The organism is Pseudomonas weihenstephanensis, assembly GCF_001043055.1.
Lineage (GTDB): Bacteria > Pseudomonadota > Gammaproteobacteria > Pseudomonadales > Pseudomonadaceae > Aquipseudomonas > Aquipseudomonas weihenstephanensis.
Map to the genome: position 1 here is coordinate 173,015 of NZ_JYLF01000005.1, position 56,161 is coordinate 229,175.

At 56.4% G+C, this 56,161-nt stretch carries 60 protein-coding genes, 1 tRNA gene and 3 pseudogenes (2 of these 64 cut by a window edge); 20 read left to right on the plus strand and 44 right to left on the minus strand.

All coding sequences use genetic code 11. The features are described from left to right. The 3 genes and pseudogenes from TU86_RS13900 to TU86_RS13910 all read right to left on the minus strand — a co-directional run. Positions 1-129 (minus strand): annotated as a pseudogene (locus TU86_RS13900) (phage baseplate assembly protein V) (it extends 304 nt beyond the left edge of the window). Continuing rightward, positions 126-413 (minus strand): hypothetical protein, encoded by a 288-nt coding sequence (locus tag TU86_RS13905; RefSeq protein WP_420876370.1) that lies wholly within the window; start codon positions 411-413, stop codon positions 126-128. The pseudogene TU86_RS13900 and the gene TU86_RS13905 overlap by 4 nt, the downstream one beginning before the upstream one ends. A gap of 499 nt (positions 414-912) precedes the next feature. Then, complete coding sequence (locus tag TU86_RS13910; protein ID WP_048364895.1) at positions 913-2,391, minus strand: MvaI/BcnI family restriction endonuclease; 1,479 nt, start codon at positions 2,389-2,391, stop codon at positions 913-915. 307 nt (positions 2,392-2,698) lie between these two features. Here TU86_RS13910 and TU86_RS13915 point away from each other — a divergent pair, with 307 nt between their 5' ends. After that, the gene (locus TU86_RS13915) at positions 2,699-4,276 is read left to right on the plus strand and encodes a DNA cytosine methyltransferase (RefSeq protein ID WP_048364896.1); all 1,578 of its coding nucleotides are present in this window, start codon (positions 2,699-2,701) and stop codon (positions 4,274-4,276) included. 429 nt (positions 4,277-4,705) lie between these two features. Beyond that, a complete protein-coding gene (locus TU86_RS13920; RefSeq protein ID WP_048364897.1) occupies positions 4,706-5,686 on the plus strand; it encodes a hypothetical protein in 981 nt (326 codons plus the stop codon). Positions 5,687-6,186: 500 nt separating this feature from the next. Here TU86_RS13920 and TU86_RS13925 read toward each other — a convergent pair whose 3' ends face one another. From TU86_RS13925 to TU86_RS14055, 28 genes and pseudogenes are all read right to left on the minus strand, one after another. Continuing rightward, positions 6,187-6,600, minus strand: coding sequence for a hypothetical protein (locus TU86_RS13925; protein WP_048364898.1), 414 nt, complete (start codon positions 6,598-6,600; stop codon positions 6,187-6,189). Positions 6,601-6,744: 144 nt separating this feature from the next. Continuing rightward, positions 6,745-7,256, minus strand: a pseudogene (locus TU86_RS23150) (DNA adenine methylase); the annotation flags it as partial. A gap of 142 nt (positions 7,257-7,398) precedes the next feature. Next, the gene (locus tag TU86_RS13935; RefSeq protein WP_048364899.1) at positions 7,399-7,926 is read right to left on the minus strand and encodes a lysis system spanin subunit; all 528 of its coding nucleotides are present in this window, start codon (positions 7,924-7,926) and stop codon (positions 7,399-7,401) included. Then, a complete protein-coding gene (locus tag TU86_RS13940; protein WP_048364900.1) occupies positions 7,923-8,468 on the minus strand; it encodes a glycoside hydrolase family 19 protein in 546 nt (181 codons plus the stop codon). Before TU86_RS13940 ends, TU86_RS13935 begins: the two co-directional genes overlap by 4 nt. Before the next feature lie 47 nt (positions 8,469-8,515). After that, positions 8,516-9,562 carry a phage late control D family protein gene (locus TU86_RS13945; RefSeq protein WP_048364901.1) on the minus strand — a complete coding sequence of 349 codons (1,047 nt, stop codon included), beginning with the start codon at positions 9,560-9,562 and terminating at the stop codon, positions 8,516-8,518. A 75-nt stretch (positions 9,563-9,637) separates the two neighbouring features. After that, positions 9,638-9,844: a tail protein X gene (locus TU86_RS13950; protein WP_048364902.1), complete on the minus strand. Its 207-nt coding sequence runs from the start codon at positions 9,842-9,844 to the stop codon at positions 9,638-9,640. After that, a complete protein-coding gene (locus TU86_RS13955) occupies positions 9,819-10,664 on the minus strand; it encodes a phage tail protein (protein ID WP_048364903.1) in 846 nt (281 codons plus the stop codon). The genes TU86_RS13950 and TU86_RS13955 overlap by 26 nt, the downstream gene beginning before the upstream one ends. Positions 10,665-10,675: 11 nt before the next feature. Beyond that, a complete protein-coding gene (locus TU86_RS13960) occupies positions 10,676-13,702 on the minus strand; it encodes a phage tail tape measure protein (RefSeq protein WP_048364904.1) in 3,027 nt (1,008 codons plus the stop codon). Between the two features lie 148 nt (positions 13,703-13,850). Further along, complete coding sequence (locus TU86_RS13965; protein ID WP_048364905.1) at positions 13,851-14,159, minus strand: phage tail assembly protein; 309 nt, start codon at positions 14,157-14,159, stop codon at positions 13,851-13,853. 11 nt (positions 14,160-14,170) lie between these two features. Then, entirely contained in the window at positions 14,171-14,674 is a 504-nt protein-coding gene (locus TU86_RS13970) for a phage major tail tube protein (RefSeq protein ID WP_047280276.1), read from the minus strand. A 12-nt stretch (positions 14,675-14,686) separates the two neighbouring features. Further along, positions 14,687-15,859 carry a phage tail sheath subtilisin-like domain-containing protein gene (locus tag TU86_RS13975; protein WP_048364906.1) on the minus strand — a complete coding sequence of 391 codons (1,173 nt, stop codon included), beginning with the start codon at positions 15,857-15,859 and terminating at the stop codon, positions 14,687-14,689. Positions 15,860-15,949: 90 nt separating this feature from the next. Continuing rightward, positions 15,950-16,396 carry a phage tail assembly chaperone gene (locus tag TU86_RS23295; protein WP_238938308.1) on the minus strand — a complete coding sequence of 149 codons (447 nt, stop codon included), beginning with the start codon at positions 16,394-16,396 and terminating at the stop codon, positions 15,950-15,952. A gap of 2 nt (positions 16,397-16,398) precedes the next feature. Continuing rightward, entirely contained in the window at positions 16,399-17,550 is a 1,152-nt protein-coding gene (locus TU86_RS23715; protein ID WP_420876375.1) for a gp53-like domain-containing protein, read from the minus strand. Positions 17,551-17,721: 171 nt separating this feature from the next. Next, a pseudogene (locus TU86_RS22820) lies at positions 17,722-18,579 on the minus strand (phage tail protein); the annotation flags it as partial. Next, positions 18,576-19,178, minus strand: a complete 603-nt coding sequence (locus tag TU86_RS13990; RefSeq protein WP_048364907.1) for a phage tail protein I — start codon at positions 19,176-19,178, stop codon at positions 18,576-18,578. The gene TU86_RS13990 and the pseudogene TU86_RS22820, both read right to left, overlap by 4 nt. After that, positions 19,175-20,062 carry a baseplate assembly protein gene (locus TU86_RS13995; protein ID WP_048364908.1) on the minus strand — a complete coding sequence of 296 codons (888 nt, stop codon included), beginning with the start codon at positions 20,060-20,062 and terminating at the stop codon, positions 19,175-19,177. The genes TU86_RS13990 and TU86_RS13995 overlap by 4 nt, the downstream gene beginning before the upstream one ends. Further along, complete coding sequence (locus TU86_RS14000; protein ID WP_048364909.1) at positions 20,059-20,385, minus strand: GPW/gp25 family protein; 327 nt, start codon at positions 20,383-20,385, stop codon at positions 20,059-20,061. The genes TU86_RS13995 and TU86_RS14000 overlap by 4 nt, the downstream gene beginning before the upstream one ends. Positions 20,386-20,391: 6 nt before the next feature. Next, entirely contained in the window at positions 20,392-20,613 is a 222-nt protein-coding gene (locus tag TU86_RS14005) for a hypothetical protein (RefSeq protein WP_048364910.1), read from the minus strand. A gap of 42 nt (positions 20,614-20,655) precedes the next feature. Next, positions 20,656-21,249: a phage baseplate assembly protein V gene (locus tag TU86_RS14010; protein ID WP_048364911.1), complete on the minus strand. Its 594-nt coding sequence runs from the start codon at positions 21,247-21,249 to the stop codon at positions 20,656-20,658. Beyond that, positions 21,246-21,755, minus strand: coding sequence for a hypothetical protein (locus TU86_RS14015; RefSeq protein WP_048364912.1), 510 nt, complete (start codon positions 21,753-21,755; stop codon positions 21,246-21,248). The genes TU86_RS14010 and TU86_RS14015 overlap by 4 nt, the downstream gene beginning before the upstream one ends. Continuing rightward, a complete protein-coding gene (locus TU86_RS14020) occupies positions 21,748-22,413 on the minus strand; it encodes a hypothetical protein (RefSeq protein WP_048364913.1) in 666 nt (221 codons plus the stop codon). Before TU86_RS14020 ends, TU86_RS14015 begins: the two co-directional genes overlap by 8 nt. Then, complete coding sequence (locus tag TU86_RS14025; RefSeq protein WP_048364914.1) at positions 22,410-22,730, minus strand: head-tail joining protein; 321 nt, start codon at positions 22,728-22,730, stop codon at positions 22,410-22,412. Before TU86_RS14025 ends, TU86_RS14020 begins: the two co-directional genes overlap by 4 nt. 2 nt (positions 22,731-22,732) lie before the next feature. Then, positions 22,733-23,728 carry a major capsid protein gene (locus TU86_RS14030; protein ID WP_048364915.1) on the minus strand — a complete coding sequence of 332 codons (996 nt, stop codon included), beginning with the start codon at positions 23,726-23,728 and terminating at the stop codon, positions 22,733-22,735. Between the two features lie 119 nt (positions 23,729-23,847). Continuing rightward, positions 23,848-24,936: a YkvI family membrane protein gene (locus TU86_RS14035; protein ID WP_048364916.1), complete on the minus strand. Its 1,089-nt coding sequence runs from the start codon at positions 24,934-24,936 to the stop codon at positions 23,848-23,850. Between the two features lie 314 nt (positions 24,937-25,250). Then, positions 25,251-25,595, minus strand: coding sequence for a head decoration protein (locus tag TU86_RS14040; RefSeq protein ID WP_048364917.1), 345 nt, complete (start codon positions 25,593-25,595; stop codon positions 25,251-25,253). Beyond that, positions 25,592-26,713, minus strand: coding sequence for a head maturation protease, ClpP-related (locus TU86_RS14045; RefSeq protein WP_048364918.1), 1,122 nt, complete (start codon positions 26,711-26,713; stop codon positions 25,592-25,594). Before TU86_RS14045 ends, TU86_RS14040 begins: the two co-directional genes overlap by 4 nt. Then, entirely contained in the window at positions 26,710-28,194 is a 1,485-nt protein-coding gene (locus TU86_RS14050) for a phage portal protein (RefSeq protein WP_048364919.1), read from the minus strand. Before TU86_RS14050 ends, TU86_RS14045 begins: the two co-directional genes overlap by 4 nt. Next, the gene (locus TU86_RS14055) at positions 28,195-28,401 is read right to left on the minus strand and encodes a phage head-tail joining protein (protein ID WP_047275423.1); all 207 of its coding nucleotides are present in this window, start codon (positions 28,399-28,401) and stop codon (positions 28,195-28,197) included. It abuts the gene before it with no gap. Between the two features lie 136 nt (positions 28,402-28,537). On the opposite strand from TU86_RS14055, the gene TU86_RS14060 reads away from it, so the two are divergent. After that, positions 28,538-28,981, plus strand: coding sequence for a hypothetical protein (locus TU86_RS14060; protein WP_048364920.1), 444 nt, complete (start codon positions 28,538-28,540; stop codon positions 28,979-28,981). Positions 28,982-28,983: 2 nt separating this feature from the next. On the opposite strand, the gene TU86_RS14065 is transcribed toward TU86_RS14060, so the two are convergent. From TU86_RS14065 to TU86_RS22520, 8 genes are all read right to left on the minus strand, one after another. Further along, positions 28,984-30,996, minus strand: coding sequence for a phage terminase large subunit family protein (locus tag TU86_RS14065; RefSeq protein WP_048364921.1), 2,013 nt, complete (start codon positions 30,994-30,996; stop codon positions 28,984-28,986). A gap of 3 nt (positions 30,997-30,999) precedes the next feature. Further along, positions 31,000-31,608, minus strand: coding sequence for a hypothetical protein (locus tag TU86_RS14070; protein ID WP_048364922.1), 609 nt, complete (start codon positions 31,606-31,608; stop codon positions 31,000-31,002). Between the two features lie 161 nt (positions 31,609-31,769). Further along, the gene (locus TU86_RS14075) at positions 31,770-32,114 is read right to left on the minus strand and encodes a phage holin family protein (protein WP_048364923.1); all 345 of its coding nucleotides are present in this window, start codon (positions 32,112-32,114) and stop codon (positions 31,770-31,772) included. Between the two features lie 267 nt (positions 32,115-32,381). After that, entirely contained in the window at positions 32,382-32,864 is a 483-nt protein-coding gene (locus TU86_RS14080) for a hypothetical protein (protein ID WP_048364924.1), read from the minus strand. A 327-nt stretch (positions 32,865-33,191) separates the two neighbouring features. Further along, a complete protein-coding gene (locus tag TU86_RS14085) occupies positions 33,192-35,909 on the minus strand; it encodes a DUF5906 domain-containing protein (RefSeq protein ID WP_048364925.1) in 2,718 nt (905 codons plus the stop codon). Next, entirely contained in the window at positions 35,906-36,127 is a 222-nt protein-coding gene (locus TU86_RS14090) for a TraR/DksA C4-type zinc finger protein (protein WP_048364926.1), read from the minus strand. Before TU86_RS14090 ends, TU86_RS14085 begins: the two co-directional genes overlap by 4 nt. Next, positions 36,120-36,608, minus strand: coding sequence for a phage regulatory CII family protein (locus tag TU86_RS14095; RefSeq protein ID WP_048364927.1), 489 nt, complete (start codon positions 36,606-36,608; stop codon positions 36,120-36,122). The genes TU86_RS14090 and TU86_RS14095 overlap by 8 nt, the downstream gene beginning before the upstream one ends. 221 nt (positions 36,609-36,829) lie before the next feature. Beyond that, on the minus strand, positions 36,830-37,087 hold the full coding sequence (locus TU86_RS22520) for a transcriptional regulator (protein WP_082152889.1): 258 nt from the start codon (positions 37,085-37,087) through the stop codon (positions 36,830-36,832). 106 nt (positions 37,088-37,193) lie between these two features. Between TU86_RS22520 and TU86_RS14100 the strand changes: the two genes are divergently transcribed. The 9 genes from TU86_RS14100 (at position 37,194) to TU86_RS14140 (ending at position 42,455) form a co-directional block, all read left to right on the plus strand. Beyond that, the gene (locus TU86_RS14100; RefSeq protein ID WP_053076031.1) at positions 37,194-37,949 is read left to right on the plus strand and encodes a LexA family transcriptional regulator; all 756 of its coding nucleotides are present in this window, start codon (positions 37,194-37,196) and stop codon (positions 37,947-37,949) included. Between the two features lie 323 nt (positions 37,950-38,272). Beyond that, positions 38,273-38,836, plus strand: coding sequence for a deoxynucleotide monophosphate kinase family protein (locus TU86_RS14105; RefSeq protein ID WP_048364928.1), 564 nt, complete (start codon positions 38,273-38,275; stop codon positions 38,834-38,836). Positions 38,837-38,847: 11 nt separating this feature from the next. Then, entirely contained in the window at positions 38,848-39,129 is a 282-nt protein-coding gene (locus TU86_RS14110) for a hypothetical protein (protein WP_048364929.1), read from the plus strand. Next, positions 39,126-39,500 (plus strand): hypothetical protein, encoded by a 375-nt coding sequence (locus TU86_RS14115; protein WP_048364930.1) that lies wholly within the window; start codon positions 39,126-39,128, stop codon positions 39,498-39,500. Before TU86_RS14110 ends, TU86_RS14115 begins: the two co-directional genes overlap by 4 nt. Next, positions 39,497-39,739: a pyocin activator PrtN family protein gene (locus tag TU86_RS14120; protein WP_047275447.1), complete on the plus strand. Its 243-nt coding sequence runs from the start codon at positions 39,497-39,499 to the stop codon at positions 39,737-39,739. The genes TU86_RS14115 and TU86_RS14120 overlap by 4 nt, the downstream gene beginning before the upstream one ends. A 53-nt stretch (positions 39,740-39,792) precedes the next feature. Beyond that, positions 39,793-40,134 carry a hypothetical protein gene (locus TU86_RS14125; RefSeq protein ID WP_048364931.1) on the plus strand — a complete coding sequence of 114 codons (342 nt, stop codon included), beginning with the start codon at positions 39,793-39,795 and terminating at the stop codon, positions 40,132-40,134. A 47-nt stretch (positions 40,135-40,181) separates the two neighbouring features. Beyond that, entirely contained in the window at positions 40,182-41,003 is an 822-nt protein-coding gene (locus TU86_RS14130) for a YfdQ family protein (protein WP_048364932.1), read from the plus strand. 145 nt (positions 41,004-41,148) lie between these two features. Next, the gene (locus TU86_RS14135; RefSeq protein WP_048365108.1) at positions 41,149-41,385 is read left to right on the plus strand and encodes a DUF4224 domain-containing protein; all 237 of its coding nucleotides are present in this window, start codon (positions 41,149-41,151) and stop codon (positions 41,383-41,385) included. Positions 41,386-41,390: 5 nt separating this feature from the next. Continuing rightward, positions 41,391-42,455: a phage integrase gene (locus TU86_RS14140; RefSeq protein WP_048364933.1), complete on the plus strand. Its 1,065-nt coding sequence runs from the start codon at positions 41,391-41,393 to the stop codon at positions 42,453-42,455. 277 nt (positions 42,456-42,732) lie between these two features. Here the strand turns inward: TU86_RS14140 and TU86_RS14145 are convergent, their stop codons facing one another. The 3 genes from TU86_RS14145 to TU86_RS14155 all read right to left on the minus strand — a co-directional run bounded on the left by TU86_RS14145 (position 42,733) and on the right by TU86_RS14155 (position 47,046). After that, a complete protein-coding gene (locus tag TU86_RS14145) occupies positions 42,733-43,989 on the minus strand; it encodes a HEPN/Toprim-associated domain-containing protein (protein WP_048364934.1) in 1,257 nt (418 codons plus the stop codon). 15 nt (positions 43,990-44,004) lie between these two features. Beyond that, positions 44,005-46,467, minus strand: coding sequence for a tetratricopeptide repeat protein (locus tag TU86_RS14150; protein WP_048364935.1), 2,463 nt, complete (start codon positions 46,465-46,467; stop codon positions 44,005-44,007). 505 nt (positions 46,468-46,972) lie between these two features. After that, a tRNA-Cys gene (locus TU86_RS14155) sits at positions 46,973-47,046 on the minus strand. Between the two features lie 467 nt (positions 47,047-47,513). Here TU86_RS14155 and TU86_RS14160 point away from each other — a divergent pair. Then, positions 47,514-47,945 (plus strand): hypothetical protein, encoded by a 432-nt coding sequence (locus tag TU86_RS14160; RefSeq protein WP_048364936.1) that lies wholly within the window; start codon positions 47,514-47,516, stop codon positions 47,943-47,945. A 160-nt stretch (positions 47,946-48,105) separates the two neighbouring features. On the opposite strand, the gene TU86_RS14165 is transcribed toward TU86_RS14160, so the two are convergent. Continuing rightward, positions 48,106-48,669 carry a helix-turn-helix domain-containing protein gene (locus TU86_RS14165; protein WP_048365109.1) on the minus strand — a complete coding sequence of 188 codons (564 nt, stop codon included), beginning with the start codon at positions 48,667-48,669 and terminating at the stop codon, positions 48,106-48,108. A gap of 15 nt (positions 48,670-48,684) precedes the next feature. Between TU86_RS14165 and TU86_RS14170 the strand changes: the two genes are divergently transcribed. The 7 genes from TU86_RS14170 (at position 48,685) to TU86_RS14200 (ending at position 55,945) form a co-directional block, all read left to right on the plus strand. Continuing rightward, a complete protein-coding gene (locus TU86_RS14170; protein WP_082152890.1) occupies positions 48,685-49,692 on the plus strand; it encodes a DMT family transporter in 1,008 nt (335 codons plus the stop codon). 180 nt (positions 49,693-49,872) lie between these two features. Then, positions 49,873-52,791, plus strand: a complete 2,919-nt coding sequence (locus tag TU86_RS14175; RefSeq protein WP_048364938.1) for a monovalent cation/H+ antiporter subunit A — start codon at positions 49,873-49,875, stop codon at positions 52,789-52,791. Next, entirely contained in the window at positions 52,791-53,135 is a 345-nt protein-coding gene (locus TU86_RS14180; RefSeq protein WP_003446102.1) for a Na+/H+ antiporter subunit C, read from the plus strand. The genes TU86_RS14175 and TU86_RS14180 overlap by 1 nt, the downstream gene beginning before the upstream one ends. Further along, entirely contained in the window at positions 53,132-54,817 is a 1,686-nt protein-coding gene (locus tag TU86_RS14185) for a monovalent cation/H+ antiporter subunit D (RefSeq protein WP_048364939.1), read from the plus strand. Before TU86_RS14180 ends, TU86_RS14185 begins: the two co-directional genes overlap by 4 nt. After that, positions 54,814-55,302: a Na+/H+ antiporter subunit E gene (locus TU86_RS14190; protein ID WP_048364940.1), complete on the plus strand. Its 489-nt coding sequence runs from the start codon at positions 54,814-54,816 to the stop codon at positions 55,300-55,302. Before TU86_RS14185 ends, TU86_RS14190 begins: the two co-directional genes overlap by 4 nt. Then, the gene (locus tag TU86_RS14195) at positions 55,299-55,577 is read left to right on the plus strand and encodes a K+/H+ antiporter subunit F (protein ID WP_048364941.1); all 279 of its coding nucleotides are present in this window, start codon (positions 55,299-55,301) and stop codon (positions 55,575-55,577) included. Before TU86_RS14190 ends, TU86_RS14195 begins: the two co-directional genes overlap by 4 nt. Beyond that, positions 55,574-55,945, plus strand: a complete 372-nt coding sequence (locus tag TU86_RS14200; protein WP_048364942.1) for a Na+/H+ antiporter subunit G — start codon at positions 55,574-55,576, stop codon at positions 55,943-55,945. Before TU86_RS14195 ends, TU86_RS14200 begins: the two co-directional genes overlap by 4 nt. A 184-nt stretch (positions 55,946-56,129) precedes the next feature. Here the strand turns inward: TU86_RS14200 and TU86_RS14205 are convergent, their stop codons facing one another. Then, positions 56,130-56,161, minus strand: the end of a protein-coding gene (locus TU86_RS14205; protein ID WP_048364943.1) for a DASS family sodium-coupled anion symporter. The gene runs 1,459 nt beyond the window's last position; 32 of the gene's 1,491 nt are visible here — the last part of the coding sequence; its start codon lies beyond the right edge, outside the window; it ends in the stop codon at positions 56,130-56,132.

The following is a 56,161-nucleotide window of genomic DNA, read 5'->3' on the forward strand; positions in this document are numbered from 1 at the left end:
CCATAAAACCCAGGCGCTGGTGGATACGCGGCAGGCCGGTGGGCTTGCCGCCAGATCTACCACAACCACGCAGCAAGGCATCAACAGGGCAGCCATCATACGGTCGTGTTTGGCAGTGGCGTAGCTCACGGCAGATCCTGCGGCGCGACCGACTCTTCGTCGTTGACGCTGATCAGCAACGAGCCCGGCGGCTCATCGGGCCACGGCCATGCCTGCTCGCCGAGGAATACCGTCTGCGTCCACTCCACCAGCCACACGGTGTAGCCATCCAGATCCGGGCGGGTCCAGTCTTGCGCCGAGCGCTGAAACTCTGCGGCTTCCATCGCCAAGCCCCACGACTGGGCGCGTAACAGCACCGCCAGTTGCGGGGCCAGGTGCACGACTTGCGGGCAATGATCGGCGCGGATAACCAAGCGGGTTTATCGACGTGTCGGCGCGATCGCGAAACCCTCAAAATAAAATAGTTTTCGGAACTCCACCCCCTAAAGTTTCGGAACGCCTCACTTTCCAGCAGCCAATAAAAAACCCCGTAGACGGTGATCTACGGGGTTTTCTGTATGGTGGCCGAGGCCGGAATCGAGCCGGCGTGGGCGGATTTGCAATCCACTATTTTTTAGATAAAAATCAGTTACTTACAGTAATTTCGATTCCGCAAACGCTTCATATTTATGCGTCTGAACGTCAAGCATGACAAGGGTTTAATTTTGAGATGCGGAACCGATTTACCCCCCCCTATTCCGGCGCTTCCCGACGGCACAGCCTCCATTCATAAAAAGCCGCTTTCGCTCCCCAGCAGATGCTCAGCTATGCCTAGGAAAGCCGGAGCGATTCAATTCATCGGATTGTGTGCAATCAGAAATAGACCATTGCTTATATACATCTTCCTGATACATACCTCGACTTCTATGCATTTCATGAAAGTTTTATTTTTACAGGCTTCGGAAAGAGGAGGTGCAGGTCTCGCTTGTTAATTTTAAACAGAGGGCCTTTTTCGCAGACACGGTTGTTTTTACCAGAGCGTTTGATCAAGTGATCCATGGTCACTACGCCTGACTCGACAAGCGGAATTAGCTGGCTTTCGACAGGCTCTTTCGTATGAATGATCGAGAGCAGCTTGAAGTACTCAATACCGTCGATAAACTCACTAGTCGCTTCAATCCAGAACGTCTCGCGATGCTTTTCCGTCAGGCGATCACGCAAGAGCTTTGATGGCCATGTAGCAACATCTTTATTGTCGGCATCGATTTCCACGAGTTGGTCGTTTCGGCCATCAAACCTAAATTTCAGGCCTTGGCTGTTTGCTTTCCTTGTCGAGAGCGTGCAGTAAAGCTTGATATCGCCATCGCGGTCGTAACCGTAGGCATCCAGTATTTGAGCGCTGCTTTTTAAGGCGCTTAACCCCCAATCAGGCACTTGAGCAAAAAGGGTAGTGCGGTTTTTGCCACCTCGCCCCGATTTGATCTCGATACCATGGTAATCAGGCTGCTTAGAGCTATTTGCCACAATGCCCAGTGCATGCTCTACAGCCATGCCTACTGCAGTATCACCCGCGACGCCAGTTGTGATGGGGTACTTAGCAATTTCTTTAAGCTTCGCGATCAGCTCATCGGCGATGCTACGGTCAGCGTCCACCATCCGCCGAAGCAAAAGTCCGATTTCATTCAGTGCTTCGGTATTGTCTTGCTTCAGATCGAATTTGCTGAGGTTGAATAAATAAAGACTCCCCTCATATACCACGACCGCTATTTGATCAGAGGCTACGGCTGATGTTTTTTCGGTAGCAAAAACATAGTCTGCAAGCCTAGAAAACCACATACGTGGATCCCCCTTTTTGGTCACAGGGCGATACAAGCTAACCCTGGTGGGATCAAGGCGGTCAGGGTAAGCAAAAAAAGCTTCGCGCGAAACTTTATGCTCTGGCCCTTGTAGCTGTTGAGCATACTTATGGAAGTTTTCTATCTCGAACAAATCCCGAATGGGCGCAGTAGCATCAAGAATCGACTTTTTGAGCCCAGTCGTGGTCGACTCAAAAATAGCAAACTCAATACCAAGGGAAACAAGATGGGCTTTGTTTCGAGCAATCCTAAGCTTGACCTGATCAGGGACGGCTCTGTCTACGTTTACAGCTTTCAAAGCCGCCTGAATGATCTCATACTCAGGCGGATCTGCGTCTTCAAACTGCTCAGTGGGCAAAGAGAGATGGAATTGAACTGCCCGGCTACGCTCATCCTCAGCAAGGACTGCATCCCAGTTAGGGTATGAGTTCTCTCGAGCGACAAGGTTGAGCATGTCTGAGATTTTACTGGGTACGCCTTGGCTTTTGAGATCCTTATGGCGTTTAGTTGCTTCAGTTTGAAGGCGCTTCAGGCTTTTTCTTTTCGGGTGCGACATTTCACTGCCCTAAACAGTTGCACGCCGACCTTATCGCCCACAAATAAGTCCCAGCACGCATGCTTAAGACAAATAAAATTCCATCGAGATGCACCACGTAGGGGTACTTTGCTGAAGTGAGCTGAAGGCGCTCTCCGACACCTAAACCGATCTAAATATCACAGAGAGCACACAATATCAATACAAAAGCGCAGCACGGAATCATTCGTTTCGTCAGATGCCATTCGTAGGGAAGAGAAATTCCACCTGGACTTTTAACGGATGATGCTCTAAAATCGCGCCATATTTTACCAATCGAGTGCCACCCTTGAACTACATAGAGCTATTTGCCGGCTGTGGCGGCTTGTCGCTAGGCCTGAAGTCCGTAGGGTTTGATTTGCTCATGGCCAACGAGCTTTCACCGATGGCTGCAGAGTCGTATGCCTATAACTTCTTCAAAGAAGACGTGGACGCACAATCCAAAGCCGAGAAGCCTGCTCTGAAACGTACGCTGTGGTTAAACAGCCGATATCCGCTCAGCGATCTCAAGCTGCGCCTTCGTGAAGATCCAAGGAAATCCCCTCCGCTGGGCGAGGGATATTCAGATCTTGAAGGGAATGAGAGGAAGCTGAAGGGCAGCCTGGTCGTAGGCAGCATCATTACTCTTAATCGTTGGCTAGAGGGAAAACCTGACGTTCGTGAGTCACTGAAGAGTGGATTCGGAGATAGAGGCGTTGATCTAGTCTCGGGTGGCCCACCATGCCAGAGCTTCAGCATGGCCGGCTTGCGGAGAATGGATTGCGAGAAGAACTCACTCCCGTGGGAGTTTGCAAAATTTACTGAATCCGTACAGCCGAAGATTGTCCTTCTTGAAAATGTTACCGGGATACTTAGGCCATTCAAAGATGACCTTGGCAACAGCCATTACGCTTGGTTTGAGCTAGCCAAAGCTTTTTCAGTTATTGGCTATGTCCCGCTGTGCCTGCACGTCAATGCAAAGTATGCGGGCGTTCCGCAAAACCGTCCCCGCTTCATCCTGATGGGAGTTCGCAAGGATTTTTACGACAAGCTGGTCCCCACCTTCAATGAGTCGGAAAAGGTGCTGTTCTCCCAACCGCTTTCATTTTTTGAACAAGCGAAAGAAGGTAAAGAGCTGCCGTATAGCGCGCTCGATTACCGAGACGTGGTTAATCTTGATGATCTCCAGCTGTTCAAAAACTCATTTTTAGCACCGTTAGTTGCTTTCAATAGTCGCTTTGTGACGGTCAAAGACGCGATTGATGACCTGCGTACAAGCAGTGATTCAGAGGGTCGATTTGCTAAGGATATTGCGAAAATATTTGGGAAGACTCTGCCGAATCGCGAAATGGCAAACCATGCGCTTAGAAGCAACGGCGATCTGGTTCGCAGACGCTTTCGCTTGTATCAAGTCCTCCAGAAGGTCGGGAATGATACGCGTAAGAAAATTGTGACGATCTTGAAGGGTGAGACCGTTGAGCTAACCGACGCAGACTGGAAAAAACTGTCTCAGTTTGACTATTTAATTGAGTCTAATGAGTACGTCACTTTTGAACGTAAATCTGACTTCATGGACTTCTTGCAGCGACACCCTACAAAGAAACAGACTCAAAAAGCACTGATTGCAGATCAGCCTGCACCTGCAGCATTGTCTATACCAGATGATGCCTGCCACTATCACCATGATGAGTTGCGTACACTGAGTGTGCGTGAAATGGCGCGTATTCAGTCCTTCCCAGACAGTTTTGAGCTTAGATCTAAAGTGACCACGGGCGGACAGATGCGCAGCTTTGAAGTACCGCAGTACACGCAAGTAGGAAACGCTGTCCCTCCGCTCCTTGGACGCGCATTAGGGCAAGCCGTCTCTGAATTACTCTCACGGGTGTAATGCCGTCGTGGTAAGCATGGTTGAGGTGGTTGCAGGTTTCGCGGTATATCTGGTGAAGCTTGTGAAAATCAAGCGGCTGCATGAGTGCGTAATCAGCCTGAAGGCGAATCTGGCGATAAAACTGAATCGTCCCTAGCTTCGTACACGCCTTTGAGCGGCTGCTTCTGGCCGATTTCTGCCAGAAGCCCCCTTCCCCCAAGGCAGCTACCTACCAATAGCAACGTTTGGTTCCGGAAACATAAGTCCGTCTCCTTTCCCCTAAAGCCGTAAGCAGCAGAGCTCTGTCGAAGCTGTATAAAGAAGAGAACGCACGACGTCACCACCCTGCCATCGTACCGGGACGAACCAGATGACATGCAACTTGGAGGACGCTATCTTGACGCTCTCCTTGGGACAACTGAGGAATACAGCGCCAAATAGGGGGTGACCATGACTTCGAAATATACGTTGCTTAGCGAAAATAGCGTTAGGGCTGCAGTACAGGATGGGGTTTTCACCTCTAAAGCCGTGGACATCGTTCGTGACGGCAATAATTCATTTGTACGTCATCTCGAACGTCAGGATACTCCAACAATCCCATCCTCAGTTGTTCAGATTCACAATAATTATATTTATGAGGCAGACACGTCAAAATACATAAGCGCTGTTGTAGAAGTTCAGAATCAATACATAACTGGCGAGCTTAAAATTAAATATGACGAGATTATAGTTGGCCTGACTACTTATCAAGAGCAAGGTAGTGATCTGGAGCTTTTAAACATAGACACAAGAAAATCTTTGTCTGCTTTTGGTGAGCGAAGTTCGCAGATACTTTCGGCTAAAATCAACAGGCCTTACCTTGAGGCCGCAAGTCTTGAAATTTTAGACTCATATACAAACCTAATATTTGTTTATGTTATGAGTGGCTTTTGGCGTTTCAGGTCTGGATTTTCGAAGGACTCAGTAGCGACGAATAAGCTTGACACTCTTGAGTCAGAGGTTCAATCCCTTTACTCATGGTTACTTCAAAATGGAAAAGAGAATGAGAATCCGCTAGGTAAATCGGTGTATGCCTATATTCTCCTCGAAAAACCTGAAGAGATCGAGGTCATCGGCCAGCTTGTTCAATATGATAATCGCTATAGCTCAGCGCTCGATATTGTTAAGTCCTTCTCGCTGAAGTGTATTGATCGCAAGGGCTGGGGCGAGCCTTACAAGGTCGGCAGGCTGCCAAATAATACTCAGGGCGAGGTTCGTTTGAGGGTCGCGCTGAGGCTCCACGATATTCTAAACAAGATAAGTAATATTCGTAGTGTTATTGATGAGCTAAAAGCCGTAGGCGAAATCAAGGTATCCGATATCTTACTGGGCGGTAAGTACCTCGACTCTCCCTTGTCGCTGTTCCGAATTGAAAATAAGCCGGATACCTGATCCGGTTTTCACACCTGAAGATTAGTGGTCGTACTTGTACCACACCTACCCGGCTGCTGCGGTACACCACATTTCCTTGGATTCCTCTAACTTGGGGAATTCCCTTTCAAGACCAGCCCTGGCATCCAAGCAGAAATCTCAACACACCCCAGATCAGCCAGCTCATTCAGCAAATCACCCTCAATGTGAATCACTCCAATTTTCGTAGACGCCTTTGAGCGACTGGTTTTGGCCGATTCTGTTGAAAAAGTCGGCCATGGTTTCTACGGCAGAAAAGTACGTGCTCGAGATTGAAATCTTTACGTTGAACAGAGGATTCCGGGCTCAGATTTCGCGTAGCGGCGCGCAAAAAAGGCTTTTTCAACGGTCAGTATGCAGGCAGTCTGGAAGGACCGACTTTTTCAACAGAATCGGCTAGAAGCGGACTGTCAACACTACAGTAGCGTGATAAATCTCAGACATCTACAGTGATATCAGCACGTGGACAGGCAGCTCGTTAGTCAGGAGCGATTGCAATCTGGATATCTGCCCCACGTGCACACATACTCCCAAAGCAGCTTTCGCTCTAAGTGCTTAATGTAGGCGGTGGTGTAAGGTTGCCCCATGTCGACGGGACAGGCCGAAACCCAAATATGCTCAAGTGGCGTCGTTTCGAGAAGGATCAACCTGAAAGTATTGCCTCCGGAATGTCCGGGCCGTTCGCTGAACGCCGAAGTGTTGAATTGACGCAACCGGTCTGCCAGCGTCTGGCCTGTCGTTTCCCCAATGTAGATGATGAAATCGTTGTTTATCCGGTAGTTGTCAGGTTTCTTTTTACTACGCGCGATGACGTACACGCCTGGCAGATTCTTCCCTGCGAGTTCTGTTCGTTCAGACCATGGACGCCAATCACAAAACCCTACCTCTCCCGTCATGGTTCGGCCCTCCCAGAGAAAAGTGTCTTTTTAGCATTACTGGTAAAGCGAAGGGAGATTGATTTACCCGTGCCCATGTATACTCTTGGCCGATAGTAGCCTTTCATCACGGACTGCTATCGGCTTCAAACCTACCAACCTACCTCCTCCTAAATCCTCCAGCTCCCCTTTCATCACAATAAACTCCCCCGTCACCTCAGCCTTTCCCTTCGGCTGATTCGTGGTCGTGTACCGAATCTCTGTCGTATCAAAATGTAACCCTTCATACACCTGCCGAATCCGGCTGGTCGTTGATGCTAACTATCACCTTCCCTTTACAGCTCCGCATAAAATCAGCCATGGGTTCATATTTTTCAAATGGGAAGTCCACGCCGTAGCTCGCGGTCTGCCAGTAAGGCGAATCCATGTAGTGGAAGGTATGCGGCCGGTCTTAGCGTACAGCGCACTCAAGCCAGCGCATGTTTTCAACGTAGGTGCCTGACAACTGCTCTCAGACTGCTGACAGGTTTTCTTCAATGCGCAACAGGTTGATTGCTGGAACTGTAGTAGCGGTACCGAAGATCTGTCCTGATACCTTGTTGCGGACGCAAGAAGTAAAGCGCCCCGCCGCCGGCGAAGACTTCTACGTGGCATTCGTGGTGTGGGAACAGATGGATAAGACGGTCGGTCTATGGATAGACAGACTCTAGGCTCGCTCCGCTTTGTGCACGGAGCAGGAGCCTTGACTGGGCTTGCAGGGATAATCTGCGGGTTTGGTGGCCGGGCTGGATGTTGACGCATCCAGCCCGGCCGCTCCTTTTATTTCGTGCGTGAGACTTCTTTGGCGTAGGCCTGACAGGCCTGCAGCGCGATCAGTCCTTGATCGCCGTCGCCGGTGATTCTGATAATTCGTTGAGCATGCGCTCGGTCAAGTTGGGCTCTTGCGGTTCCAGAAACCACGCCGCAGGGGCTGGTGGTGGCTTGCATTCCGTCACTACCAGTTGCGGGGGTGGTGTCGAGTAGGACTGACAGCCGCAGGTCAGCAGTAGCAAGGCGATCACGCAGGCGTTCCTGTTTAGTTTTCTCATCGGTAAGGGCTCGATAATGGGCTTGGTCGCTGGCTGCCAGCCATTGCTCCAGGGCGAGGCGTTTGCCTTGTTCGGCGAGGATTAGCGCTGAGTTGGCATTGGCCAGATTGGTGCGCTCAGTTTGATAGGCGGTTTCTTTGGCAGCTAACAGCTGACCGAAGGCGTTGGCCTGCCACGTCCATGCCATCCAGGCACTGCAGGCCATGAGACCGAGCATCACTAGCAATGCCCCGCCCCACTTCACCGCATCGAGCTTCACGCCAACACCTTGAGCGCCCGGGCGTACAGCACCTGACGATCTGCTGCGCCGTTTTGGCCACCGTTGATGCGTTGCGTGATCTTGTCGAACTGACCCGCGTCGGCCAAGGTGTTGAGCCCCCTGCTCGCCCAAAACCACGCCGCTGACATGCACGCATGCTGCGGCTTTTCCAGCAGTTCGGGATGGTTGACCAGATCAAGGGCCAGCGCTTCGCCACATGTGATGTAGTTGGCGCGGCCTGTGATCTGGATAAGCCCCCGGCCGCGATACTTCTGGCCGTCCCCGTCCGCCTCGGGCGTGTTGCCCAAGCGCTTGGCGAGTGAGCCGGTGTCGTATTTGCTCAGGTACTGGTCGCTGCCCAGCTCGCGCACGTAGCGAAACTGGCCGGACTCGTGGCCGATCTGGGCGATGAAGGCTGCGACGCGCTTCGTCCCGATGATCTGGAAGCGAACCATCGCGGTGTTTAGCACAGGAACAAAAACGCCGGCTGTTTGGCCGGGGTTGGGGAGGATCTGCTGGAGTTGTTGCTGGGTGATCGACATAGACTTGCCCTAATGAATAACCCGCACAGGGCGGGTTGTGTGTGGCATTAATTTGCTTGTAGCTGCACGACTTTTAGCGGGGCTTTGGGCTTCTTGCCTTTGGCCTTGGCTTTGCCTTTCTTGCCGCCATTGCATTCGACGGTGGTGCTCCAGCCGCTTTGGGTGAAAACCTGCTCCACCGAGTCCACCAGGTACTCGCCATCGAGCCCGGTCTTGAAGCCTTGGGCATTGATGGTGCGTTCGGCAAACAGGTCAGTACGACCGGGCATTTCCAACCGCACAGCAGCGGTCGAGCGATTGAACGCGGCCAGCCGCGCTTTGGCGGCCTGCTCGGCGGCGGATTTGTTGGGATAGATGTGACGGTCGGTGTGCACCGGCGGGAGGCCGTCAGGAGCTTCGTCGTTGTCCAAGGTGACGATGGCCAACTTGCCGGTTTTCTTGTCCTGATGCTTGGTGCTGACCGCCTTGTGGACGCTGCGATCACCGAGGCGAAACTGCCAGCGGCTGACGTCGCTACGTGTCAGGGTGATGGTCCCCAGCGCTGTACCACTCGCGCTTTGTCCACCTTGGCGCTGCATCACCAGTAGCTTGCCGTCCGCCACTTTAGCGGTGCAGTCGAACTGCTTGGAGAGCCGGGTGATGAAGTTGAAGTCGGATTCGCTGAGCTGGTCCGCGCGAGGCACCACGGTGTCGACCGGGCACACCGGCGACCAGCCGTTACGCGCAGCTATGTCCTTGACGATGCTGGCCAGACTCGCCCCTTCCCAACTGCCGCTGCGCGTGGTCTTGCCACTGCCACGCATGTCGCTGGCTTTGCCCCGGATCACCAGCGTATCGGGCGGGCCGGACAACTCGACCTCGTCTACGGTGTAGCGCCCGAGGCGGGTTAAGGCGGTGCCGCTGTAGCCGAGAAATACTTCGATGCTCGCTCCACGGCTGGGCAATGACACCGCGCTATCACGGTCATCAATGCGCAATTCAAAGTCGTCTGACTCCATGCCGGGTTTGTCAGTGGTACGCAGCAACAGAAGGCGGTCGTTGATCAGCGCAGTGATGTCAGCACCGTCTGCGACGATGCGGAAGGTGGGGGTCATAGGCGAATTCCCGACAAAAGAAAGCCCGCGCGATGGCGAGCTGAGTGGTTGAGCGTTACGCGTAACGAAACGCGGTTAATTCCAGAGCATCACCACCTCATCACTCGGCGCGGGCAAATCCGGCAGGTGAATCAATAGCCCGGCCTTGAACGGCTGCACCTCATCGGCCAGCCCTTGGTTGGCATCGAGCACGGCCTCGACCGTGCCGTTGAGGTGGCCGTAGTAGTTCTGGCAAATGGTGTCGAGTACGTCGCCGCTAGCCGTTCTGCAGGTCGTCGCCATAGCGCACAAACTCCAAGGTAAAGCCCTGTTTACGCGGGATGCCGCCTTGTAGCAGGGCACTCTGTTCTTCTTCGATGTTTTTTAAACACCAGTTGCCCAGCACCTCGCCGTAGCCGGTGGTCAGGCCCAGCGGTTGAAGCTGGGCGGCTATGCTGCGCAGGGTGTCGAGTTGTTTGATGCCGCCTTTGAACCCGCCAAAAATCGCGCCAGTGAGGGTGATGCGTTCTTCGCCCATGCCCACCGCTTGCTGCGCCGGGCGGCGGCTGAGGCGCTCTTGCGATGCCCAGCGGAATTCGCTGGAGCGCTTGAGTTCGTCGAAGGCGGCGGTGTCCAGGTTGAAGTAGAACGGTGTCGATCCGGGCTTGAGCGGTTGCATGATCAGCAGGTGCGGGAATGGCTTCACCGCTTCGGCGGCCGGGGTCGCGTCTGCGCCCAGCGCGCCGGTGGGCACGATGTTGGCCAGTGACGGGCTGACCTTACCCGCGATTTTGTTGATCGCGGTCGCGGCCTTGCCCGCCTGTTCTTTGAGTACACCGAGGCGCTCCTCGATCTGCGAGGCTGCGCGGGTGGCTTTGTTGTAGGTGGCCACCACCGCGCCGACCTTGGCCTGTGCCGCGTTAACGCCGCGCATCAGCCGTTGCACCTTGGCCCCTACCGCAGGACCAATAAACGGCAAGTCGCTCAGTTCGGAGGCGGCGCCGCTGATTTCACCAATGGCGCCGTTCACCGGCCCGAGCATGCCGTCGAGGCTACGACGCCCGGTTTCCCCGGCCGCAGTCAGGTACTTCAACCCTGACTGCAATTGTTCCATGTAGGCCATGCGTGCCCTCCTTACAGATGCGGTTGGTCGTACAGATTCCGGCTCGACATCTGCTGGTTGATTTGCTCGATCTGCCGTTGCAGGTGCGGCTGTAGCTCCCGGGCCAGTGCGGCCGGGTCTTTTACGTCGCCTTGCACGTTGATGACCAGGTCAGCCTTAACATCAATCTTCTGATCAATCTTCGGCGGCTCGACCTTGAGCACCGGCTCCACCTTCGGCGGCATGGCCAGCGCCCCCGCAGGCGCGGCGCTGGCAAACGAGCGCACCACGTCGCCCATGTTGACTGCACCGGGCAGCTCGCGTGATGCACTGGCACCAAGTGAGCCTTCAGGCGGTAGCGATTTGGGCCGCACCAGGTCCGCGCCCGGGAAGCGCGGTTTGTTGGCAAAGTGCGGCAACAGAAACGGATTAGCCGAGTCAGGATCATCAGGGTCATAGGACACCGGCTTGACCACCGGCGCCGGTAATTGTGTTTGTGCCGGCAACGCACTCGGAGGCACCAAGTCCGCACCGGGAAAGCGCGGTTTGTTGGCAAAGTGCGGCAACAGGAACGGGTCTTTCGAGTCTGGATCGTTCGGGTCATACGACACGGATTTGACCACCGGCGCCGGTGGCTCGCCCGCAGGTTTGGCCTCGGGTTTCTCAGGTTCGGCCGGTTTTTCATCGTCCGAGCCGAACCACGATTTGCCCACAAAAGCACCGACCGACTCGCCGCCCATGCTGCCCAAAATGCCGCCGATCAAGCCACCGACCGCCGTGCCCAAAATCGGCACCACGGAACCGATGGCCGCACCGGCAGCAGCCCCTGCCAGCGCACCGGCCATGTTGCCCGCTGCGGCGCCGTAGCCTTCGGCTTTTTCCTCCTTGGTTTCGGCGTTCTGGTAGGTGTCCATTGCGCGCATGCCGCCCTCAAGCAGCGACCCGCCCGGGATCAATTTACCGACCTTGCCCACCTTGCTGGCAAAGCCCATCACCCGACCAAGGCGACCCGGTGGTACGGGCGGAACCGGTGGAACAGGCGGCACGGGCGGACGCGGCGGACGAGGCCCACCACCACCACCACCCCGGCGACGTCCGTTGCGATTGCCACCGCCGCGACGGCGCCGACCTCGATCACCGCCGCCTCCACCGCCCCCGCCGCCCATGGCTGCGGCGTTGACCACAAACACCTTTTGCGGCCCGGAGTCTTCGCCGCCGTCATCATCGTTTTTTGCTTCACGGAACACGTCGAGCAGTTTCAGACCGGTATCAATCGGGTCAAAGCCTTTGCTCTCGCCGCCTTCCTCGTTGTCGTCATCACCGTCCTTTTTACCGCCGAACGCTTTCAACCCGATCTCAGCGAGGGCCAGCACCTTGGAGCCTTTACTATCGTCCTTGTCGTCGCCGTCACCGGCGTTGGTCACAAAGACCTTTTGCACGCCCTTGGCATCGCGGCCACCCATTGCGCCGCGCGCGAGGTTGAACAAGCCCTTGCCGATCTTGAACGACCCCAGCAGCCCTTGCAGGGTTAGCGCTCCACCGGCCAGCACCGTCAGCCCCATTGCCAACCCGGGGGTGCGATCACTGAGTGAGGTGATGCCCTTGGCCACCGTGGTCAGCCCTTCGGCCACGCCGTCGGTGATCGGGCAGATCGCATCGCCCACCGAGCGCATGGCGTCGTCCATCGACTGCGCCATTTCGGCCCATTTTTGCGACGAGGTTTCGCGGCGCTCGGCCAGGTTCTTGTCGAGAATGCCAGTGGCTTCGCGCGACTCGCGCTTTAGCTGGCCGTACAGCTCCTTGTTTTGCATGTAGGCGGTGAGCGCGGCCTTGACTTGCATGTCAGCGAACAGGTCGCCAGTGCGCAATGCCTGCTCCAGCGAGGCCATCATGGCCTTGGCTTTCTCCGGGTTGGACTCCTTGCTGATTTGCGCCGTGGCTGCGGCCATTTTGGCGGCGCGTTTGGGGTCGGTGGTCTCGATGTACTTTTTAGCCAACGCCATGCTCGACTCTAAGGTCGACATGCCCTCTTGCAGGCCGGTGCGCATCGAGCCTTCGTAATCAATCCCGGCCTTGCTGTAGGCATCGACGGTTTGCGACGAACCGATTTTATCCATCCAGTTCTTGATGTTGTTGGCCGCTTCGTCGGCGCCGCCCGCTGTTTTCATCTGCACCTGGAGCATGGCGCCCAGTTGCGTGACGGCGTCCATACCGGTGATGCCCAGCTTGCCCATGTTGGCCAACAACTCGGGGAACCAGCGTGCCATGTCACTGGCTTCAAAACTGCCCGCTTGCCCTTGAAACGCGATGGCCTCCAGTGCCTGCTGCATTTCCTTGGCGTCGGTGATCTTGGCGTTCTGCCCGAGGGCGTTGATCATCTTCGCCGTTTCGGCGCTGCCTGAGCCTTGGCCCACTACAAACTTGGCTGCCACTGGCGCGTATTCCAGCGCCTTGGCCAAGTCCATACCGGCGCCCACCAGTTCGTTGACCACGTTGGCCACTTCGTTGCGGGCCAACCCGGTATCGCGTGAGGTGTCGATGATGGTGCGCGACATCTGCTTTTCTTCGGGGGCATTGGCAATACCGGCCTTGATTGCGATGTCACGAATGATGGCGTTGTAATCGGCGCTGACTTTGGTCGGCACCGCCAGTGCTGCCGCCCCCACTGCTGCCCGGCCGACCGTGCTTTTAACGCTGGCCCGGCCTTCGTTGATTTGTGCGTGACCCTTGGCTTTCAGATCCGCCTGCCGAGCAGTACGGCCGAGCATTTGATAGGCCCGGTCGAGCCGTCCGACCTCGATCCCCTGCTTGCGCAAGCTGTCGAGGTTGGAATTGAGTTTGGTCAGCAGCGTGGACGCACCGGCGGCGCCGCTGTCGTGCGCTTTTTTCCACTCGTTGCGCAAGCGGATGGTGTCGCCGATCTGACGTTGCATGACCCGGGCTTTGGCCCCGGCCGCTTCGAGCTTCTTGATCCGGCCCTCAACGTCTTTGAACGCTGAACCCACGGTGGAACTGACCGCCCCGCCGATCACCAGCCCGAGCGCGAGTTTGTTTGCCATTTGTACGCCCTACCCTGTGGTTGCGCGGCAGGTGGCTCAATCCGTGAGCCACCAGACCATTTCCGAAAACGGCATGTCCATGATCTCGGCGGCAGAAAAACTCGTTTCCGCCGCCAAGCGCTTGGCCAGTTGTTTCAGGGTGTGGGGGTTACAGTTCGCTTTCTTCGACCATACGAAAATAGCCATCTTGCACGCGGCTGTAGTCCACCACCTTAAGCCCTTCCAGATCGCCGGGCGGGATTTCGGTCAGGCTGGAGAACAGCTGCAATTCGCGCTTTTCAGCATCGCCGCCGGAGACCGCGCCCGCTGCCCGCACATCGCGAACGGTCGGCGCGCGCATGACCACCTTGTCGGTTTTGACATGGTTGAGTTCAGTTGGGTAACGCAGGGTGATGGTGACGCCTTCGTCGGTCAGGGTGAGCCAAGTCGGGATTTTCTTTTCAGTGTTGGTAGTCATGCGGGAATTCCTTAAAGGCCCAGGGCGCTGCGTACATCTGCCATTTGGTCGACGCCATCAATTACGCGCACGCAATTGACCATGTCGATTTCGTACATCACACGACCGTCCACTTCCAACTTGTAATATTGGAGGGCCATCGCGTACTTGTTCTCGGCCTTATCGCCGGGTTTCCAGTCGCCCATGTCCAGTTCTTTGAGCATGCCGCGCATCGTCGCGATCACGGGGGTGACCTTGCCACCCAGACCTTTAAAAGCTCCGCGAAACACGGCATTGCAGCTGGTCTGATCAGCCAGACCGAAGTACTTCATGGACTCGCGGCGGACGCCGGTCGTGACGAAACTGGACTCCAGTTTCTCCAGTCCCATGTCCATCTCAATCTCGCCACCCATGCCGCCACCCCGGAACGAGTCAGTTTTAACGGTCAACTTGGGCAGGGTCACGGACGGCACATCACCGGAAAAACTGATCCCGCCCAAAAACAGGTTGGTATCAAAAAGCACTTGAGGAATCATTGAGCGGCCTCCTTAGGCGGCGGTGTCCACGACTTCAGTCAGACCCTGATTGGTCACTTGAACGAGGAAGTTCGGGTTCTCAGCAGGCGGGGCGTCCGTGAAGCGGATGTTCCAGTAAATTTTGCCCTGCTCCAGCTGGCTGGTCGTGTTCATCTCAGGGTCCGCATACACCTCGAAATACAGCACCGCGCCGAGGTTTTTCAGATCCCGCATGAACGCATCCAGACCATCTGTAACGTTCTTGACGTAGGTCTTGTTGATTGGAAGATCGACCGCCCATTTATGTCCGGCCTGAATCGCGTCCATCACGATGTCGACGGTGCGCACCCGTGTCACAAACGACCATTTCGAATCAGATGACAGCGTACGGTTGCCCCACAAGCGGTAGCCGCCGTCGCGAATGATGGTGGCAATATTGGCGTTGTTGAGTAGGTTAGCGCGGCAGGTTTCATCACCTTCCAGGAACTCAATCGGGCGCGTGGTGCCGGTGATGCCGACAAACTCTTTGTTCGACGGCGAGGCCCAAAAGCCGTACTCGGTGTCAGTCCAGGCGAACAGGCCAGCGGTGAACGCCGAGGCCGGGGCGTCGAGGGTCTTGCTGGTGATCGTGTCCCACTGCTGCACGCCCGGGTCGACCATGTAAATGCGCTTGCTGCCGAACTCCTGCGCGTAGGCCAGCACCGCCTCGTCGGTGGTGTTGGGGCCGTCGACGATGGCGATGGCGCGCAACTTGCCCGCCAGTGCATCCATTGCGGTGGCCACCGCTTGCGTGGCGGAATGCTTGGGCGCGATCAACAGCCGCGGCTGGGCGTTGAACCGGCTTTTGCCATCGAGCAGCGCTTGCAGGCCGGTACGCTGGCCCGAGGCCAACACGCCGCCGATGATGGCCGAAGTTTGCAGCGCGTCGTCTTCCAACTGGGCCACGCCGCACGCGACGATCACGGCTTTGGCTTTCAAGAAAACGGCTTTGGCGGCGCGGGTGATGGCTGAGTCTTCACCGAAGGCGGCCACCGCTTCGCGCTCGCTGGTCAGCAGCACCAGGTCATTGGGTTTGGCGGTGGCCTTGAGGCCCGGGGTGAAGGTGTCGCAAAGGCCGATGATCGAGGTCGACGGCAGCGCAATGGTGCGCGCGCCGGTGTCGACCAGCGTGACCGTAACGCCGTGGAAACGGCTGGCTGTGCTCATACAGGTACTCTCCAGAAACAACAAAGCCCCGCAGTGCGAGGCGTGTATGGGTCAAACGGTGGATACAAAAACGCCTCAGGTTGGGCGTTATCAGGTTTGTTCGGCGAGCCAGTCGGGCCGCACAGGTCGATATTTCAATGTCGGGAAGTCCGACGACTGCGGCCAGTCACGCAACGCTTGCAGGTAGCTCAGCAGCCCCTTGAAGTGGTCCAGTGTGAGCGTGGTGTCCAAGCCCAGATCGACTTCGTCCCGGTGCCGTTCACGCAGCCATTTGACCGACTCGACCTCGGCGTCACGCCATGCCCGTTCATCACTGGCTGCGCGGTCTTCAGGACTCAGGAGGTCAATGACACGAAATTCAACCTTGCCTGCCTCAGTCAGGTAAGCCGTGCCTTTCCCACCGCTCAGTGTTTGCGAAAAGATTCGACGTGTCACCGGCGTGGCGCCCTCAGGCACATCCTCCCCGTTGATCACCGTGTCATAGCGCATCAGCACCCGGCCGTCCTCGGCCAGATTCAGGTAGTAACGATCCGTCATGCTCAACTCCCCCATGCCCAGTAATAGCCATAGCCGCCGCCGGACAGACTGCCGCCGACCGACCAGATGAATTTCGTGCGGTCGATCACTTGGGTGACATAGCCGAAGCCGCTGGCATGGCCGCCTTGGGTTGCCGCTTCAATGCTCATGACCATGCCGAAGCAGGCGCTAGGAAACGGCACGTTGAAGCCCCGATAATCGGTGGCACCCTGCGACTCGTAGACGTAGCCCCATTGCAGCAAAAACCCGCCCAGCCAACTTGGAAAACAGAAGTAGCCGTTTTGGGTGGGGCTGAACGAAAAGCCCCACTTGAGCTTTTTGGGCGTGACCATCGTCGTGTCATCGGTGCCCGCGTTGACCTGATTAATCGACGCGATCCCGGCGATGCCTGCCACGTACTCCGTGGCCTGTACCACCTTTTTAGCCACGTAGCGCGCCACCGAAAAGGGGTTCATCCAGCGGGCGATGTTGCTGCCGCCTTCAGCCTCTTCGACCGAGGCCTGCATTGAGATGTCCACCAGTTCAGGTGACGACACCCACGCAATCGGGTTGGCCCCGGCCGGGGCTTTGCGGATCACCACCCGACCGGACGCCACCGTGATACACACCGCAGGGGCCGCCACGTCATGACGCAACCAGGTGGTGCCATTCCAGTAACAGTTTTGCCCGATTGAGGATTCAGACACAGAGGTCACGAACGCGAATTGCCCACCGTGCAGGTCCAGGCTGCCGCCGCCCAACGGGTTACGAATCGGCACCCCGTTGGTGATGTTGTAGTCCTCCAGCGTGGTGCCTTTGTTGGCCTTGCCCGCCAACCCATTGATGATGGTGTTGGCAAAGTTCGGATCGCCGCCCAAGGCTGCCGCCAATTCGCGGATAGTGTCCAGCGCACCCGGTGCGCCGTCGATCACCCCTGAAATAGCGGCTTGAATGGCAGTCGTCACTTCCGCCTTGGTATAGGCATCAAGGATGTTGTACCCAGCCAAGGTGGTAGGTTTGTTGCGGATCGCGGCAAAGGTCAGGCTACTGGCGTCGATCACCGCGTCACTGACACCCCAGACAATCGGGTTAGCCCCGGCGGCGGCCTTGCGCACCACCAGCGCACCGCGCTCCAGCGCAATGCACACCGCAGGCCGCGACACGTCATGACGCATCCAACTGGCGCCATTAAAAAAGCAATTCTGGCAGACCGACGCCTCTTGATTGGCTGACAGAAACGCGAACGAGCCGCCGTGAATATCCAGGCTGCCACCGGCCAGCGGGTTGCGGATCGGCACCCCGTTGGTGATGTTGTAATCCTCCAGCGTGGTGCCTTTGTTGGCCTTGCCTGCCAAGCCGTTAATGATGGTGTTGGCAAAGTTGGGGTCGCCGCCCAAGGCGTCGGCCAGTTCTTTGAGGGTGTCCAGCGCACCCGGCGCGCCCGAGATAACCGCCGAGACGGTGGCTTGCACAAACGCGGTGGTGGCCAGTTGCTGGTTGTTGCTGCCCATCGCAGCCGTAGGCGCAGTGGGCAAACCGGTGAGCGCCGGGCTGCTGAGAGGCGCCTTAAGTTTCAACCCGGTATCAACCTGCTCTTTGGTGTAAGCGTCCTTGATCCCGTTATCGGCCAGTGTCTCAGGGTTGCTGCCCTCGACCACCACGCCGCGTTTGTCGATCAGCACCTTGGTGTAACTGCCAGGCTTGCGCGTCGGCGGCAACACTTCAAGGATGCGGTCGTCCACGTACTGCCGGGTCGCCAGTACCACGCTCGGGTCGATCTTGAGCGTGACGTTGGCGGCGCTGCTGACGATGAAGTTAATGCGCACCACTTGGGTCTTGCCCGAACCTTGGGCCAGTTCAGGCTTGAAGCTGGGCGCACAGTTGGCCACCGCCACCAGATCGCCGTCCGCGTCGTACAGGCCGATTTCACGAATCCACCAGCCGCCGACGTTTTCCGGGATCACCTGCTCGGCGATGATCACGTTGGTGTTTTTCGGGTCAACCTTGACCTGATTCAGCGGCGCGCGGCGACGCTCGTTAATCAGCTTGGTTTGCGCCCGGTTGGGCTGCGGGTCGGTGCCGTTGGCATCGCCCACGCCCATCTGCGAGAACGTCCACGGGATATTCATCGCGTCGGCGTTGGCCTGCTTGGCCTCGCCCACGGCGGTGAGGATCGCCATGAACTGGCTGCTTTGATCAATCATGAGTACACGTCCAGGAATTCAATGTGATGTTCGCGGCCCGCCGGGCCGTAATGCCCCGTGACCTCGATGTCGCGCGGCGCCGGTGGGTACACGTCGATCACCTCGCCCTCGTACAGGCAGGCAAAGACGTTGAGCTGGCCGGTGCTTTCAAGGCTGATCACCAGTTCGGTCAGCGTGCGGCTGAGGGGTTTGGCGTCATCGATCAGGGCTGTCAGCTCGCGGTACATTTCCTCGGTGATGCCGGTTTCCAGCACCCCGACCTTCAGCCCGAATGTGCCCGGCACCCCCATCGGTACGGTCTGCCACCACTCGATCACTTCCAGCAAATAACCCAGCGGCTCGACCACCCGGCGCAGCGCGCCGATGGTGCCTTTGTGGGCATGGATGAAAAACGCCGATTCAATGGCGGCGCGCTTGACCTGCTCGCTCCAGCGGTTGTCCCAGCGGTCGACCGACCACGCCCACGCCAACTGGTGCAGCAAGTGCGCCGGGCAGGTTTTCGCGTTGTACAGGGTGCGAATCGGAATCGCCGGGTTGTGATCAATCGCCCCTTCGATACCCCGCTCTAACTGTGTGCTGTTGAGCGGAAGCAGGCTCACCCGGCACCGCCTTGGGTCACGTTGTAACCAATGCAGTACGCGGCTTGATGCTTGGCCCGGGGGATGTCGACCCAGCCGGGCAAGTCCACGCGGCTGACGCCGGTGATGTGCAGTTGCGCATCAATCGCCGAGCGGGAGATTTCCACGCCAAGGCGACGACGCGGGTTGATCCAGGCCGCGAGGCGCCGGGTGGCTTCGGCCAGAATCGCTTCGTTCTCCGAGCCGGTCCCGGCCATGTGCAACACCGCGTCAATGCGGTATTCCTGCACCTCGGCGCTTTGCACCGTGACCCGGTCCCCGACCGGACGTATGTCTTCATCACTGAGGTGAGCCAGCACCTTGTCCAGCAGCGGCTGGTCGGCCACGCCGTTGCCTTCCAGATGCAGCACGGTGACCACCACGTGGGCCGGACTCGGGCTTTCGGCCTGCGCGTCAGCTACCAGCGCCGAGGCGTTGCGCGCGTGCAGGATGTAGCTGTTACGCGGTCCGGCCGTGGTCAGGCCCTCATACACTAGTTGGATACGCTCGCGTAATGCGTCGTCCAGTTCCATCACTTGCGGCACCGGTGGCACGCTTTGCAGATCGGCTTCCTGAATCACCAACCGTTTAAGCCGTACGTTGGCCGCGAGGTGATCGAGGTCGGTGCGCTGGGCGTAGGCCAACAGCAGCGACTTGGACGCGTCGTTGATCCGCGCCCGGATCTGCAACCGCCGATACGCGCCCAGCTCCAGCAGCTTGACCACCGGATCGCTCTCCAACGCCGCGTTCCAGTTGTCGCCCATATAGCTGCGAAACACCGCCAGTTCTTCCTGATAGGCGTCCTCAAAGTCCAGCGACTCCAGCACCTCAGGGGTCGGCAATGCCGACAGGTCCACGGTACTCATGCGCTCACCTCCATTGCTACGCCCTCGCCCCGGTACAGGCCCTTGAGTTCAAAAGTGATCACGCCATCAAGCACCGCCGACACCCGCACCGACTGCAACTTGAAACGCGGCTCGCACAGGTTCAGGGCGTGGGCGACTTCGGCCTGTACCGCGCTTTTCCAGCCTGCGTTGATCGGCATATCAACAAAGCGGCGCAACTGGCAGCCATAGGCCGGGCGCATGCGCCGACTGCCGACCGGGGTGGTAAGAATGTCGCCGATGGACTGGCGAAGATGCTCGACGCCGGAAAGGGCCGCACCGGTGTGGCGATCCATTCCGATCATCGCGGGTTACTCCGTCAGGCGTTCAAAATCCGGGTGGCTGTTGAGGTACTGGAACTGCTGATCGTCGACTGCTGTGGCGCGGCCTTTGGCGACCGGGAGCGAGGCCCCGCCGGGCAGGATCAGGGTGCGGGAGGTGTAGACCTTGTCGCGGAAAGTGCGAGCCGGTGCGGTCTTTTGCAGGACTGGTGCAGCCGGTTCGGTAACTTTGTCGTCAGGTGTTTTGCTCATGGTGTTCTCCAGGTAATAAAAACCTCGCCGTAGCGAGGTTGGTTAAGACGGTGTGCCCGTTATTCCCGGGCCGGGGATCACACCTTTGTGGGTGTGCGTCGATCCGACATTCAGTCCGTTGTGGGTCAAGATCGATCCGTTGATCACCACGTCGCCGTTCAGGGTGATTTTCCCGGTCAGGTTGATTGCTTCGGCCTTGCCAGTAATGGCGCTGTCAGTGACCACCGCCGAACTGCTACCGACCGCAATCGTCACGGTGCCGCTGGGCAGGGTGATGGTGTAGCTTTTGGCTTGCCAGTCGTAGACCAACGAACCGCCGTCATCAAACCGCCACACTTCGACGTGGTCGCGGTTGTCCGGCGGTGCCCCTGCGTCGCCGTACAGGCCCGGCACAAAGGTGCCCATGCCTGCCTGCCCGCTGGGGTTAAACAGCACGCCCTGCTCGCCCAAACTTGGCGCGCGCCAGTGCCGGGCCTTGCCCGCCGCCACGCTGTGCCAGCGCACCCAGGCGCTGGTCCAGTCGCCGGTGGATACGCGGCAGGCGGGTGGCGACGCGGCCAAGTCCACCGCGACCACGTAGCAAGGAATCAACAGAGCCGCGATCATGCGGTCGTGTTCAGCACTCGCGTAGCTCACGGCAGATCCTGCGGTGCGACCGACTCTTCGTCGTTGACGCTGATCAGCAACGAGCCCGGCGGCTCATCGGGCCACGGCCATACCTGTTCACCGAGGAATACCGTCTGCGTCCACTCCACCAGCCACACGGTGTAGCCGTCCAGATCAGGGCGCGTCCAGTCCTGGCTCGACCGCTGGAACTCGGCCGTTTCAACTGCCAAGCCCCACGATTGGCCACGCAACAGCACCGCCAGTTGCGTGGCCAGGTGCACGGCTTGCGGGTAGTGGTCGGCACGGATCACGTCGACAATCACCCGCGCTTCAAAGGTGAGGGTCAGGGTGGTTTCACCGGTGCCGATGTCAGTACCGGGCTCGAACTCGGCAATGTCGAGAAACACCGCCGGGAGCGGGATGTGCTGCTGGATGTCCGGCCAGAAGCTGACCAGTTGCACACCCGGCAAGTGCTGCTGGAGGTGCTGCTCGATGGCCTGATACAGCAGGTCGAGACTAAACGGCTGCTCAGACACGGCGCGTCCCCTTCAAGTATTTTTGCAGTTCGAAGTTCATCTCTTGTTTGAGGACGTGCATCAAGCGTTCGTCGGCCTTGCGGCTCCAGGCGTCGAAGTGGGGGCGCACGGCGTCCAGTGAGATTTTGGCTTTGGCCAGCGGGAAGCGGTCACTGTTTTCACCGACAAAACCGGAGCTACCCCCGGTACGGGATGAGACCTCGCTATCAGGATAATCAGCCGGGTTGAAGTGCTTGCTCGCAGTACGAATCCACACGTCAGCCTGATTGCCATACACCTTCTTATAGAAAGCCCCCTGATAACGCCGCCCCGCCACCGACACGCCCGCCTTGGTCTGACGGGCGCGCCCTGCCCGGCTGGCTTCCAGCGGGTTAATGCCGAACCACAATTTGCCGCGCATTGAGCCGCCTTTCACCGGGTAAGTGATCAAACGCTGCCGCACGGCTCTCACTGCAATTTTTTCTTGCTTGCCCACATCACTGGCGATTTTTCCGCGTAACCAACGCAGTGTTTTGTTGATCGCCCGGCGCTGGGCTATGGCGGCAGCCTTGGGCACCAGGATGGCCAAGTCTGCAAACGCTTTCAGATCCTCAGCCGAGGCCTGGATGTGGAGCATGCCGCTGCTCTTTTTGACTTCGCTGAAACTGCCGATGCTCATGCACGTTTCCTCAAGATCAGCGACACCAGCCCGTCGCCGCTGGGTTCCAGTTGCAACAGGTCGTAATCACCGCCGCCGTCCAGTTCAGGCACGTCGATGGTGACTTTTAGCCCTTTGCTCAGCCCGTCTGAATCCGCCACCCGCACCACAAAGTGTGGCTCACGAATGGCCGTATTTAGGCGACCGACCTGCGGCTGTTTCCACGGTGCAGAGAACATCCCCAGCACCGGCTCGGCGCGGCCTTCGATGTGGCCAGTGTCGGCCAGCACGTCGAAGATCACGCTGTCGATGTCGGCCGCCAGATCGCGGATGCCCACGCTTACAGCTCCAGCAGGATCTGCGCACGCGGTCGGGTGCAGATGTGCAGCGGGTTGGACTGCGCTTCGCCGGCCATGCCTTTGTTGAACGGCATCGGCTCGATCTTGCTGTAGTACGGGATGCCTTGGGTGTTGACCGTTTCCATGTAATCGGCCGGGGCGAAGGCCGAGATGTACAGATCGGGCACGCCTTCGGGAACGAGCAGGGCTTTGTCGTCGTGGACGAATGCAACGCTTCCGATCTTGCCGCGATAGCGTTCCCAGACAATGCCGCCATACTCGAAACTCTCGCGGGCATCGCCGCGCAGAGCAGCCGCTTGTGCCGAGCTGAGATAGGTAGCCTTGATTTCCTGAAGGCCCATCAATGTGTTCCAAAAGTTTTTGCCGCAGAACGCCCGTGCGCCGGTGCTGGTAACACTGCCAAGCGCATCCTCCTGCAGATCCAGGGCTATACCGCAGTTGACGCGAAAGTCGGTGCCAGCCTTGGTCATGCCCATCGACATACGTTGTCGGTCAACACCAAATCGTTTGTACAGATCAATCAGCACGGTCTTGCCGTCCGCGTCGAGGATCTGGCCATTCAAGGCACCGGCTCGCTGGAATTCATGGGTGACGTCCAACTGGCGACGGGCTTTCAACAGTCGCGCATTGACCACGTCCTGCACGGCCTGCAACTCACTGCGAGTACCGAAGGCGCGGATGCCCTGAATCTCATCGGCCTTGATGGTGAAGCGTTCCGGCAGGTGCACAGTGTTGAACGGGATCAGCGTGCGTTTGCTCGCGCCGACGATCAGACCTGAAGTGCCGCGCTCACCGGCCGGCACCAGGGCCAGAGTGTCGCCGTCCTTCTCGATCTGCACGGTCAGGGTAGTGATGCCTTCTTCCTGAAACAGGCCAAGACTGCTCAGGCGCCCGGGTTGGTACGGTTGTTCGTTGATGGCAGCGGTCAGCGACGAAACAGAAAACGCTTCGTCGTCAAAGATGGCGATGTCGGCCATTGAGAAATCTCCAGGCAATAAAAACCCCGCTCGAGGCGGGGTTCAATAAAAGGGGCGGCGATCGGTCTACTGCCGTTCCCAGTAGGTAACTCCGAACAACTGCTCGGAGGTTTGAGGGCTTAGGAAACAGCTTCCAACGCAGCTTTCTGCGCCTTGGCAATGGAACGGCTGCGTAGCCAATTGAAGCAAATAGAGAGGATCAAGGCGAAACCGACGTAGCCCAGCAGTGGGTAGACAGTGCCTACCAGCTTGCTGAAGCCACCCAGGCTCAAGGCCAGACCTATGCATACCGAGACTGCGCTAATCACCTTGAAGCGTTTAGTTTCAGGCTTGGCGAAGCGGGCACTGAAAGCAAAGAACATCCCCACTGCCGTGCTATAGACCATGCAAACCAATGCCAACGACATAACCACCGAAAGAATCGGCGAGATACGTTCTGCGAGTGCCAGGGAGGGCATTTCGATGCCTTGCAATTGGTTGATGTTGGCGAACAGGCCAATGTTCAACAGCAGAATCAACGCACCCAGACCGAGACCACCGAGTACGCCACCGATTGCGGCGGCTTTGGGTTGCTTGGTCATGCCACCAATGACAGCCAGCATCGGGAACCCTACAGCGATGTTGAAAGATGCATACAGCAAGGCTCCCACAAACCAGTTGCCAGTAACCGTTTCGTTGTTCTCACGAGCAACTGCGTCGAGGGTCTCGATTGGGGCGTTGTAACTGAAGATCGAGTAAGTGGTGATGATAAGCACCATCGCCAGCAGGAAAGGCATTACCGCACTTATCAAGTCGATGATGCGCTTCACGTTCATGCACAGCGTAGCGATCACCAATACCGTCATGAGTACGCCGCCGAACAAGGGAGGTAGATCGTACTGCTGAGCAAAGATCGAACCGCTGCCGGCCAGCATCACTACGCCGACACCGTAGAGGAAGAAAGACAACACCACATCAACGACCAGACCGATGCGGGCACCGAATAGAATGTAGAGAACTTCCTTGTGCGAGCTCGCTTGCATCTTCGAACTGACCCGAGCGATCTGCATGCCGAGGAAAGCAAACATCAGACCGCTTACCAGCGTGCCGACAATGCCTATAAGCCCATAGCCAGTGAAAAACTGGAGTACCTCCTGGCCGGAAGCAAAACCACCACCAATAACGACGGACATGTAAGCAAGGGCAATCTGGATCGATTGTTTATTCATTAAACTATTTCTCATTCTTAGACTTATTAGATGCATGGGAATAGAGATGCAGTGCCGGCCTCTCCTTCCCATGGGGCTACTCACTCTTGGGCAGCACCGCAAATCACTCCGATTTTTAGTGCTGCCCAAGGTTACGGACGCCGCCCGCAGTATAGGAATTGTCTGCCAGCTTTTTTCACCATATAAACCGATAAATCCAGTGATAAGCATTCGTTAAAAAACGTTTGGCATCATTAATCTCTCAAATATGGGAATAATGACCGCACAATCACCGGAAACATTCTGAAACAAGTCGCGATTAATAAATCAAGTACTTAGCGCACGATCACAAAATGCTCGCCCAGCGACTTTTCGCCCTCGGGGTCGAGGCCGGTCAGGTGCGCTTCACTGACTTCGGCCAAGCGCACCACCGCACGGCCACGCCGTACGATGTCGGACTCGCCCAGCGGGCCATACAAAATGGCGACAGCGGTCTGGCTGCCGTCTTCGGCAGTCGGCACGTACGGCGCGAACTCGCCCGAGGCCGTAACCAGACCCAGCACTTGGCCGGGGTTCAGGGCCGGGCCAGCGGCCACGTTTATGGCTTCGCGCGAGATGTTGCCCGCGCCTTCGGAGAGCAAGAATTCGCCCGCGTGAATCGGCTCGTGTTTGATGGTCATGCTTTTACCCCTGTCTGGGCGGCGCGACGGGCCGCGTAGATCGCGTTGGTGTCAGGTTGTTTGGCCTGGGTTTTGGGCGCCGGGTCGTCGTTGATCGGCAGGCTGTTGTCGATCTCAAACCCGCCGCCACTGACCAGCTTGTCGAACAGACGACCGCGCACCGCTTCGGCGGTCAGCCCGGACGCCACGAACTGTTGAGTGAACTCCGGCAGCCGCGCCGCCACGCACAGGTCGCGCACGGCCTTGGCGTTGCTGATTGCGGCATTGACCGTGGCTTCGTCGACCAGCTTGGTGGTGTTGATGATGGGTTCGATCAGGTTGCTGATGCCGGCGGTGTTGCAGCTCTGGGTGATCAACAAAGCCAATGCGGCCGAGTCAACGATGGGCGGTTTTCCGGGTTCTGGTTCAGGCTCCGGTTCTGGCGGCTGTTCTGGCGGTTCCTCCAACTGAGCCAACAAGGCTTGCGGCGCATGCTGATAACGCTGCAATGCGCCGCCCTGCCCCAGACAAGCTTTGACGGTGACGCCCTCGCCCACTTCATCGGCCAGCCCCAAGGCCACCGCTTCACTTGCGGTGAGCCACGTTTCGGCATTAACCAAGCGCCGTAGCTCGACCTCGTCGATGTTGGGCGACTTGGCCTTGTAGGCGGCGATGATGACTTCCAGCGCCTGATCCAGGGCGGTGGCGACCTTGCGCAAATCCTCGGCATCGCCTGCCGCGTAGGTCCACGGGTTGTGGATCATCAGCATGGCATTGGAAGCGATCACCACCTTGTGTGCGCCACACACCGCGACACTGGCCGCGCTGGCTGCCAGCGCATCGACACGCCCGGTGCAGCGCTCGCCCAACCGCGACAGCGCGTTGTGAATCGCCAGGCCGTCGAACAGGTCGCCGCCGATGCTGTTAAAGGCCACGACGATGGGCGACACACCGTCATCGAGCGCCGCCAGATCGCGCACAAACTGGTTGGCGGTGATGCCCCAGGTGCCGATCTCGCCATAAACGTAGACCTCGATGCTGCGGGCTTCGGCCTCGCCACTGGCCTTGAGGCTGTACCAGTGTTTGTCCTGCGGCAGCGGTGGGTCACCGGCCTTGTTGAAAATGCGTAGCCTGTTCATGGCGTCTCCTTGTCGGCCGGTTCGGTGGGCAGCTCGACGAGCGTTTTGTAATTGAGGCCCAGCTCGCGGGCGCGTTTTTGGTCAGCGGCGTTTTCTTCGTCGACGGTTTCGGCGTCGTAGCCCTGACGCAGGACCATTTCGCTACGGGAGTTGAAGCCCGCGTTGACTTCCATCATTCGCGCCTGAATGTCTTGCACCGGCTGGATGTAGGCCCAGCCTTGCGGCACCCAACGGGTGCGCAGGTATTCGCGGCGCCGTTGCGCGTAGTCGACAAGCGTCAGGCGCCCGGCGAGCACGGCCATGTCCAGCCACGCAGCCCGCACCGGGCGGCAGAGTTGGTGCACGTACACGCCGAATTGGAGCTGCTCCAGGCGACGGCGGAACTCGTTGAGCACCACCCGTAACGCCCGGTCATTAACCTCGCGCATGTCGCCGGTTAGAATTTCGTACGGCGTGCCGGTCCCGGCGGCTGCGGCCATCAGTTGTTGGCGCATAAAGTCCGGGTAGTTGTTGCCCGCGTCCGGTGGTTTGGAGAACTCCACCTCTTCGCCCGGCCCCAGTTCCTGCATGGTGCCGGGCTCCAGCGCGACCATCGGGGTGAAGCCATCGCGGTCTTCGGTTAGCAGCTGGCCGGTGACTGGGTCGCGCGGTTGTTGCGAGGCTTCGGGCGGTGGCCGCGAGATGAAGCCAGCGAACAGATTGGCCACCTCTTGGCGAAACAGTACCGCGTCGTCGTAATTGTCGAGACTGCGCAGGCGTTTGAGCACCGGCGCCAAACGCGGCACCCCGCGCAACTGGCCGGGCTCGACCGGTTCGAAGATGTGCAGCACCTGCTCGGCCGGGACGCGCACCAGTTGGTTGTAACAGGCGTTAAGCGACGAGGCATCGCGTGGGTGGACGCGGTACATGTGATACGCCACGCGCTTGTGCGCCGGATTGAACTCGATACCGGCGCGGATACTGTTGCCGTTTTTGCATGGTTCGAATTTGTCGTGCGGTACAAACTCCGGGGCCAGCACCTGGAGCTGCAACGGCACTGCCAGATCCTCGTCCAGACCGCGAGGCCGCAGGCGCACAAAACACTCACCGGCCGTTTCCACGGTGCGGGCAATCAGCGCCTGCTGGCCGTAGAAGTCGGTCAGGCCATCGGCGTCTGATTCGTCGACCCAGTCGTCCCACAGGTCTTGTTGACGTTTGCGCAGGGCGTCGTCTTCAGTTTTGGGCCGAGGGGTGATGCCGGTACCGATCAGGTTGCTGACGCGTTTGTCGATGACGTTAAACGCGTACGGATCGTTGCGCACCGCCGAGCGCGAACGGGCACGCAAGTTGCGCAAGGCCGGAGTGTTGAGGCTGTTGATGCCGATGTCCGGCGCGTCCCAACTGGCCGAGCGCCTGCCCTCACCGGCCCCTTCGTAACTGGCTTTGATCCGCTCGGGCAACAGGAAGCCGTTGCGGGTCAGGGTTGGATACTGGCGCGCCATTTAAAGCCCCTTGCCTGCGTGATACAGCCGGATCACCCGCGAGCGCGGCCCCGTGGCGGCGACCAGCGAACTGCGGATTTGGTCGCGCGCCTTGAGCAGCTCATCAACCGTGCGGTACTCCACGGTGCGGTCGGCGTAGCGCACGGTTTTCTCGCCACGCGCGATGGCCGACTCAACGGCGTCGAGGTGCTTTTGGGTAAAGGACATAGGGGCTGCTCTTGGGTTGAGGTGACGCGGGCTGGTATATGGGACACAGTAGGGCCGAGTTGGCTGAACCGGCTACGATTCAGTCAGCGCTTTGACCTTCTTCATGCTCAGCACTTTTTGATCGGAGTTTTGCGACATGTCAGTTTCCAATCTCGATAAATTCAACGACCTGACTGGCAAAGTTTTTGATGAGCTGTATACCCACTTTCCAATGCCCTGTGACTTGATCGCCGCCAAACTCATGACACCCGCCTCGTGCGCAGCAGACGAGGATGATTGCCTGCTGGAACTGGCGGACCACGACGCACAATTCTTCCTGGCTACGGTCCGCTGGCTGATCGGCTCCGGTTTTTTGAGCGGCGAAGTCATCCCCACGGCCCAAGTGACAGGGGCAGTGCTGACGGTCAAAGGGTTTGAGGTGCTCAAAGCCATGCCGCACTGCCTCACCCACGGCCACTCAATCCGCGAGCGGATCGCAGAAACCATGAAAGAAGGCAGCAAGGAAACGCTCAAAAGCCTGCTGGCCGAAGAAATCGCCGTCGGCGCCAAGCTCATCACACCCGTGATCGAGATCCTTTAATTTCAACGGCGCTTCAAGTAGCCACTGGTGGAGCTGCGACGTTGTGGAGGTCGTGCTATCGGCTGCGGTTGTACAACCGGCGGTGCTTCGGGTGGAGCCGTTTCCACCGCTAGTTGCATGGACGCTGCAGCAACCGGCGCGGCAAGGCGTTCAGCGTGTACCGGTTTTTCATCAAATAAACCGGCCTGGGCCAGGGCTTGGCGGATGCGTTCCCAGTCGTGTTCCTTGTAGCGGTTCAGGCCCAGGTAATGCGCCATCGCCAGGTTGTACACCATCAGGTCGAGGGCTTCGTTGCGCTCGGCTTTGCCCTTCACCCACTCGACGCGCTTGTGTCCGCGCACGTACCGCGTCACTTTGCGCTCGGCCACGCACTGGTCGAAGAATTCGTCCGGCAAGTCGTTGGCAAAGTGCAAGGCGCCCGGCCCGTCTTCAAACGGGTAGCGGTTGTAGATCCAGTCCTTGGCGGTGTCGGTGCCGACAAACCACAGCTCGGCGCCGTTGCGTTCGGTCTGGCCTTTCCAGGTCACGTCGACCATCGACGGGCGTTGCGCGATCACCGGTTTCCCCGGTTTGCTCGCGCCCTTGATGGCGAAGATGTTGCGCCACCGGCGCACGCGGCAAAACTGGTAGACCTCGTCGGTATGATGGCCGCCGGAGTCGACGGCGGTGGCGAGAATGCCCAAGCCGACGCCGCATGGATGCGGGTAACGCACCTTGAGTTTGTCATCGAGCACGACCCAGGTGCGTTCGTCCGCCGGGTCGCCCCAGATGATCTGGAAGTCGACGATCCAGCGTTCCATGCCCACGCCCCAACCCATCACCATCAGCTCCAGGCGGTTGGCTTGCACGTCGACCGAGGCCGTGAGCATCAGCACGCGATGGACCATTGCGCCGAGGCCGTAGGGTTCAAGGCGGGCGCGCTTCATCAGAACTTCGGCTTTGGTTTGTTCCTGAGCGCTGTCCCAAACCTTGGCCAGACGGGTGTTGTAGAACACCTGCATAGGCTCAAGGTCGCCCCGGCTCTGCGCCTTCTTGGCCTTTTCAAACTGCTTGGCCAGTGATGGCCAGTCCATCCAGCCGAGCGGTGAATACAGGGCGTTGAGGTGAAAGCCGATGGTTTCGCCGTCGCCCTGCGCGTGGGAGCGCCATTCGCCACGGGCCAGCATCAGGCCCTTGTGGTGCTCTTCGATCAGCACGTCACAATCCGGCCCCGAGCACTGGTAATGCACCACGCGGTAGTCGGCAGAGTAATGCAGGTTTTCCCACTCCAAAATTTGCATGTAGTCGCAGTGCGGGCATGGCACGTAGTAGTAGCGCTGGTCGCTGGTTTCAAACAGGTCGGCGATGCGCGACGCGCCCTTGATCGTGGGCGAGCTGGAGAAGTAGAACTTGGCGTTTCGGCCGAAGGTACTGCCCCGGGTTTCGGCCAGCTCGATGGGGTCGCCCTCTTCGCCCACGTCCACATCCCAGCGGTCGATCTCGTCGCCGTAAATGTAGCGCGCCGACAGCTCGGCCAAGTTGGCCGCAGAGCCGGCGGTGGTGACGTACAGTGAGCCGCCTTCGAATTCCTTGGTGTCCATCGTGTTGCGCGAGTCACGTGAACGGGTCGCCGCCACGCGTTCGCGCAGCACCGGCGTGGCCTTGATGGTCTTGCCGATACGCGACGACACCCGCTTGGCCAGGCTCAGGCTCGGCAGCAGGGTCAGGATGTTGGACGGCACCATGTGGATCAGGCCGCCGATCCAGTTCAGCGCGATCTGGGTTTTCATCAACTGCGAAGCCACCATCGTGACCACGCGTTTGCAGGGGTGAGCCGGTGACAGGCAGCGCATGGGCTCGCGTGCATAAGGCGTACGCGAGGTGCGGTACTGGCCGGGCTCGGCGGCGCCGGTGTCACGCGGGATGCGCATGTATTCGTCGGCCCACTGGTCGACCCACAGCGACGGGTCAGGCCGTAGCCCACGGAAATACGCCTCGCGGTACACCTCTGCACCGTTCGGGATTTCCGTGTGCATGGGTTAACTCTTGTGGTTGAGGGCGTGAACCAGGTCAGCCGAGGACATGCGCTCGGCGTCTTCCAGCGAAGCGCGGATCGCAGCGGTGAGGCGGCGTTCGATTTCCCACGGGTCGGTCATGACTGCCAACTCGGGGGCCAGTTGCGGTGGCATGCCCAGCAGTTGATCGCGCAGCAAACGGCCCGCGTTGAAGGCGCCGGTTTTCACGGCTTCCAGCTCGACATGCGAGCCCTGCACTTTGTGGAATTCCGCCTCCGCCAACTGCGCCAGGTAGTACTCGCGGTGGGCTCGGGCCTTTTGGAAGTCAGGTTGCTTACCGGCCGGGCCGATTGCGGGCTGCGGCGCAGCCATGCTCGGCGTGGATTCGACCAGCGGGGATAGCTGGCTGGTGACGTCGCGCTGCACACGATCCGCTTGATGCCGGGCTGCGACGGCGGCCTTGCTGGGGTCGGCGGTGTCACGAATCAATGCGACGGTGGCGTCGACATTCACCCGCTTGCCGTCATCCGACAGCACCAACCGGTTGTTGTCTTTAAGCCAGGTGATGTAACTCGGCGCCTTGCCGATGTGAGCCGCAAAGGCGCTCTTCGACAGAAAGATGGGGTCTGTCACAAGCCCTCCTTTTCTACGGCTTTTCAATGCAAGCCTTTCAATTTCAATGGATTGAATTTCAATAAGCTGACAGCCCAGCGGCTAACGATTTCCCGCGGGTTTCCTGCCCCGTACCCGTGGATATTCCCCAGGGTCCCCGGCAGGTTTGGAACATCAGAGGATTATTCCGAGCGATCTGTTGGGGTGGGTACGTCACAAACGCCCAGGCGCTTGGCGGCCCAGCGCTCATAAAGGCCGATGGCGACATCCGCTCCGGCCATTGCCGTGAGGCAGCCCAGTGCCGAAGACGCCCAGAGTGAAACGCCGTTGACGTGCAGCAGCATCATGGTAGACAAGCCGCACACGACGCAGGCACCGGAGCGCAACACCAACCGCCGCACCAATGACCAACCCCGGGCACCGTCCTTGTCTGCTCGCCACATCTCACCGGACACACCACCGATCATGGACAGTGCGATCACTAACCAGATCGGCATATCAGCTAACGCTTGTTGCTCTGTTGTCATGTTTAGCCTCAATCAATAGAACAACGCGGGTGCTGAAAAAAGAAAACCCCGCCGGGGTGGGCAGGGTTTTCAGTGCGCTGGTGTATGCCAGGGCGAGATGCACAGCACGTGCTCGGGTAGCGCTTAGGCGCAGAATTCATATCGTGGGGACGTTTTACCCCTGTTCGGTAAAACCGAAAATAGGTGTTTTTCGGTCATTCTGCTCTACTCACTTTGACGCAACTTTGACGCAGGTTTGAGGTAAGTAACCCCGACGAGCGGTCACGCTTAACCAGCTTGGCCCAGCACCGTTGCGCGGGTCAGGTTGGTTGCTTGGCTGCCGCTGCGCCGGGTGTAGCCCCGTGTGGTGCCACTTCGAACGGTGAGGATCAACATCACTTGTTGATGCAACCGCTTCACCCAGTTGCGATACGTTTGGTCTGCCCCCTCGGTAATGTCGAGCAGTCGCATTTGCTCACGTCGCGGCATGGCTGGCTGATGCAGATAACGCAGTCTTGCCAGCTTGGCCAGTTGCTGGCCTTTGGTGGACTGGCGGGCCAACTCGGCAACGGCGGCTGCCACTTCGCATGCGATGTGATCCATGCCTGCGCCCGCTCCCACCAACAGATGCCGTGAACCTGCTGTGCCCCGAGGGGCGCATCCGCCGTATTGCATGATCGTCGCCATTGGGCTGCCCAAGCCACCGGCCTCGCCAACGTGGCAGTGCTGCTCGCCCCAATGCTGCATCAGTTCTTCGATTTGCTGAATCATCCCCATCTACTCCCTGAAAAACCAACCTGACACAGAAAAGAACCAACCTGACACACACCTAACACACTAAAAAACCTTTAAAAACATAGCCTTAATGCTCTATGTGTTGGGTGTGTCAGGTGTGTTGGGTTTCTTCTCACGTACAAGAAATAATTAACGAACATCAACCTTTGACTGATTGCACATGTACACACGCCCACATGTGCGAGAAACCCGCCACACCTGACACACTGACCCCGAAAGCCTTTAAAGACGTGGCCTGTAGCTGTGTCAGGTTGGTGGTTCTAACCCGCCACACCGTCAACACACCCCACACACAATGAGCCGTCATGCTGCGCTGTCCTGTCGTTGCCCGAACTTCACGTGCTCCCAACTACCGACACTCCAGCCACCGGCCTTGGCCGCTTCGCGCCAAGTGGTAACTGCCGCCCCTAGCCCGGCCGCTGACACAGATGGGGGCGGGGAAGGTGCCGGATCAATGCCAGACCACGGGAAGAAGAAGGTGCCAAAGGATCGCCGCGAGCCATCCATCCAAGGCTTACCCTGAATCTTGTCCACTTCCGTGGAGATGAACCCACTGAACTTGGTATGACTTAAGGTGTGTTCCTTGTTGCGGTGGCACCACTCCAAAAATAACGCGTACAGATCACTGCTGACGCACACGCTGAACGGCGCCCCCAACAGGCCATTGCGCCATTCACGCAGAAAGGTTTGCCAACTCGCCATACTCAAGTCCACCAAGCGCTGACGGGCCTCAGTGTTGGGCGGTCGGGTGCGCTGATCGAAATCACCCAGGTCATAGCTGAGCAGGTAGTCATACAGCGCAGGGATACCCTCGTTGGCCAACTCACACTTAACCCGCTCTTGATCCTCAGGCCCCAAAGTTTCCTTGGGCCAGACCACCAACATGCGCCGGTCATTCTCACCAATCGGCCACGGCATAATCTCGTTGGAAAGGAACACCGCATTCATGTGGTTGGCTTCTTCCCAACCGTTCACAAACTTGGACTCCATGCGTACCGTTTTGCCGGTGACCATGTGTTTGATCTTGCCCACCTGGTTGTATCGCTGATCGCGACTGACAACTTCCTCAAACACGCCGTACAACTTGTTTGACTGCCACACCGTCCAGCTTGATTCCAACTGCGACTGCCCTACCGTGGCCGCATACTCACCGTAAACAGCACCCATGATGTCGCTCAGCAACAAACTCTTGCCGCTGCCTTCCATCGTGGAGTGCAGCAACACGGCGGTGTCCATCTTGGCACCGATGTTTTGCAGCGGATAAGCCAGCCATTTAATCAGCCAGTCGGTTGCCGCTTCGTCGTGGTTGCACAAGAAGCTGAACAGCGAGCGCAGGGTGCGGCATTTATTCGGCTCATTGAGGGGCACCAAAGGCAGCCCCTCAAAGGTATTGATGTACACCTCGGGGTCTTTGGTCATACGTGGGTCGAACACGATATGTTCCATGTCCACAGTGCGGCGATCAGGGCTGTTCAACCACATGGCATAAGCGTCGCCCAAGGCCATACGCATGGCACCTTCCGGGACTCGGCGACGACACTTGATGTCCCAGGAGTCTTTGGTGCCGTCTATATAGACATAACGCTCGGTCGGACTCATGCCCTCCCCCGACACCTGCTTAAACTTGGCCTCTGCTTTGGCTTTGTTGGCTTGGCGCTCAGCCATGTCATCGGCAATGACCTTTTTCTGACCGGACTCAAACCAGTCCTTGGCCAACACTTTGGTGACCAGCAACTCAAACGCAGGCTTTTTGATAATGACGCGCTTGAACATGTCGAAAACGGCGGTCTTGCCCTCGATCAAGGCAAAGCGTTGGAAGACTCGGTCAGCCGTCCACTCACTCCCCCCGCCCCCCTCAGGTGCAGGAGCCGCCGCGCTGGCAGGCATCAATTCGCCCGGCCCGCTGGCATCCTCAGATGGGGTCGGGGGAAGATCCGCAGGTGATGGCCGGGATGATTGCTGCATCCCCAACATCCGCGCCGCATCTTTGACCGCTTTGGATTGATCGCCGCCGTGCTCAAGCAGACAAAACACCTCAAACGCATCGTTCTGGTGACCATTGGCCAGCGGATCAGCGCCGTGGTGCGAGTAGAGTTTGTCATCGGTAATAGTGATGCCTGGCAAGCCGGTGCTGCTCTGCGGATAGAGCCATTTGCTACCGCGCTTAATGTAGCCGTGCGCGCGCAGCAGCTCTTCAACATCATGGCAGCGGTTGAACTCATCAATTACCGAGGGCCGGTTGCCGGAAACCTGCACAGGTGCCTTGGTCGACTTGGGTTTAGGCTTTTCAGCCTTCGGCGCCCAAGGGCAAGCAGACTCGGCGTCACGCTTAAAAATGTCCCAGCCCTGCCAAATATTCAGCAAGTCGCTGGTCAGCACTGGCAACCCTTCAGCGGAAGGTGGTGTGCGCCAGGTATATGGTTTGCCGGTACCGGGATGAATGGAGGGCGGCAACACGTCTTGCACCAAACCCGCACGCAATTCGAAGACGGTAAAACGCTTGTAGGGCTCAGCTTCGTCGCGCGCGGCGGCTTCGCCAACCAGATCGCCCGCCTCTTTGGCTGCTTTGGCTTTGGAGATTAGTCCTTTAAAAATCGACCCATCAGGGTCGTTTTCATTGGGCCATGCCAGGGAGTGACGGGTGAGGTCTATTCCATCCGGCACCTGAAACAGGATACGAAAACGCGCCGGGTTACCCACAACCGTCGGGTAAACCAGCGCCATTGCATCCAGATCCAGACCTAACAGCTCGTACAAGACGTGACGCGTCCACTGAACATCGTCCACATCCAATGAGCACACGCGGCTTGGGCCAAGCACTACGCCAAGGTTATGCATTGGGTTTGCTGCCCAAAACGCCTCAGCGGCGCTCGCATCGGTGATGTAACCACCGGGTTTATTCCAGCCCACCCCCTTTGGGGCCTTTTCGCCGGGCTCGATGGCAACAAGTGCCAAGTTGAAGGTGTCAATGTAGCGTCGTGCCCATGTCGCCATCGGTACAGCCTGATTGCGGTCAGTCATCTACGGCGCTCCCGCAACTCTTCGCAGGAGATGCAGGTTTCACAACCCTGGACTGCCTGTTGCCGAAGCAGCGGAATGGCGTCGTCGCAATCCACACAAAACCCCGTACTGGACGTGGCATTTGCTTCACGTTGACGCTTTTCAAGAGCGCACCGCGCTAGAGCACGCTGCAAAAACTCATCCGCATAGTCGTTAGCCAGATCGACGTCATCAGCCATTGTCGCGATCCTCCATTGCCTGACGTGCGCCGGTCATGATGCCCAACACCTCGCGGATAACGTCCATGCCACGTTTTTCTAGAATGGCGACTTCGTGTGCTTCCCAGACTGCGTCGGCCACGCCTTCGTGCATGCACGACACAAACTCACCGGACTCAGCCAGTAACTTCCCTACTGCTTTCAAGGCTTCCTTGGTAGCAGGCACTGGCGTTGGTTTGTACCAAACGGCCCCGGCTGGACGCACCAACGCATCAAGCAAACGAGGATCAGCGGTGAGGCGAATCACCTCTTCCAGCTCATCCGGTGTCAGCCAGCGGCGCTCTTCGTCAAGTTTGAGTTTCTTTTGCAGGGCGTCATTGTCGATCACCATCGCGAAAGCTAATGCGGTGACACCACCCTTATAGGAACGCCCTGCGCGATACAGCGCGTGACGCAATGAAAGTACCGGACCAGCGTCCGGCAATAGATCGATGCGACTCATAACCGTAAAAACCCCTTTTACGGTGTAGCCATAAAGCAGGGCACGCCCTATCCTACGACCACGACCGATGTACATGTGCTGTGTATCGTCGTAGCTGGACCGGAGGATCTTTGGTGAGAGGCTCCGGTCCAGCACCCTTTTTGAACGCTGTTGATGTACTGCTGTATTGCCCCATCGACCTGACATTTCTTTGGTGAGAGGTTTTGGGTCGACGTCTTATTTCAAGCTGCATGAACAGGCTGAAGGTCGTCAGGTGTGCAAAAAACATCTGGCCGCAAGTCTTCACGCGAAACACCTGTAAGCAGCTCTACTCGTAAAACTAGCTCAGCTGGTATTTCTCCTTTTCTGTACCAGTAGGAAACAAGCTGCTGGGATACAGGTCGGTCTTCGGTTGAAACAAGCAACGCGAATGCGGTCTGACCACCTGCCAAGTCGATAGCTTTCGCAAGTGCCTCTCGCATGGAATCGGAAATGCTCATAACAACCTCTGAACGGAAAGTACGCGGGCAAATTACAACAAAACTTGTTATCTCTCAACGTGTTTTTACGTTTGAAAGATTACAAATGTTTTTGTAGCCTCCAGCAATGACAGAAACTACCCCCGTACCTAGCCGCCTAGCCTTACTTTTTAAGGCTCGCCGCGAAGAGCTTCAATTGACACAAGAAGACGTCGCCAGCAGGGTGACGGCGCTCTTGCCGCCGTCAAAAAGGCTAACGCAGCAGTCTTATGCCGCGTTCGAAAAGGGAAAATCACAGACTTCCAGACATGCCATTGCTATTGCCCAGGCTCTTAATCTCCCGCCTGATGTTTTGAGCGATCAATGGCGTCATTCACCACAGAACATTGAAAGCCTTGCGAATGCCAAGCTGATTGCTGAGCCAATTTTGATATGGGATGAAAAAACTCCACTTGCTGATGAAGTAGAGGTCCCCTTGCTTAAAGAAGTAGAACTGTCGAACGGGTCTGGACGGACAGCATTACAAGAGCACGGCAAAGTAAAGCTCGGCATAAGCAAAACCACCCTGCAAGAAATGGGGGTCGATCCTGCAAACATAATTTGCGCATCAGTCACAGGTAATAGCATGGAGCCCGTGATACCTGACGGAAATACAGTAGGTATCGACAAAGGAAAGACCTCTGTTCGGGATGGAGACCTTTTTGCATTACGCCACAACAACCAGCTCAGAGTTCGGATGCTCTACAGGCTCCCAATTGGTGGCTTAAGGATGCGAAGCTTCAACCGAGACGAGCACCCTGATGAAGAGTATTCGGACGAGCGAATCAAAGCCGAAAACATTGAGATACTCGGTCGAGTATTTTGGTATTCAGTGCTGCGATAAGCCTGCCCACCCCTAAAGAACCCGCCAAGCGCGGGTTTTTTGTTAACTCAAGAAAATATTTACAAGATTTACTGTTGACCTTATAACAAATAAACACGTATTGTTTGTCTCGCCCTCTCACCAAGAGTACGAGCCATGCAGACGACACAGCACAGCACCACCCGCAGCCGAGGTTGCACACACCCGGTAGCCAGTACCAGCCGCCCCCTTGTTGGTGCCATTCAAAGCCCTGCAAGGCTACCGGTCACTACCTCCAGTCCAGCCCGAATCACCCAGGCTGCTCAACACGCTGAAACTTTCGGCCCAACCGTAGGTGATGCAGCATGAAACAGGTACTGATTGGACTGGCAGGCCTTGCCCGCTCGGGTAAAACAACCGCAGCAATGCACTTGGCCAGCACCCACAACTTTCAAACCTACGCATTTGCAGACCCTCTGCGCGAAGGCTTGATGACCATCCTCAACCTGACTGAGCGTGACTTTGACGACGAGCACAAAGAGCAGCCTGTCGGTTGGTTAGGCCGCTCAGCACGTGAGTTGATGCAATCGCTGGGTACAGAGTGGGGCCGTGACCAAATACACCCGGATTTGTGGGTGTGGCTGGCCGAGCAAAACCTTGCGCTGCTCGGGCAAGCCAACGACGTAGCCAGCGGCTTTGTGATTAGCGACCTGCGCTTTGAAAACGAAGCCGCTTTCGTCCGCGAAAAAGGGGGCTTGGTTATTCACCTGCTGCGTGAAGACGCCCCCGATGTGAACTCACACATCAGCGAGTCCGGCATTGCCATCCACGACAACGACCTCGTACTTCACAACGACGAATCGATTGAAGAGTTGACAGGCCAACTGGACGAAATCTTCACTGCCTTGTGCACTCGCGCAGCGGCTTAAGGAGCGCCCACATGAACCGAACCCTGGACGCTACTGCCGCCCTGCTCGGCTTAAAACCACGCGCCTTTCGTACCCGGCTGCGTGAACTTGGCATTTTGACCCAAAACGGTGAGCTGGCCACCAAGCACCGCGACCAGGGTTATCTCTACGTAGACACCCGCAGTCGCTGGAACGCGAACATCAACACCTTTAGCTATTACGCGGTGGTGATGGTGAAAGAGCCAGGTGTGAAGTGGTTGAGCACGCAATTGGGCATAGCCCTAAAACCAGTGACTAAGGACGCCGCCGCATGAAACAGAACGCAATTACTCAAGCGATCGGTGCCCTGAAACTGGTCCCGATTTTCGTCAACAACCCGGCCATCATCAGCCGTGCCACGCTGATTGGCGCATCAGCAGAAGCGGTCGCCATGCTTGAAGCGCTTCCGGCTGTCACTGCCGAGTTGGCCGAAGTCTTTCGCCGCGTAGATGCCGTAATCCTTGAAGGCCAAACCGCTTACGTAACGCCTACACGCTGCCCGGAGTACCCATATGGCGCTGTTATCGCTGATAGCAAAGGCAACATTTGCGCCGCAGCAATGGGAAAAACCCAAGAGGGTCTGGCCGAGCTGATTCGCCTCAAGTTGCTGCCCCAACAAGAGGGGTGCGGGGAGGATGTAGCGTGAGCGACACACTCGACCAACTGCGCCGGGAGTTCGCCACTCCCTGCCCCAGCCTGACGGCTGTACGCGAACGCTACTTCACGCACATCAGAACAGATCGTTACCTGCTCAGCGAGATTAAAGCCGGGCGCATTGCACTTAAGGTCACCCGCCTGCACCGCTCAAGCAGAGCAAAGCCGGTGGTGTACCTGCACATGTTGGCAGCTTATCTAGACGCGCAAGCGCCAAACCAAGCCGCCTAAGTATTCCCCTGACTCTCGGGGGCCATAGCAACCAACGTAATGAGGCACAGCACATGAGCAAATCACGTCCATTTATCGACACCCTGCGCGACATCGAAGCTGGCGGGCTACTGGATGAACTTAGCGAAACCCAGCACAGCTTGATCGACGCCATTCGCCTGACCGGGAAAGGTGGCGAGCTGACCATCAAGCTCACCTACAAACCCGATGGCAACGGCCAGATGACCATCAAGGCAGACGTCAAAGCCAAAGAGCCTGCCTTGTCGCGCGGTACGTCGCTGTTCTTCCTGACGCCTGAGGGCAACCTCACTCGCCGCGACCCACGCCAACAAGACCTAGCGCTTCGAACTGTGGGTGAAGAAAAACCCGAAGTTCTGCGCCAAGTCAGTCAGTAAACACCTCTCGCCTCTCACCATTTGTATTACCCACTGGAGCACATCCAATGCAACAAGCCCTACAACAGCTGTTCAGCTACGCTCAGTCCCTCGGCAAGCCCGTCGATCACCCTGGGTTGGCCGCACCCATCGCGCTGCTCCCGAACGATGTAGCACTCAAAAGCCTTGAGCACTTGTTACCCGCGCCGACCCGCGCCAAACAAAAACTCACCGTGCTGGATGCTGAGTCGTTCATCGACTACGTGAATCGCTTCGCCACTTCGGCGACGGCTGTGTTCTGCAACGGCCCGGAAGGTCGCACTTTCTCAGCAGTCATTGACTACCACCAGCCCGAGAGCCCTGCTTGGCTGGAACACGTCGCAACCTATCGTTGCCCGACCACTGTTGAATGGGGCCGCTGGAAGGAATACGACCGTAAGCGCATGGATCAAGCGACCTTCGCTGAATTTATTGAAGAAAACGTGTGGGACATCACCCAGCCTGCCAACGAACAGAATGCACCAGGTGCAGCGGATATGCTGGAAATCAGCCGCACCCTTGAAGCCAAGAAAAACATCACCTTCCGCCAAGGCACCCGCCTCGACAACGGCCAAGTGCAACTCACGTACAACGAAGAAATCGACGGCCGTGCTGGCGAAGCTGGCCAGTTGCGCATTCCTGAGCAGTTCTTCATTGCAGTGAAACCCTTCCTTGGCGGTGATGCCTTCTGCGTGCCTGCGCGATTCCGTTATCGCATCCAGGACGGCCGCTTGATGATGTGGTTCGAACTGGTGCGCCCGGACAAGGTACTTGAAGAAGCCTACAACGCGGTGCGCGACAAAATCCAAGCAGCCATCAGCGAAGTACCGCTGTACGAAGCCACTTTGTAAATAACCACCCGCACCATCCCGCCGCGGGCCTCTCACCAACGATCCCTGCGGCGGGTTTTAACGAGGTACACAGCACATGCATGCACAGCACGCTTTAGCCAGAAAATCGGGAGCCGAGAGGCACGAGCCCCGGGAGAGCCGCATGATGGCATTTCAAAGTGAAACGCTTACTGATGAAGAGCTGGCAACCATTACCGGCTATCAAATCCCATCCAAACATATCCATTGGCTAGTCGAAAACCGCTGGGAGTTTGTCCTGACTGGTGCTCGTCGCCCAATTGTTGGTCGGTTATATGCCCGAATGAAGCTGGCAGGCGTTAAGCCTGTAGCCGGGAATGTTGAGGCCGAAGTCTGGACCCTCGACTTGTCGAAGGTTAGTTGACCCCCATGCGTAAAAAAAACACGGCAAACCTAGATCTTCCACCGCGAATGATCCGCCGCATAAGAAAAGGTGCGACCGGAAAAATATGGGTGTCGTACTACTACAACGGCAGGGACGCAGCCGGAAAGCGAAAAGAGATACCTCTGGGCACGGATCTCGACCAAGCAAAAGTTGAGTGGGCCAGGCTTGAACGAAAGGCACCTCCGAAACCCAATCATCTGATGACTTACCTGTTTGACCGGTACGAGAAAGAAATCATCCCCGGCAAATCAATCCGCACTCAGTCCGACAATCACAAAGAACTTAAGCAACTGCGACGAGCATTTGAAAACGCTCCCATCGAATCGATTACGCCTCAGGTTGTAGCCCAGTACCGTGACGCAAGAACAGCCAAGGTCAGGGCTAACCGCGAGATCGCCCTACTCTCCCATGCGTTCACCATTGCACGGGAATGGGGTCTCACAGATAAGGCTAACCCTTGCTTTGGTGTTCGCCGCAATAAGGAGAAACCGCGAGACTATTACGCGGGTGAAATCGTGTGGAACGCGGTATACACCGAGGCGGTGCAGGAACTGAAAGATGCAATGGACATGGCATATCTGACTGGGCAACGTCCGGCCGATGTACTCAAAATCGCGGCAACTGATCTGAACAATGGTTTTTTGCTAATCGGACAGGGCAAAACTGAAAAGCGCTTGCGCCTTCGTTTGGAAGATGCAGGCGTCCAATCCGGACTGAGCACCTTTATTGATAACTTGCTGGAACGACGCGCTATTAACGGGGTTAAAACTTCGACGCTGATAACTAACTCGTCGGGGCTGCGTATGAGCCAGCAGATGCTACGCAACCGGTGGGACGATGCTAGGGAGAAAGCTGCTATCAAAGCTGCTGCGGATGGTGATTCAGCACTTGCTGCTAGTATTAGGCAGTTTCAGTTCAAGGATATCCGCCCCAAAGCAGCCAGCGAGATCGAGCTAACGCACGCAAGCCGCTTGCTGGGGCACTCCACTGAGGAGATTACCAAGAAGGTGTATCGGAGAGTTGGGGAGATTGTTAAGCCTACAAAGTGATCCAAATGCGGCCAAGATGATAGTTACCAGAACGGCAATAGCAGATGCACAATTCGAACCAGTTTCACCTTCATAAGAGGTTGAAAATGTCCGAAAGAGACTATTCCGGACAGGCTGCTACCGGCCAGAAGCGGTCATCATGTGTGTATACCTGGTATCGATTCAGAGCTCATAGATTACTTATTCAAACTCTTTACCTAAAAAACCGACGGTGGGCTCCGTCTGCTACAGAACCGAATCACTGCCGAGGTTCTGATCATGACTCAGACAAATGATTTTACCGACACGAAATAGCTATCGTGCTCGCCTCCATAATTATTGCGTCAAGCACTCGACTGAGCTTGCTTAAGTCATAATTATTTTCCGACTTGGGATTTATCTGTTGTGCAAAAAAATGCTTTGTATAGCTATCTTTATACTCAAGCGCCCCCTGATAAATGTTTGGATCTCTTTTTAAGTTTGTCCAGATAACTTTTGCTGGTGGATAATCCTTAATATTTAGATCAAGATAACACTCAATTGCAGCTGCGCGCCCATTAATATTGGAATTATTAAGCCCTTCTGGGCCAAGGCAAGGAAACTCATTAAAGTCAGTCAGCTGAGGCAGAATTAGCGCCCGCACATTTGGCGGAAGTGATAAGGCTAAGGTTTTTTGATAAGCCTCATATCCCTCCGCATCATTGTCGAAGACAAACAGAACTCGATTCTGGATATCAATCCGCACGAGTCCCTCGGCAAACTTAATTAAATTCCCAGTTCCGGGAAATGGGTGTCTCTCAGTTACATCAATGAAGTCGAAGAAATCCGACACGTATGGACGTAGCAATGAGAACGCATGCTTAAGAATATGCGCATCAGAAGTTCCCTCGGTAGCAATCATAAATCGCTGAATACGCGGAGCCCCGGCAACAAAATCCTCATCATAAGCCCATCCGTTTTCAACCAGAGAGCCAAATTCCCACGTAACATTAGTATCCAGATTAGAGTCGCACTCGGCTAAAACCCTGAGTAGCATGTAAGGAGGAAAAAAACCAAGCAGTCCACCATAATATGTGACCTCGGAGTAAGCATCGTGAACAAAACTATAACCTGGAATACGCGATTTAAAAACTTCGTCTGAGAAACGGCCTTTGACTTTCTCCGGGCTTTTGTAATGATCCCAGTGGTAGGTAGCATCTAGCTCAGAAAGTGGAGTTCCTCTAACAAACTGCAAGAGTTCATCAAAGTTGAGAAAATTTTCTTCTGAAGAGCCCTCCGTGAATTCTGACTTAACATACTCTTCGTAAAAAAAACGAGCTTGTTCTAAAGTATGGCCACCTAAGTCCAGCCTAGGCTTAATATCGCCCAGACGACGGCTTAGCACCTCTTGTGAAAAGGCCTCTGGCGGGGCGCCCCCTTCTTCGTCCGAGAGTTCATATTCTGTCAGAATTGTTCTGTCTTCTTTTTGAAACAAAAAACCGTGGTCGTTGCCTTTATGGTTCTTGCTCCAATCTAAACAGATACCACCGACCTTCAATTCAACCACGGTTCCCATATTGTTTTTCCCCTATTAGTTTGCGCTATTTGCGAGCTTCGTTCGCTTCCCGCGAAGTACAGATAGTCTGCCCCGCGCCAGGTGATAATATCTCTGTATATCACGCTGATACTTTATGCTGTAAGCGCCCTGATTCGTGTTTAGTTTTTGAGCTTGATTAAGATAATCTTCAGATATTTCAAGAAGCTGTATTTGCGTGTTGATATCTAGCTCATCTCTGCTTTGGTGATAACGAGCGATGGCCTTTCTAAGGAAGCAGAAAGACCTTGTCCTACCTTTGGTTCCTGCTTTATCGATGTTTTCGTCACCTAAAGAAAGACTACCCAAACGATAGAAAGCCAGCGCTAGACCAACGATTGCATCGCAATTGTTCTCATCAAGCTTAACCGCCCGCTCTGAAAGAGTTTTTGCATAATCAATATTGGTTGTTTTATTGAGAACAACCCAAGAGAATCGATCATGAAGCGATGAGTTTAAAGGGTCATCCTCTATTGCTAATTCGTACATTTCAATGGCGCCAGGAATATCGCCTTTATCAGTTAGAACTTTAGCAGCACGTGCATATTCGCTACGAAAAGCTTCAGCAATACGATCCTCTCGATACTCTCGCTCGACTTGGGCGCGCTCTGCTGCATACTTATCAATGCCTGCCGCGATTGATTTAAAGCGCTCTTTATCATCATTGGTCAAGCGAGAAAACTGCTGCAAGAAGAAGCGGCGGGCCAGATCAACAAGCTCGATGGTGTATGTCCGACCATAGTCGGTAGAAACTGCAAAATGAGTTTCCTCAAGACCCTGCTGAAACTCGACGTGTTGAATCCCTATTTCTTGACAAGCTTTACTGATAATGGATTTATCAAGCGGCGAAATAGCGTGAATCAAAACCAACAAAACCTCTTTCTGAAGTCCGCTCATTCTAATCCAAGCGTCTTCATATAAAAATTCAAGAAGATCCTCGTTAGATTTTTTGAAAAAGTTTTCGACAGCCGCGTCGATCCCCAGTCCTGAATGGGATATGTACTTGACGAGAGCCTCTACAAGCAGTGGCTTTCGCATTAATTGATTGGAGACTTTTCGAAGCTTAGTATCTCCGGCTTGTAATATTGGAATCGCCTGATATTCTTCTGCCAGTCGTTTTATGAGACTTATGCAATCAGCCTCAGATAAACCCTCGATGATTATCGGCGTGGCTTCAATAAATTCCCGCCTCCGGGAGGTAATAATTACGCGCCCAATCAACTTGCCGACTTGCTTAAAAAAAGCTCCAAGATCTTTGACTTCTTGAGTGCTCGTGGCTAGTGTTTCTGTATTGTCAATAACAAGAAGCACGTCATCACGATTAAACTTATTTGCCTTCAGAACTCCAAGAGCTTTATCAATTATTTGACGACCAGACACTGTATACCAGTCGGGGGTCAAAACAGGATGGAAGCATCGCATCAGCTCTCGTATACATTCATCCATTACTGGAGATATGCTAGTGAAGTGAATCAATCCTTTCTCAGACCACTTCGTCATTTTAGCGGTGTGGTAGCTGACAATTGAAGGGAGAGGCTCATCAAGGTCATATTGGCTTTCCATCAACTGATTCAAACTCTCGATAACGAGCGTGGTTTTACCGTACCCCCCGTCACCGTAAATCAAACAGTATCGAGAGTCTTTATCATCCAGCCACTCTCTAATTTGCGCAAGCTCTGCACCACGACCTTCAAAAGTGTCAGTCTGTCGAACTGGGACATTATGGAAGAATGAATAATCTTTCCCATTTGAAACAATTTCACTGAGCTGGTAATCACTCGAGGATTTAACACTGGCCGTCGAAAATGGATTGTCCTCAGGAATCGCAAGAGTTATTTCTTTTGCATTAGTCGTGGACAACAACTGGCCCCGCAGCTTCCAGATACCTTGTTTCGGCGAGATGCTCAAAATCACAAGAGCGTGTCCATCACTTATTAAAGGTACTGAGAGCTTAGGCTCGCCAGTTAATTTGATAATCTGTAGAGATTCGTCTGGATTGACCTGCGGAAGCAAATTTGAGAATACATGAAAACATGCCTCGATGATTTTTTGCGTATTGACTGCCCAAAGTTCTGTAGTTGGTGCATCTAGCACCCCGTGCCCTGGTCTTTTGTTTCTGAAAACTACCCACTCAATTAGCAATTTTGAAAGAGGTGTAGCAACGTTGCGCGTAGGCTCATACCATCCGGTCAAGAACTGCTTGTCAACGTGGCCGCGCACGAAGGGAATCAGATTATCTAAGATTTGAATTGGAAGTCCGTCTGCAGGTTTCTGAAAACGATCAGCCAGTTCAGCTAAATCGCTTTCATCATGAGGTGTGAGCTGCTTAGTTATTTCAAAAGTGCTAACTACTGCTGTTTGTAAAATAGACCTTAGAATAGAGGTAAGATAAGAAAGCTTTTCGCTGCGGTTATCAATTCTCAGTGCGTCAGCCAAACAATTTTTGTATATGAACTTCATTGCGTTCCCTGCTCGTCATTTTAGCTAAAGTTGCGAAGGCTTATTTCTAGCTATGGCAATAGGCTATCATAATGGTTATTTTAGACTTTTTCCAACGAATGGAGTCTGGCGTTGATTGCGAAAAGAGCACGGATGCTCTCTACAGCTGGTGTTGTTTTCGAGCAGCGATCAGGTGCAATCGAAGGTAAGGAGCGCCTTGATTTTTCCCCCTCTAAATAACGCCATCCAGCGATGGCCTGACCGGTCAGAACTTAATGGCCCACGTTTCGTTCACACGCAGAGGGTGTGTAGGGTCGTTTTCTGCCTTTCTCGTATGACCGCTTCTGGCCGAAAAGAGGCTACCCAGGCTATAGGGCAAAAGGCACACCCCAGCCCTCCGTCACAAGGCTCCAGCTTACGGATTAAAGAGGCTGCTTGCGGAAGCGACCCAAAAAATTGCGGAAGCTATCGTCAAATCGCAGGCATAAAAAAACCCCGTAGACGGTGATCTACGGGGTTTTCTGTATGGAGGCCGAGGCCGGAATCGAACCGGCGTGGGCGGATTTGCAATCCGCTGCATAACCATTTTGCTACTCGGCCATTCGCTTCTGATCTCTCAATAAAGCATCAGAAACAAAAGAAATTTTATCGCGCTTATTACTTCAAGCATTTGATTCTTCAGCAGTTCAGGCAGTGCCCCGTGCTGATGGCGCGCATTATGTACCAGAACACTGAAGCTGGCAACCCCCTGAATTCTAATAATTTTTCATGGTTACGTGAGAGATGGACCGCCAACTGGGAATATCCTCCGGCCGGCCATCGCTCGCCCATGCAAAGAACGTTAGGCCGTGACATTTGAGGATAGGCATTTCAAGGTTTAATTAAGGAGTGACGCCTCCCTCCCTCGCTGAGAGGAAACTAACCCTCAGCCATATTGCAATCTCCTACAGAACGCATCATTTCTACCCTCGACCAATGAGGATCCGACTGACTTCAACGTTCGAGCCACTCCCGTAAAGTCTCGCCGCCGTTAACGAACGGACTGACGCATTTATTGGAGCTTCAAGATGAAAAAAATATGGATGACTGCAGCAGTTGTAGCAGTAGTTTTGATAACCAGTGGCTGCATGAGCCACAACGTAAGCCAACCAAATGCCCCGATCGCGGGCAGTGTCACTGCCGATTTGAAAGCAAACATTGATGTCGGTGGTGAAATTAAAGGCCAATCCTCTGCGAACATCCTGTTTGGTGTGTTGAAGATCAGTGGGGACAGTGAGTTCGCTGACGGGGTGACCTATGGTGGTCAGGCCTCAGCCTTCAGCCTGCCAGATCCCGTATCGGCCATTAAGGCCGCTGCCGCTTATAAAGCCGTCAAAGATTCAGGCGCGGATTTGATCGTAGCCCCCCGCTACGCGGTCTCTGTTGAGGATTACTTCATCTTCAAGGCAGTGAATGTCACTGTGACCGGCAATAAAGGTACGATCAAGAGCATCCGTTAGACCGTCACTTAGTCTGTCTGCTGTTTAAGAGGCTGCTTGAGCTGATCCCCCAGTCAGTACATACCCGGTCGTGACAGGTTAACCTAATGGCCTGTGACCACTGCGAGCGGTCACCCTGGAGCAGTTGGGCTGGACGGGGCGCAAGCCCCGTCCTCTGCCCCTATATGACAACATTGCGCACAAAGCGCACCACGCAATCACTTTCGTTGCGATAAACGTGGGGCATGTTGCTGGCGTACATATAAAACTCGCCCGCATGGAAGCGTAATGCCTGATCGTCGATGATCAAGGTCAAGCATCCCTCAAATACATATAGCTGCTCACTCCAGCCTTCAGCATCCGCTTCCGAGAAGTACGTTTCCCCCGGCTCCAGCCGCCACTCCCACAACTCCACTTCCCTGGTTGCTGCGGCCTTTGCCAGCAAGACGGCCTTGCTGCCCGCGATAGCCCCGGTCCATGCAACTTCATTAATGCGACTCGGGTCTGGAGAGCCCGGCGCCTGAATCAAGTCGCTGAAAGCGACATTCAGGGCTTCAGCCACTCGATCCAGAGTGCTGAGACTGACATTTTTCTCGCCCGCCTCTATGGCAACCAGCATGCGCCGACTCACGCCGGACAAGTCGGAAAGCGCGCTTTGGCTAAGCTGCGCGAGCAATCTCAGGCGTCGAACGTTTTGACTGACGTGCTGGAGAACCGAAGCACGCTGTGAATTTTCTTTGGGCACTATATTGCTCACCTCATGGGACTGCGCAGTATACTGCTCAGCGTTGGCGCATTGTGCGTCGCCCTCCCCGTAACGTGCAAGGTCGTGACATCTTTGAAAGCTTTTAGTCTGCAACCTTTAACTTCACGCCTCAGCAAAGCTGAATGCGTGCTGATCCTGATTACCATGGTTTGGGGGGTAACCTTTCTACTGGTGCAAAACGCCCTGACGTCCAGCGGCCCCCTGTTTTTTGTAGGCCTGCGCTTTGCAGCGGCAGCCGTCATGGTCGCGCTTTTTTCATTGCGCAGTTTGCGCGGCATAACACTGTTCGAACTCAAGGCAGGGATGTTTATCGGCGTGGCGATCATGCTGGGTTATGGCCTGCAAACGATTGGTTTACAAAGCATCCCAAGTAGCCAGTCGGCCTTTATTACCGCGCTTTACGTCCCTTTTGTACCGCTGCTGCAATGGTTGGTGCTGGGACGTCGCCCTGGCCTGATGCCAAGTTTGGGGATCATGTTGGCATTTGCAGGGTTGATGCTGCTGTCTGGGCCCAGCGGCGCATCGCTAAACTTTAGCTCCGGGGAGATCGCCACACTAATCAGTGCTGTCGCCATAGCGGCCGAGATTATTCTGATCAGTGCTTACGCCGGTAAAGTCGATGTCCGACGCGTAACAGTGGTGCAATTAAGCACAGCCTCCATTCTGGCGTTTATCCTGACCGTTCCGACTCAAGAAGCCGTTCCGGATTTTTCGTGGCTATTATTAATCAGTGCTGTGGGCCTCGGTGCCGCCAGCGCCGTGATACAGCTTGCAATGAATTGGGCACAAAAGAGCGTTTCTCCGACACGCGCTACCCTCATTTATGCGGGCGAGCCGGTGTGGGCCGGTATCGCCGGACGTCTTGCCGGTGAGCGATTGCCCGGTATTGCATTGCTTGGCGCAGTATTGATTGTTGCAGCAGTGATCGTGAGTGAGTTAAAAACAAAGGGTAAAACAATCGAGGAACCTGACGAGAAGCAAGGCGATAAAGCCTGCGACTGATTCCAGTTCTCTGACACACAACGTAAATACTCATACTCGGGAGCGCTCATACAAGGATGAAGTTGGGCAAACCCTTCAACGGTTTGTACACATTTTGTAGGATTGAGCCGCAGCATGGCTGTTGGTGATCCCCTGCTCGCCACGTATGATCGCTCACAAACTCCTGCAGATTAGAAGCCTATGTCCCTGATAGTTCTACTGCTTCTGCCCTTTATCGGCAGCTGTCTGGCGGCTGTTTTGCCGCACAACGCGCGCAACAGTGAATCACTGTTGGCCGGTCTGATTGCACTTGTTGGCACCATTCAAGTCGCTATGCTCTATCCGCAAATCGCCCACGGGGGCGTGATACGTGAAGAGTTCATGTGGCTGCCCAGTCTCGGCTTGAACTTTGTTCTGCGTCTGGACGGGTTTGCCTGGCTGTTCTCGATTTTAGTGCTGGGCATCGGCACCCTGGTGTCGCTGTATGCCCGCTACTACATGTCCCCCGAAGACCCTGTACCGCGCTTTTTCGCGTTTTTCCTGGCGTTCATGGGCGCGATGCTCGGTCTGGTGTTGTCAGGCAACCTGATTCAAATCGTGTTCTTCTGGGAACTCACCAGCCTCTTTTCATTCTTGCTGATTGGTTACTGGCACCATCGCTCAGATGCTCGACGCGGCGCCTACATGGCGTTGATGGTCACCGGCGCGGGGGGACTGTGCCTGCTGGCAGGCGTCATGCTGCTCGGCCATGTCGTCGGCAGCTATGATCTGGATGCCGTGCTGGCAGCGGGCGATCAAATTCGCGCCCATAGCCTTTATCCAATCCTGCTCACACTCATACTGATCGGCGCCCTCAGCAAAAGCGCACAATTTCCGTTTCATTTCTGGCTGCCTCACGCAATGGCGGCACCCACCCCCGTTTCGGCTTACCTGCATTCGGCAACCATGGTCAAGGCCGGGGTTTTTCTGTTGGCAAGGCTGTGGCCTTCGCTCTCGGGCAGTGAACAATGGTTCTGGATCGTCAGTGGTGCGGGGGCCTGCACCTTGGTATTAGGTGCTTATTGCGCCATGTTCCAAAACGATCTCAAAGGTCTGCTCGCCTACTCGACCATCAGCCATTTGGGCCTGATCACCTTGCTGCTGGGCCTGAACAGTCCATTGGCCGCTGTCGCTGCTGTCTTCCATATCCTCAATCACGCCACCTTCAAAGCGTCATTGTTCATGGCCGCAGGCATCATCGACCACGAAAGCGGCACGCGAGACATTCGCAAGCTCAGTGGCCTGTTCAAGCTGATGCCGTATACGGCGACGCTGGCCATGGTCGCCAGCGCCTCGATGGCGGGTGTCCCCCTGCTCAACGGTTTTCTGTCCAAAGAAATGTTCTTCGCCGAAACCGTGTTCATCAACTCCACAAAATGGGTTGAAATCGCACTGCCTGTCATCGCGACCGTTGCCGGTACGTTCAGCGTGGCCTACGCCTTGCGCTTTACGGTCGATGTGTTCTTCGGCCCACCCGCGACTGACCTGCCGCACACACCGCACGAGCCGCCGCGCTGGATGCGCGCCCCGGTAGAGCTGCTGGTATTCACCTGCTTGATGGTCGGCATCTTCCCGGCGCAAACCGTAGGCCCGCTGCTTGCTGCCGCCGCGCAACCCGTCGTGGGTGGCGAACTGCCCGAGTACAGCCTGGCCATCTGGCATGGCCTCAATGCTCCAATGATCATGAGCCTGATTGCCATGTCGGGGGGCATCCTGCTCTACGTGCTGCTGCGCAAACAGCTCAAACTCGATCGTTTTGCCCTTCCGCCGTTGATTCGCTACTTCAGTGGCAAGCGTTTCTTCGAGCGCAGCCTGGTCGTCATCATGCGCGGGGCACGGCGTATGGAGCGTCGCATCAGCACCCAACGCCTGCAAAGCCAGCTGTTCCTCTTGGTATTGGCGGCCGTGATTGCCGGTTTAATCCCACTGATCTACAGCGGCCTGAGCTGGGGCGACCGCCCCAAAATCCCGGGCTCAATCGTGTTTGTCACCCTGTGGTTGATGGCCATTGCCTGTGCACTGGGCGCCGCCTGGCAAGCCAAGTATCACCGTCTTGCGGCCCTGACCATGGTCAGCGTCTGTGGTCTGGTGACGTGCGTGACCTTCGTCTGGTTCTCGGCGCCCGACCTGGCCCTGACCCAACTGGTGGTCGAAGTCGTGACGACCGTCCTGATTTTGCTTGGTTTACGCTGGTTGCCACGCCGGATCGAAGAAGTCTCGCCACTGCCCAGCTCATTGCGTAAGGCGCGCATTCGTCGCCTGCGTGACTTGCTGCTGTCTGCCGTTGTGGGTGGCGGCATGGCCCTGCTGTCTTACGCGATGCTGACCCGCCAGACCCCTAACGACATTTCCTCGTTCTACCTCAGTCGCGCCCTGCCTGAAGGCGGGGGCAGCAATGTGGTGAATGTGATGCTGGTGGACTTCCGGGGCTTTGACACCCTGGGAGAGATCACCGTTCTGGTGGCCGTTGCCCTGACTGTGTTCGCCTTACTGCGCCGCTTCCGCCCTCCCAAAGAGAGCATGGAGCTGCCCGCCCAGCAGCGTCTGCTGGCCAAGGACGTGGTCACCGACCTGGTGAACCCGCGCAGCGCCAGTGACACTGCGCTGGGCTTCATGATGGTGCCTGCGGTGCTGGTGCGCCTGTTGCTGCCCATCGCGTTCGTGGTGTCGATGTATTTGTTCATGCGTGGGCACAACCAACCGGGCGGCGGTTTCGTCGCAGGGCTGGTGATGTCGGTAGCGTTTATCCTGCAATACATGGTTGCCGGTACGCAGTGGGTTGAAGCTCAAATGAGTCTGCGACCGCTGCGCTGGATGGGTACAGGCTTGTTGTTCGCCACCGTCACCGGCTTGGGGGCGATCGGTTTTGGCTACCCGTTCCTGACGACTCACACCGCGCACTTCAGCTTGCCGGTGTTGGGTGATATCCACGTGGCCAGTGCATTGTTCTTCGACATCGGCGTCTACGCCGTTGTGGTGGGCGCTACGTTGCTGATTCTCACTGCGCTCGCTCACCAGTCAGTACGGGCGCACCGTCCAAGCCAGCAAGCCGCTGCACAATCCAAGACAGGAGCCGCTTGATGGAAGAAGTCATTGCTATTGCTATCGGGGTGCTCGCGGCCTCTGGCACCTGGCTGGTGCTACGCCCTCGTACCTTTCAGGTGGTCATGGGCCTGTGCCTGCTGTCTTACGGGGTCAACCTGTTCATTTTCAGCATGGGCAGCCTGTTCATCGGCAAAGAACCGGTGATCAAGGACGGCGTCCCGCAAGACTTGCTCAACTACACCGACCCATTGCCACAGGCACTGGTGCTCACTGCAATCGTTATCAGCTTTGCCATGACCGCGCTGTTTCTGGTGGTCTTGCTGGCTTCGCGGGGCCTGACCGGTACCGACCACGTGGATGGCCGGGAGCCTAAAGAATGAACCTGATGCCGCATCTGATTATTGCGCCCATCCTGCTACCGCTGCTCACCGCCGCGTGCATGTTGCTACTGGGTGAAAAGCACCGCCCCATGAAGGCCCGAATCAACCTGGTGTCGACCCTGATTGGCTTGGCCATCTCTGTCACCTTGTTGCTCTGGACCCAGCAACAAAGCGCACCGGCTTCGATTGGCGTCTATTTACCGAGTAACTGGCAGGTGCCGTTTGGCATTGTGCTGGTGGTCGATCGCCTGTCCGCCTTGATGCTGGTTCTGACGGGGGTGATCGCCAGTTGCGCGCTGCTGTTCGCGATGGCGCGATGGGACCGGGCCGGTGCCAGTTTCCATGCTCTGTTCCAGATCCAGTTGATGGGGTTATACGGTGCGTTTCTGACCGCAGACCTGTTCAATCTCTTCGTGTTCTTTGAAGTGTTGCTGGCCGCCTCTTACGGGCTGATGCTGCATGGCTCGGGCAAGGCCCGCGTGTCTGCGGGCTTGCATTACATCTCGATCAACCTGCTGGCTTCCTCTTTGTTCCTGATTGGCGCGGCCCTGATATACGGCGTCACCGGCACGCTGAACATGGCCGATCTGGCGCTGAAAATCCCGCTGGTGCCTGAAGCCGACCGTGGTTTGCTGCACGCCGGAGCGGCCATTTTGGCAGTCGCCTTTTTAGCCAAGGCCGGCATGTGGCCGTTGAATTTCTGGCTGGTCCCGGCTTACTCCTCTGCGAGTGCGCCAGTCGCTGCGCTATTTGCCATCATGACCAAGGTCGGCATCTATACCGTTCTGCGCCTCTGGACCCTGCTTTTTTCAGGTCAGGCGGGCGCTTCGGCGTACTTTGCCAGTGACTGGCTGATCTACGGCGGCATGGCCACCATTGTGTGTGCCGCCATCGCCATTCTGGCCGCACAACGACTCGAACGCCTAGCCAGTTTGAGCATTCTGGTCTCGGCAGGGATTCTGCTGTCGGCGGTGGGCTTTGCACAGCCCAACCTCACGGCCGCTGCACTGTTTTACCTGGTCAGCTCCACCCTGGCCCTCAGTGCCCTGTTCCTCTTGGCTGAACTGATCGAACGTTCACGTTCTTCAAATGAAATGCTCCTTGAAGATGACGTCGGGCAACTGCCCAGTTTGATGGAATCGCTCAATCCGCCGCGTGGCACCAACCTGGACGACGAACAAAAAGCCGTGGTGGGGCAAATCATTCCCTGGACCATGGCCTTCCTGGGCTTGAGCTTCATTGCCTGCGCGCTACTGATTATCGGCATGCCGCCACTGTCCGGGTTCATTGGCAAACTGAGCCTGCTCAACGCCCTGCTCAACCCGATCGGACTGGGCAATGCCAGTGACGCACCTGTTTCTACCGCCGCGTGGTGTCTGCTGGCACTGTTGATTCTTTCCGGGCTGGCGTCGCTGATTGGCTTCTCGCGCCTGGGTATTCAGCGTTTCTGGACACCTCTTGAGCGGCCATCCCCTCTGTTGCGCCGCTATGAGTGCATTCCTATTGTGGTGCTGCTGGGGCTGTGCCTCGTGCTGACCTTCAAGGCTGAACCCCTATTGCGCTATACCCAGGCCGCGGCAGACACGCTGAATAACCCCGAGCGCTACGTCATGGCGGTCATGGGTTCACGCCCTGTGCTCAGTCCTGAATCGAAAGCGGCCATGCAAGAGGTGCAACCATGAAGCGCCTGTTCCCTGCGCCCTGGCTGTCACTGGCATTGTGGTTACTGTGGTTACTGCTGAACTTGTCCTTAAGCGCGGGCAATCTACTGCTGGGGGCGGCCCTGGGGTTTTTGGCGCCGCTGATGATGGCTCCGCTGCGCCCGCTGCCGATCCGCATTCGGCGCCCCGGCGTGATCATCAAACTGTTCTTTCTCGTGGGGCGTGACGTTATCGTCTCTAACATCGCGGTTGCGTGGGGTGTCTTGAATGCGGGCAAAAGACCACCACGATCCCGGTTTATCAAAATCCCGCTGGATCTGCGTGACGCCAACGGCCTGGCAGCCTTGTCGATGATTACCACCGTCGTACCGGGCACTATTTGGTCGGAACTGGCACTGGACCGCAGTATCCTGCTGTTGCACGTGTTCGATCTGGACGATGAAGCGCACTTCATTGAGCACTTCAAGTCCTCATACGAGCGCCCACTGATGGAGATCTTTGAATGAGTGCCCTGCTCTCCAATGCGATTTTGCTGAGCCTGTTCGTTTTCAGCCTGGCCATGGTCCTGACACTGATCCGGCTGTTCAAAGGCCCCTCTGCACAAGATCGGGTCCTTGCACTGGACTACCTGTACATCGTGGCCATGTTGATGATGCTGGTGCTAGGTATTCGCTATGCCAGTGACACGTACTTTGAAGGTGCACTGCTGATAGCGCTGTTTGGCTTTGTCGGATCGTTTGCGCTGGCCAAATTCCTGCTGCGCGGTGAGGTGATCGAATGAATTCAATCAGCGAGTTATCCCTGTGGATTGAAATACCGGTAGCGGTCTTGCTGGTGCTGAGCAGCCTGTTCGCCCTGTGCGGCGCCATCGGCTTGTTACGCCTCAAGGACTTCTTCCAGCGCATGCACCCGCCTGCGCTGGCATCCACCATCGGTGCCTGGGGCGTGGCACTGGCCTCGATCCTGTACTTCTCGGCGCTTAAATCCACACCGGTACTGCACGCCTGGCTGATCCCGATTTTGCTGTCCATCACCGTTCCGGTCACTACGTTGCTGCTCGCACGTACCTCGTTGTTCCGCAAACGCATGGCAGGCGAAAACGTACCGGCAGAAGTCAGCAGCGGCGGGCGCAGCGAAGGTGGCAGTTAAACGGTTACCCACATTCTTGTAGCCGTTGCCCAATGCATCGCCAGATTGCGCAGCAATCACAAACCTGAACGCTGCACTGTATCTCGGATGTACCGGGCGGCATGTTTTACGACCGCCCAGCCGCCGGGCACAGCCTTCGGCAGCGGCGAAAAGAGACGCTAGACGCTAGACGCTGCCGCAGGCTTTACATCAACCCCAACCACTTCCAGTACGTCG

What these genes read in the sequence shown, in the direction of transcription:
- TU86_RS13910 (WP_048364895.1), bottom strand. Translation starts at nt 2,391, where the DNA reads ATGTCGCACCCGAAAAGAAAAAGCCTGAAGCGCCTTCAAACTGAAGCA.
- TU86_RS13920 (WP_048364897.1), top strand. Translation starts at nt 4,706, where the DNA reads ATGACTTCGAAATATACGTTGCTTAGCGAAAATAGCGTTAGGGCTGCA.
- TU86_RS13925 (WP_048364898.1), bottom strand. Translation starts at nt 6,600, where the DNA reads ATGACGGGAGAGGTAGGGTTTTGTGATTGGCGTCCATGGTCTGAACGA.
- TU86_RS13940 (WP_048364900.1), bottom strand. Translation starts at nt 8,468, where the DNA reads ATGTCGATCACCCAGCAACAACTCCAGCAGATCCTCCCCAACCCCGGC.
- TU86_RS13945 (WP_048364901.1), bottom strand. Translation starts at nt 9,562, where the DNA reads ATGACCCCCACCTTCCGCATCGTCGCAGACGGTGCTGACATCACTGCG.
- TU86_RS13950 (WP_048364902.1), bottom strand. Translation starts at nt 9,844, where the DNA reads ATGGCGACGACCTGCAGAACGGCTAGCGGCGACGTACTCGACACCATT.
- TU86_RS13955 (WP_048364903.1), bottom strand. Translation starts at nt 10,664, where the DNA reads ATGGCCTACATGGAACAATTGCAGTCAGGGTTGAAGTACCTGACTGCG.
- TU86_RS13960 (WP_048364904.1), bottom strand. Translation starts at nt 13,702, where the DNA reads ATGGCAAACAAACTCGCGCTCGGGCTGGTGATCGGCGGGGCGGTCAGT.
- TU86_RS13965 (WP_048364905.1), bottom strand. Translation starts at nt 14,159, where the DNA reads ATGACTACCAACACTGAAAAGAAAATCCCGACTTGGCTCACCCTGACC.
- TU86_RS13970 (WP_047280276.1), bottom strand. Translation starts at nt 14,674, where the DNA reads ATGATTCCTCAAGTGCTTTTTGATACCAACCTGTTTTTGGGCGGGATC.
- TU86_RS13975 (WP_048364906.1), bottom strand. Translation starts at nt 15,859, where the DNA reads ATGAGCACAGCCAGCCGTTTCCACGGCGTTACGGTCACGCTGGTCGAC.
- TU86_RS23295 (WP_238938308.1), bottom strand. Translation starts at nt 16,396, where the DNA reads ATGACGGATCGTTACTACCTGAATCTGGCCGAGGACGGCCGGGTGCTG.
- TU86_RS23715 (WP_420876375.1), bottom strand. Translation starts at nt 17,550, where the DNA reads ATGCGTCATGACGTGTCGCGGCCTGCGGTGTGCATTGCGCTGGAGCGC.
- TU86_RS13995 (WP_048364908.1), bottom strand. Translation starts at nt 20,062, where the DNA reads ATGAGTACCGTGGACCTGTCGGCATTGCCGACCCCTGAGGTGCTGGAG.
- TU86_RS14000 (WP_048364909.1), bottom strand. Translation starts at nt 20,385, where the DNA reads ATGATCGGAATGGATCGCCACACCGGTGCGGCCCTTTCCGGCGTCGAG.
- TU86_RS14005 (WP_048364910.1), bottom strand. Translation starts at nt 20,613, where the DNA reads ATGAGCAAAACACCTGACGACAAAGTTACCGAACCGGCTGCACCAGTC.
- TU86_RS14020 (WP_048364913.1), bottom strand. Translation starts at nt 22,413, where the DNA reads ATGAGCATCGGCAGTTTCAGCGAAGTCAAAAAGAGCAGCGGCATGCTC.
- TU86_RS14030 (WP_048364915.1), bottom strand. Translation starts at nt 23,728, where the DNA reads ATGGCCGACATCGCCATCTTTGACGACGAAGCGTTTTCTGTTTCGTCG.
- TU86_RS14035 (WP_048364916.1), bottom strand. Translation starts at nt 24,936, where the DNA reads ATGAATAAACAATCGATCCAGATTGCCCTTGCTTACATGTCCGTCGTT.
- TU86_RS14040 (WP_048364917.1), bottom strand. Translation starts at nt 25,595, where the DNA reads ATGACCATCAAACACGAGCCGATTCACGCGGGCGAATTCTTGCTCTCC.
- TU86_RS14045 (WP_048364918.1), bottom strand. Translation starts at nt 26,713, where the DNA reads ATGAACAGGCTACGCATTTTCAACAAGGCCGGTGACCCACCGCTGCCG.
- TU86_RS14050 (WP_048364919.1), bottom strand. Translation starts at nt 28,194, where the DNA reads ATGGCGCGCCAGTATCCAACCCTGACCCGCAACGGCTTCCTGTTGCCC.
- TU86_RS14055 (WP_047275423.1), bottom strand. Translation starts at nt 28,401, where the DNA reads ATGTCCTTTACCCAAAAGCACCTCGACGCCGTTGAGTCGGCCATCGCG.
- TU86_RS14060 (WP_048364920.1), top strand. Translation starts at nt 28,538, where the DNA reads ATGTCAGTTTCCAATCTCGATAAATTCAACGACCTGACTGGCAAAGTT.
- TU86_RS14065 (WP_048364921.1), bottom strand. Translation starts at nt 30,996, where the DNA reads ATGCACACGGAAATCCCGAACGGTGCAGAGGTGTACCGCGAGGCGTAT.
- TU86_RS14075 (WP_048364923.1), bottom strand. Translation starts at nt 32,114, where the DNA reads ATGACAACAGAGCAACAAGCGTTAGCTGATATGCCGATCTGGTTAGTG.
- TU86_RS14080 (WP_048364924.1), bottom strand. Translation starts at nt 32,864, where the DNA reads ATGATTCAGCAAATCGAAGAACTGATGCAGCATTGGGGCGAGCAGCAC.
- TU86_RS14085 (WP_048364925.1), bottom strand. Translation starts at nt 35,909, where the DNA reads ATGACTGACCGCAATCAGGCTGTACCGATGGCGACATGGGCACGACGC.
- TU86_RS14090 (WP_048364926.1), bottom strand. Translation starts at nt 36,127, where the DNA reads ATGGCTGATGACGTCGATCTGGCTAACGACTATGCGGATGAGTTTTTG.
- TU86_RS14095 (WP_048364927.1), bottom strand. Translation starts at nt 36,608, where the DNA reads ATGAGTCGCATCGATCTATTGCCGGACGCTGGTCCGGTACTTTCATTG.
- TU86_RS22520 (WP_082152889.1), bottom strand. Translation starts at nt 37,087, where the DNA reads ATGAGCATTTCCGATTCCATGCGAGAGGCACTTGCGAAAGCTATCGAC.
- TU86_RS14100 (WP_053076031.1), top strand. Translation starts at nt 37,194, where the DNA reads ATGACAGAAACTACCCCCGTACCTAGCCGCCTAGCCTTACTTTTTAAG.
- TU86_RS14105 (WP_048364928.1), top strand. Translation starts at nt 38,273, where the DNA reads ATGAAACAGGTACTGATTGGACTGGCAGGCCTTGCCCGCTCGGGTAAA.
- TU86_RS14110 (WP_048364929.1), top strand. Translation starts at nt 38,848, where the DNA reads ATGAACCGAACCCTGGACGCTACTGCCGCCCTGCTCGGCTTAAAACCA.
- TU86_RS14115 (WP_048364930.1), top strand. Translation starts at nt 39,126, where the DNA reads ATGAAACAGAACGCAATTACTCAAGCGATCGGTGCCCTGAAACTGGTC.
- TU86_RS14125 (WP_048364931.1), top strand. Translation starts at nt 39,793, where the DNA reads ATGAGCAAATCACGTCCATTTATCGACACCCTGCGCGACATCGAAGCT.
- TU86_RS14130 (WP_048364932.1), top strand. Translation starts at nt 40,182, where the DNA reads ATGCAACAAGCCCTACAACAGCTGTTCAGCTACGCTCAGTCCCTCGGC.
- TU86_RS14135 (WP_048365108.1), top strand. Translation starts at nt 41,149, where the DNA reads ATGGCATTTCAAAGTGAAACGCTTACTGATGAAGAGCTGGCAACCATT.
- TU86_RS14140 (WP_048364933.1), top strand. Translation starts at nt 41,391, where the DNA reads ATGCGTAAAAAAAACACGGCAAACCTAGATCTTCCACCGCGAATGATC.
- TU86_RS14145 (WP_048364934.1), bottom strand. Translation starts at nt 43,989, where the DNA reads ATGGGAACCGTGGTTGAATTGAAGGTCGGTGGTATCTGTTTAGATTGG.
- TU86_RS14150 (WP_048364935.1), bottom strand. Translation starts at nt 46,467, where the DNA reads ATGAAGTTCATATACAAAAATTGTTTGGCTGACGCACTGAGAATTGAT.
- TU86_RS14160 (WP_048364936.1), top strand. Translation starts at nt 47,514, where the DNA reads ATGAAAAAAATATGGATGACTGCAGCAGTTGTAGCAGTAGTTTTGATA.
- TU86_RS14170 (WP_082152890.1), top strand. Translation starts at nt 48,685, where the DNA reads ATGGGACTGCGCAGTATACTGCTCAGCGTTGGCGCATTGTGCGTCGCC.
- TU86_RS14175 (WP_048364938.1), top strand. Translation starts at nt 49,873, where the DNA reads ATGTCCCTGATAGTTCTACTGCTTCTGCCCTTTATCGGCAGCTGTCTG.
- TU86_RS14180 (WP_003446102.1), top strand. Translation starts at nt 52,791, where the DNA reads ATGGAAGAAGTCATTGCTATTGCTATCGGGGTGCTCGCGGCCTCTGGC.
- TU86_RS14185 (WP_048364939.1), top strand. Translation starts at nt 53,132, where the DNA reads ATGAACCTGATGCCGCATCTGATTATTGCGCCCATCCTGCTACCGCTG.
- TU86_RS14190 (WP_048364940.1), top strand. Translation starts at nt 54,814, where the DNA reads ATGAAGCGCCTGTTCCCTGCGCCCTGGCTGTCACTGGCATTGTGGTTA.
- TU86_RS14195 (WP_048364941.1), top strand. Translation starts at nt 55,299, where the DNA reads ATGAGTGCCCTGCTCTCCAATGCGATTTTGCTGAGCCTGTTCGTTTTC.
- TU86_RS14200 (WP_048364942.1), top strand. Translation starts at nt 55,574, where the DNA reads ATGAATTCAATCAGCGAGTTATCCCTGTGGATTGAAATACCGGTAGCG.